Below are 54,348 nucleotides of genomic sequence, written 5' to 3'. Positions count from 1 at the left end.
GGCTGGTCGCCTCCCGAGACTTCCCGTGGTCGGTCTCCTACGCCCGGATCACCGCGGGCGTCCGGGCGGGGACGGTCACCGTCACGCTGACAGCGACCGAGATCGGCAGCGAAGTAACGGTCATCTACGACATGACGCCCCTCACCCCGGCCGCGGCCAAGGCCCTCGACGAGTTCGCCGCCGGTTACCCGTCCTTCATCCGCTCCTGGGAAGAGCTCATCACCGCCCACCTGGCTTGAACACGGCCGTTCCAGTGCTTGTACCGGTCCCGTTTGTAGCCGGCCCGCTGCTCGTCGGCCACGGAGATCTGGTCGATCGAATGCCTTCGCAGTCGGCGGAGACCCGGTCCCACACACCGGCGCCGCCCCGCACCTTCGCAGCGCGCGCCCCACCCGACCTGGTCACGCTCCTGGAGCTGACCGCCCGCGGTCCGGCCCTCGCCCTCCCAGAAAGGCCGACGGAGCAGGACGGCCTTCCGAGTGGTTTCGGGCGCAGGTGCGGTGGCGCATACCCGAGCGGCCCGCTGGCGCTGTCAGAGTGCTGCCCTGCCGGACTGCGGGAGGAGCGGTGGCTCACGCACCCGCCTCCGCACGCCCGCCGCCGCCGTGTCCACGTGTCAGGCGGACGGTTGGCTCACGCTCCGGTGTCCCGGCTGGCCGGCCGACCGTGAATGCGAGGGTGCCACGTGATCAACCTGTCCGTCCGATATCCAGCCCGAATCACCGGCTCCCGTACACGCGGCGGGGCACCCGGCCCAGGGCGCAGGCGCAGGCGCAGGCGTGTCCTGGCCGCTGTGACCGGCGCGGTGTTCCTTGCCGCGCTGCTCGGCGCTCCGGGGACTCATGCCCGGGACTTCGGCAGTTCGGCCGACCATCCTGTCGGCAATGCGCCGCGGTCGGTGGCGACGGGTGACGTCGACGGGAACAGCAATCCGGCGCTCGCCGTTGCGCATTCGGTGGAGGACAGCATGTCGCCAGCAGGCACGGCCCCGGCTACCGCCGTACTGGTCTCATCGGTCAACCCGTCCGTCGTCGGCCAGACGGTGACCTTCACCGCGACGGTGACCGGCGACCAGGGCACCCCGACCGGCACGGTCCTCTTCAAGGACGGAGACACCAACCTGGGCCCCGACGCCCTCGACGCCACCGGCACGGCGTCGCTGCCCATCGGCGACTTGGCCGTCGGCACCCACCACATCACCGCCGTCTACGGCGGGAACACCACGTACGCGCCCTCCACCAGCAACACCGTCGACCAGGTCGTGAACCCGCTGACCTGTGACAACGCCGTCCCCACGGTCATCGGCACCCATCGTGCGGACAATCTCGCCGGCACCGCCGGCAACGACGTGATCTTCGCGCTGCGCGGCAACGACAACGTCAACGGCGCCGGCGGCGACGACCTCATCTGCGGCGGACAGGGCAACGACGTCCTGGCCGGCGGCCCCGGGAACGACCGCGTCGAGGGCGGCGCCGGCAACGACACGATCACGGGCAACAACGGCGACGACACCATCTTCGGCGGCACCGGCAGGGACAGCCTCAACGGCGACGCCGACAACGACTCCCTGTTCGGCGAAGCAGGCAACGACCGCCTCGACGGCGGCACCGGTACCAACACCAACCACGGCGGTCCGGGCAGGAACACTTGCAGCAACCCCGCCACCGGACCCGGCTGCTCGCCCTGACCCGCCCCGACAGCCCGAGGGTGTTCTCCACGACCTGGAGGCCCAGGGGTTGGACAGGAACTCACGGATGCCGGGGCCAGTGAGGCCGGTCAGTGCGATGGTGCGAGGCGGGCCGCGCACCTTGCCGGATGTCGGCATTTCGGTGGCCGGCTGCCGCCTGGGAGTGGGGCCGCGCGCGACCAGCGCGGTGTCGGCCCGCGGGTTCAGGCGAGGGCGGTGGCCAGCAGCGCGAAAGCGGCGATGATGACGGCGACGCGGACGTAGTGGTAGCGGTCCCAGCGGTTCGACTGTTCTTTCCAGTCGGCGGGCCGGTTCTCGGGGGTCCACGTCTTGCTCTGGTTGTTGATCGGGACGAGCAGCAGGAGCGACATGATCACACTCAGGATCAGCAGCGCGCCGGCGGTGACGACGAGGCCGGCGCCGGGGCGGTGCCATCCGGCGATGGCCCAGACGGCGGTGAGGACGAGCGAGCCGATGTACCAGACCGGCATCACGGCGCCGAGCATCCGGCCCCCGTGGGCGCGGCCGAGTTGGCCACTGTCCTCGGGGAGGGCGTTGAGGATCGGGTTGATGACGAAGGCGACGGAGAACTCCACCCCCACCATCACGCCGACGACCACGGTGGTGAACACCTCGAGTGCGTTGAGCATGATGACCCCTCCAAGAATCTAGCGTTGCTAGCTGATGGGGTCACGCTAGCTCTACTGCTGCTCGCTTGTCTAGCGATGCTAGGATCGAATCATGTCGGTACAGGAACGCAAGCAGCGCGAACGGGCGGAACGCGAGCGCCTCATCGTGGCGATGGCCCGCGAACTCGCCGAGCAGCAGGGTTGGGAGGCGGTCACCACCCGCCGGCTCGCCGAGCGCATCGAATACAGTCAGCCGGTCCTCTACAGCCATTTCCGCGGCAAGCGCGAGATCATCGGCGCGGTCGCCCTGGAGGGCGCCACCGAGATGGCCGCGGCGCTGCGTGCCACGGCCTCCGCCGCGGACGGCCCCCGCACCCGGGTCACCGCTCTCGCCCGCGCCTACCTGCACTTCGCAGAGCGCAACCCGGCGGTCTACGACGCCATGTTCCAGCTCGACGGCGGCCTGGCGTTCGCGAGCGAGGACACCCCGGAGCCGCTGAAGGATGCCTTCGCCGCCCTGCTGGAGACTCTCGGCGAGGTCGCCGGGGAAGGCGTCCACCCCGGACTGTTCACCGAGGTGTTCTGGGCGGCCCTCCACGGCCTGGCGACCCTGACCCGAGCGGGCCGCCTGCTGTCCGAGGACGCCGAGCCGAGGGTGGAACTACTGGTGGACCGGCTCGCCATGGCCTGACACACCGTCCCGGCGAGCACCCGCGCCGTATACCGCGGTGCTCGTTGACGGACATGGAGACGCAGCAGCTACCGCACGAGCTCGTCCTCGACGAGCAGCCGCTCGCGGCCGCGAGCGGAAACGGCCGGCGGGACACGTCCAGGCGCCGCCCCCCAGCCTCGCCGCGGCCCTGAAGGGGTGAACGAACTCCAGACCGACCATGGTCCGGGAGCCTGATGACCATGCTGGGCGCCTGCTCAGTCAGAGCGCCACCGCCACCACCAGCACCAGCACCACCAGCCCGCCGACCACGAACACCGACACCGGGCACCAGATGCTCACCGGTGGGGACATCTGTTCAGCCGTGTCGTCGTGCCCGGAAGGAAAGCAGGCGACAGGTGGAGGGGCCACATACGACAACACGTCAGACGGACAGCCCTACATCTCCTCGAGCGGCCCGTTCCCGCAAGACCCGGACGACGGCACCGCCTGGCGAGTCCAGGTAGTCAACCCTGAACCCGGCGGCATGGCCTGGTGGATCACCGTCACCTGCGTCAACGCCTGACGCAGCCCGGCCACCCAGTGGGGCGCCACCGCCTGGAACCGGGAGGCCACCGCCCCCACTCCGCTGCGTTTCCCAGGCCACTACGCCGACCCCGAAACCGGCTCGAACTACAAGTCTTCCGCCACTGCGACCCCGAGGCCGGCCGCTACGTCAGCCCCCGATCCCCTCGGCCTGGCACCTTGCATACAGGCCCTGGGAGACAGGGCCAGTAAGATTTCGTCTACTCAGCGAACCCCGTGGCTTGGCTGACGCGATCCATCATGTGGCCGTCCGAATGTGCGCAATGCAGGCGCTCAGAGCGGGACTGGAGGATTGTGGACGTTCGCGTATTTTCCCAGGTACCCGTCTGGCGGGGTGGCGGTGACTCGTCTCGTCAGAGGTCTACGCGATGCTCGGCAGCCGGTGGGTCATCGCCGGAGCCGTAGCGCAAGACGACGTGCGCCGGCCGGAACGGCAGGTCGTTCAGGATGGGTGCCATCACCGCGAAGAGTGCATCGGCGTCCGGTCCGTAGGCGTAGAGGACCACTTCGCCACCTCCGTATTCGTTTCCGTCGAACTCGCCGGCCTCGGCTTGCTCGATCGCCTCGGTCAACAGGGTCTGGGCCTGGCGGACGGCCTCCCGTTGGCTGGGTTCGCCAAGGCCGTCATCGGCCAGTCGGTATCGGACGATGACGGCGTGCTCAACGTCGTTTTCTGCTTCGTCTGTGTCGGCCATGCGGGAAACAATCTCATCCCGGACCGACATCCTCGCCAGCCTGACCCTCCGGGACGCGGTCCTAAGGGTTGTTGCAGAAGGTCGGTCCTGGGCAGGGGTGTTTGTCTGTCCTGCTGTTTCACCGTGCCATGGCGAGGTTGTGCATGGTGGCGAACGCCCACGGGCAATCCATTGATCAGTCTGTCCATCCAGAATGTGCCCACCGACGTCGTCGTGGTGGCGGTGTTCCTGGTGATCAGCAGATGTGGGCTGGTGCTGTTCGGCCATCGGTGCTGACGGTAGGCGAGGTACCCGCTGATCGCCTCGGCGGTGTGGTCGTCCAGGGGACGGTTCAAGCCCTCGGGGTCGGGTCGCCATCCCGGCCGCCTGCCTCCAGGCGCGACAGCGCGCCCTCACCGACAGGCCGTCGCAATCCAGACCGTGATCGTTTCCGGTGCATCAGGCCGCGCACCCGAGCGAGTTGCCTCGCGAAGCCCTTCGGCGGTGAGGTGGAAGGCTGCATCGAAGTGGTCCGGGTAGGCGAGCGGCCAGATGCCGCCCGGCATGGTCCCCACTTCGGGCTCGCCCCGTCTGGCCGACCGCGCGGCGGGTCGGCTCTCCGGACTCCCGGGCGGCTGGGATCATGCGTCCATGTCATCCCGGGCAGGCACGGCCGAGACTTCGGCGAAGGCGCGACTGGTTCTGTTGACCCTGGCATCCGGTCAGTTCCTGATGGCGCTCGACAGTTCCGTCATGAACGTGTCCATCGCGACGGTGGCCGAGGACGTGGGTACGACCGTGTCGGGAATCCAGGGTGCGATCACCGCCTACACCCTGGTGATGGCGATGTTCATGATCCCGGGCGGCAAGGTCGGGGCGCTGATCGGCCGCAAACGCGCGTTCCTGATCGGCTGCTGCATCTACGGGGTCGGCTCCTTCATCACGGCGCTGGCGCCGAACCTTCCCGTGCTGCTGCTGGGCTGGTCGTTCCTGGAGGGGATCGGGGCGGCGCTCATCCTGCCGGCGATCGTGGCGCTCGTCGCCGGCAACTTCGCTGTCGAGCGCCGCCCTGCCGCCTACGGACTCGTCGTGGCGGCGGGGGCGATCGCGATCGCGGTCGGGCCGCTCATCGGCGGTATCGCGACGACGTATTTCTCCTGGCGGTGGGTGTTCGCCGGCGAGGTCCTGGTGGTCCTCGGCATCCTCGTGCTCGCGCGCCGCATCGCGGACGCCCCGCCCGGCGAACGCCGGAGCATCGACTACACCGGCGCCGTCCTGTCCGCCGTCGGGCTCGGCGTGTTCGTCTACGGCGTGCTCCGGTCCGACGAGTGGGGCTGGTTCCAGCCGAAACCCGACGCCCCCTCGTGGCTCGGGATCTCCCTGACGATCTGGCTGATGCTGGCGGGCCTGCTGATGATCTGGCTCTTCCTGCGCTGGGAGGTCAGGGTCGTGCAGCGGGGCGGAGATCCCCTCGTCGATCCCGGCATGCTGCAGAACAAGCAGCTCACCGGCGGCCTGACGATGTTCTTCTTCCAGTACCTCGTCCAGATGGGCGTGTTCTTCATCATCCCGCTCTACCTGTCCGTCGCCCTGGGCCTGTCGGCACTGGAGACCGGCGCCCGCCTCCTGCCGCTCTCGGTCAGCCTGCTGGCGGCCGCGACCCTGATCCCGCGTTACCTCCCGGACGTCTCACCGCGGCGAGTGGTGCGGCTCGGGATCCTCGCCCTGCTCGCGGGCGTGGTGGTCCTGATGGCCGCGCTCGACGCGGACGCCGGCGCGGCGGTCGTCACCGTCCCGCTCCTGCTGATCGGGCTCGGCATGGGAGCGCTCGCGTCCCAACTCGGCTCGGTCACCGTGTCCGCGGTGCCGCAGGAGCAGAGCGCGGAAGTCGGCGGCGTACAGAACGCCGTCACCAACCTCGGCGCCTCGATCGGCACGGCACTCGCCGGATCGATCATGATCGCCGCGCTCGCGACCTCCTTCCTGGCCGGCATCGAGCAGAACCCGGCGGTCCCGGACAGCGTCACGAGCCAGGCGACCGTCAAGCTCCAAAGCGGCGCACCGTTCCTGTCCGACGCCCAGCTCGAGACCGCCCTCGACGAGGCCGGCGTGAGCGCGGAGGTGTCCCAGGCGGCACTGGACGCGAACGCCGCGGCCAGGCTCGACGGCCTGCGCGCGGCACTCGCCATCCTGGCCTTCGCAGCTGTCCTCGCCCTGTTCTTCACTCAGCGGATCCCGTCGACCCAGCCGCGCTCGACGGCGTCGTAGCCCCGGCCCGCGTTCGGCCGCCGCCCCGCCCCGCCCGACCGGGCCGCACATACGCCGATGCTCCTTACGGGCCACCAGGGCTGTCCGGCGGCTCTTCGGCTCAGTCACGGCAGATGCAGGTCGTGCTCCACGGGGTGGGACCAGCCCCTCCGGGACGCAAGGCGACATTCACCGCGGGCCGGCACCGGCGCTCGGACTGGCGTGCGCGGGGTGGCCACCACCGGAGCCGTAGCCTTCGGCGAGCAGCCGCTTGCGATGGCCTCTGCGGCGGAAGGCGGTGACGAGGACGAGGACAACGCAGATGCTGATGCCGAGCATCGGGAGAAGGATGGCCAGCATCAGCCAGCCGGCGAACGCGACAAGGCCCCCGGAGTCCCCGATGGCGTACCGGGAGAGTGCTTGGGACGAACAGGTGACCCGGTAGTCACCCGCGCGCGGCACGTCGATGGTGTGGAGCGGCATCCAGGTCTCGTCACGGGTGAGGAACACGTCGACGCCCGGATCGGTGAGACCTGGGTCGCCCGGCCCGGTGATGTCGCACTCCGGGCCGGGCGACCGGCCCGGGTACTTGACCCAGATGGTCTTCTCGCTCCCCGGCTCGAGCCGAAGGGTGACGGTGTCGCCGTTCGCGAACTGATTGTCGGTGTCCACCGAGTCGATCGCGTGGGCGAACCGGTACACACCGATGGCCGCACCCACCACGATCAGCACTACGGCGATCGCGGCCGCTGTGACATACCAGTGACGGCCGGGCCGGAGTTCGTTCGCCGGTATCTGCGGCGATGGGAAGGGCTGCATCGACACACCCTAGATCGTCCTGTCCGGCCGGCGAGCCGCTGGGTCCTGCCCGGCGGATCATGTGCCTGGTTCAGGGTCGGCTCGTTGGCATGGTCATGGGGCGGGGAGACCTGACGAACGAGGAGTGGGCCCGGCTGAAGCCTCGCCTGCCGACAACGGGTCAGCGTGGCGGACGATCCGTCTCTGGCTTCGCTCGTGATCCGCCGGACACCCCCTGAGACCGCGGGAGTCAGTGGACCTCGTCGCTTCGTACATTCCCCCGGGCCGTCCGTCCCATCCACGCACCCGCACCCGCACCCGCACCCGCACCCGCACCCGACAGATCACAGGTCAGTGCCTGGTGGGCGTAGCTCTGGCGGCGCCATGAGGGCATGGCCGACCGGGCGCTTGCGGTCGCGGCCCTGTCGACCGAGTGCCGGATCGGTCCGCCGCCCGGGGCCACCGCCGGCCACCCGCTTGACCCACACGGGAGGTGTGAGATCCGCCCCGGGCGGTTATCCGAGGGGAGGTATATCGAGATTCTTGGACAAAGGGGCAACAGTGGAGCATCCAGTGCAGGAGACCCGCTCCCGCGTCGGGCTGCGTGTGAACGGCCGGCGCTACGAGCTCGACGTGGACCACCGGGTCACCCTCCTGGACCTGCTGCGGGAGCACCTCGGCCTGACCGGCGCCAAGAAGGGCTGTGACCACGGCCAGTGCGGAGCCTGCACCGTCCTGGTCGACGGCCGGCGCGCCAATGGCTGCCTGCTGCTCGCCGTCGCCCACGACGGCACCCGGATCACCACCGTGGAGGGACTGGGCGCCGGCGACGGAACAGGCGGCCTGCACCCGTTGCAGGAGGCCTTCATGGAACGGGACGCCTTCCAGTGCGGCTACTGCACGCCCGGCCAGCTCTGCTCCGCCGCCGGCCTGCTCGCCGAGGCGGCCGCCGACCCCACGGCCGCGGACCTCAGCCGCTCCGGGATCGCCGAGGCCATGAGCGGCAACCTGTGCCGCTGTGGCGCGTACCCCCGCATCGTGGACGCCGTACGGGACGTGGCCGCGCTCTCGCCGGCCGCTGCCCCGGACACAGCCCCGGCCCCGGCCCCCGGTGACGGGCGGGTGGTCGCGTGAAGCCGTTCGCGTACGTGCGCGCCACCGGCCTCCCCGAGGCCATCGCCGCCCACGGCGCGCGGCCCGGCTCCCGCTACCTCGGCGGCGGCACCAACCTCGTGGACCTCATGAAACTCGGGGTCGAAACCCCCGACACCCTCGTCGACCTCGCCGGTCTGCCACTCGGCGCCGTCGAGGAGACCACTGACGGCGGCCTGCGCATCGGCTCCGCGGTGCGGGGCAGCGACCTCGCGCTCCATCCCCTCGTCCGCTCCCGCTATCCCGCCCTGTCCCAGGCGCTCCTGGCCGGTGCCTCAGCCCAGCTGCGCAATGTCGCCACCACCGGCGGCAATCTGCTCCAGCGCACCCGCTGCCCCTACTTCCAGGACGTGGCCAAACCCTGCAACAAGCGGGAGCCGGGCACCGGGTGCGGCGCCCGCGACGGAGTCCACCGGGATCACGCCGTCCTCGGCCACTCCCCCAAGTGCATCGCCACCCACCCGTCCGACATGGCCGTGGCACTCGTCGCGCTCGACGCGGCCGTCGAACTCGAGGGCCCCGACGGCGCCCGTGCGGTGCCCGCGACCGCTTTCCACCGGCTGCCGGGCGACCAACCCGAACGGGACACCGTCATCGAGCACGGCGAGATCGTCACGGCGGTCACGCTCCCGCCGGACCGCGCCGGCCTCCCGTCGCGCTACCGCAAGGCCCGCGACCGTGCCTCGTACGCCTTCGCGCTCGCCTCCGTCGCCGCCGTGCTCGACATCTCCGGGGGACGCGTCCGCCATGTCGCGCTCGCCTTCGGCGGGCTCGCCCACCGCCCCTGGCGCGCCACCATCGCCGAGGAACGGCTGCTGGGCGCCGCCCCCACCGAGAGCGCCGTACGGGAGGCCGTCGAGGCCGAGCTCGACTCGGCGGAGCCGCTGCGCGACAACGCCTTCAAGGTCCCGCTCGCCCGCAACCTTGCCTGCGACGTGCTCACCTCCCTCGCCGGAAGTCCGCTCTCCCGCGGCTCCCGCTCCTGAGACGCCCCTCCGCCCGCCCCCGATCGCGAGGACCCGCCATGGACTCCAGCCCCGCCGCCCCGGCGCCCTCCCTCGGCAGCCCCGCCACCCGCCTGGAAGGCCGCGAGAAGGTCACAGGAAAGGCCCGCTACGCGGCCGAGTACGCCCTGCCGGACCGGGCGTACGCATGGCCGGTGCCCGCCACCGTGGCCCGCGGACGCGTCGCCGCCGTCGACACGGCCGGCGCGCTCGCGCTGCCCGGCGTCCTCGCCGTCCTCACGCCCTACGACGCGCCCCGGCTGGGCCCCTCCGACGACCCCACCCTCCGCGTGCTCCAGGACCCCGAAGTGCCCCACCGCGGCTGGTATGTGGCCTTGGCCGTCGCCGAGACCCCGGAGGCCGCCCGGGCCGCGGCCGCGGCCGTCCACGTCCGCTACGACGCCGAGCCCCACGACTCCGTGCTGCACACCGGCCACCCGGACGCCTACACCCCCGAACAGGTCAACGGCGGCTATCCGGCCCACCGCGAGAAGGGCGACGCGGCCGCCGCGTTCGCCGCCGCGCCGGTGCGCGTCAACTGCGCGTACGCCGTAGCGCCGCTGCACAACCATCCCATGGAGCCGCACGCCGCCACCGCCCACTGGGACGGCGACGCCGGTGCCGGTGCCGGCACCCTCACCGTGTACGACTCCAGCCAGGGATCCGGACTCGTACACTCCACACTGGCCGCCCTCTTCGAGCTGCCCGCGGACCGCGTCACGGTGGTCTCCGAGCACGTCGGCGGTGCCTTCGGCTGCAAGGGCACCCCGCGCCCCCACGTCGTCCTCGCCGTGATGGCCGCACGGCACACCGGCCGCCCCGTCACCATCGCCCTGCCCCGGCGCCACCTCGCGGCCGTCGTGGGCCACCGCGCGCCCACTCTGCACCGCGTGCGCCTGGGCGCCCGTACGGACGGCACGCTCACCGCCCTCGCCCACGAGGTCACCACCCACACCTCCCGCGTCCGGGAGTTCGTCGAACAGGCCGCCGTCCCGTCCCGTGTCATGTACGCCGCGCCCGCCCTCCTCACCACGCACCGCGTCGTGCCCCTCGACGTGCCCACGCCCTCCTGGATGCGGGCGCCCGGCGAGTGCCCCGGCATGTACGCCCTGGAGTCGGCCATGGACGAGCTGGCCTGCGCCCTCGGCATCGACCCGGTCGAACTGCGCGTCCGCAACGAACCCGCCGCGGAACCCGACAGCGGCCACCCGTTCAGCAGCCGCCATCTCGTGGAATGCCTGCGTGAGGGGGCCGCCCGGTTCGACTGGGCCGCGCGCCGCACGCCGCGCCAGGACGGGCCGCTGCTGACCGGCACCGGGGTCGCCGCCGCCACCTACCCGGTGTACGTCGCGCCCTCCTCGGCGCGGGCGCACGCCTTCCCCGACGGTACGTACCTCGTGCAGACCAACGCCACCGACCTCGGCACCGGCGCCCGCACCGTCCTGGCGCAGATCGCCGCCGACGCGCTGCGGGTCGCCCTGGACCGGGTGACGGTGGAGATCGGGCACTCCGCACTGCCGCAGGGCTCGGTGGCCGGCGGCTCGGCCGGTACGGCCTCCTGGGGCTGGGCGGTCCACGACGCCTGCACGAGCCTGGTCGCCCTGCTCGCCCGCCGCTCCGGCCCGATCCCGGAGGCCGGAGTGTCCGTCCCTGCCGATACGACGGCCTCCGCCAAGCAGAAGTCCCCGTACGCCAGGCACGCGTTCGGCGCCCACTTCGCGGAGGTGCGGGCCGACACCGTCACGGGCGAGGTCCGGGTCCGCAGGCTCCTGGGCGTCTTCGCCGCGGGCCGCATCCTGAACCCGCTCACCGCCCGCTCCCAGTTCGTCGGCGGCATGGTCATGGGTCTGGGCATGGCCCTCACCGAACACAGCACCGTGGACCCCGCTTTCGGCGACTTCACCGAGAACGACCTCGCCTCCTACCACGTCCCTGCCCACGCCGACGTGCCCGACATCGAGGTGCACTGGCTGGACGAGCACGACAAGCACCTCAACCCGATGGGCGGCAAGGGCATCGGCGAGATCGGCATCGTCGGCACGGCGGCGGCCATCGGCAACGCCTTCCACCACGCGACCGGCCGCCGGATCCGCGAACTCCCCCTCACCCCGGACCGCGTCCTGGCAGCCCTTGGCTGAGGAGCACCGGGCACCCGCGGAACCGGCCACCGAGGGCGAGCTCAGTGACGGTAGGCGGCTGCCGCGATCTCGATGAAGGACCGGATCAACGGGTTGGTGTCACCTTGGTTGCACACCGCCACCACTCGGCTCGGCACCATGTCGATCAGCGGCACCACGGCCAACTCCGCGGGCAGGTCGTGTCCGAGGGGCGCCAGGCCGACCGTGCCGTTCCACAGTACGGCGTGCAGGCATTCCTGGACGGCGCGCACCACTGGGCCCTCGCGCGGCGTGCCACCGTTCCAGTACGACTGCCAGAGCGGGTCGGTGCCCCGCGGGAACTGGAACCAGCGGCGGTCGCTCAGCTCGGCCAGCCGCAGCCGGTCGCAGCCGGCCAGCGGCTCGTCCGCGCGCAGGACCACGCCGACCGCATCGGTTCGCAGCGCACGCACCGTCAGGGCGGTCTCGTCGAACGGCGCCCGGGTCAGGGCGACGTCGACCAGTCCGGGATCGCACTCAACGCCGGGCTCATCACCACGGCGGCTGCGACCATCTGGCCGGCCACCGGGCTGTGATGGAGCGCAGCCCTCGACTGGTGGACGCACCTGCGGCGACAGCCGCCACACGCTGCCCTCTGACCGGGGTCAGCCCTCGTAGCGGGTCGCCAGGGTCCGTGCGGTCCGGGCGATGCGGTCGCGCAGTTCGGCCGGTGCCATGACCTCGATGTCGGTGCCCAGGCGCAGGAACTCTCCGTGGGCGTGGTCGATCGACTCGATCGGCACCCGTGCCTCCGTCCATCCATCACTCGTGGGTGTCACGCCGAGGCGGCCCGCGCCCCCCGGGGTCAGCCGTACCAGGGCCTCCCCCGTGTGCAGCCGCGCTCGGAAGTCGGCCAGATGACTGTTCCAGTGCCCGGCCAGGTCGAACCCGTCAGGGATGACGAACTGCTCCTCCAGCGGCCGGAGTCCGAGGACCTGCTCGATCCGGTAGGTGCGGATCCCGGACGGCCCGCCCGCGACCACGTACCAGCGGCCTGCCTTGAGCACGAGCCCGTACGGCTCCACCCGCCGCTCGATCTCCTCCGGAGCCCGCCAGCGCCGGTACCTCAGTACCACGGCCCGCCGTGCCCACACCGCGGCGGCGACCGAGGCCAGGTGAGGCGTGCGGTCGGCATCGCCGTACCAGCCGGGGGCGTCGAGCAGGAAGCGTTCCTGGATCTGCCCGGCGTGCTCTCGCAGCTCGGCCGGAAGGGCGGCCCGCAGCTTGAGCTGGGCGGTGGCGAGCGCCTCGCCGAGGCCGAGCTCGGCGGCGGCGCCGGGGAGCGCGGCGAGGAACGCGGCCTGCGCCTCGTCCGCGGTCAGTCCGGTGAGCCGGGTCCGGTAGCCGTCGACCAGCCGGTAGCCGCCCGCATGTCCGGCCGCGCCGTACAGCGGGATGCCGGCGGCGCTGAGCGCCTCGACGTCCCGGTAGACCGTACGGACGGAGACCTCCAGTTCCGCGGCCAGCTGCCGGGCTGTCATCCGGCCCCGGTTCTGGAGCAGGAGAAGCAGGGTGACCAGTCGGCTCGCGCGCATGCCGCTCAGTATCCACTGACAGCGGATGTCAGTGGAGTGCCCCTAGCCTGCGGCGCATGAACGACTTCGGCTTCCTGCACGGCTCCTGGGACGTGGCCAACCGCCGTCTCACCGCACCGCTCGGCTCAGGCCCCGCCACCTGGGTGGAATTCCCCGGTCACGCGGTGGTCCGCCCGCTGTTCGGGGGTGCCGGCAACATCGACGAGATCACCTTCCCCACGCTCGGCCGCGAGGGCGTGACCCTGCGACTGTTCGACCGCGAGACGGGGCGCTGGTCCATCCACTGGTCCGACAGCCGGACGGGCCGCCTGGATCCGCCGGTCGTCGGCGGCTTCACCGGCGACCGCGGGGACTTCCACGGCGAGGACACCTACGACGGCCGCCCGATCGGGGTGCACTTCACCTGGTACCGCCTCGGCCCGGACACCGCCCGCTGGGAGCAGGAGTTCTCCGCCGACGGCGGCCGCACCTGGGAACTCAACTGGACCATGGACCTCACACGCAGCGGATGCGCCGGCGCATGAGCATCGTCGAACTCCGCCAGTACACACTGCACCCCGGAGCCCGGGAGACGCTGATCGAGCTGTTCGAGCGCGAGTTCGTGACCGGTCAGCAGGCGGTCGGCATCACCGTCGGCGGCCGGTTCCGCGACCTGGACGACCCGGACCGCTTCGTCTGGCTGCGCGCGTTCCCCGACATGACGCGCCGCCGGCGCGCGCTGGAGGCCTTCTACACGGGGCCGGTCTGGCGGGAGCACCGCGACGCCGCCAACGCCACGATGATCGACAGCGACGACGTCCTGCTGCTGCGCGGCCCGGGCTTCACACCGGCGCCGGGCACCCGTGAGGTGGTCGCGACCGTCTGCCGTCCGACCGACGCGGCCGCCTTCGACTCGTACGCCGCCCGCCACCTGGGCCCGGGGCACGCGCTGCACCGCACCGAGCACGCCGGGAACGACTACCCTCTCCTGCCCGTCCGCACCGGGGAGGACGTCCGGGTCTGGTTCGGCCCGCCGGAGTCACCACCACCCTGGCCGACCCGGCGGCTGCGGCTCGAACCCGTGACGCGCGCATAGATCTACTCCAAGATCAACAAGGGCAGCACTCACACAGCGCTCACGCGTTCGGGCAGCGGCTCCAACCAGGTCAACCTGCCCGCTCTCCCCAGGCACGGCTGATGGACGCCCTGGCCGCCGGGGCCGCCGGCCCTCGCGGGAGGTGCCGGCTCTCAGGCGTGCGACCCTTCGGCTCCGGGGCGGGCGTGGGCTCCACGTCGGTGCAGCCGCAGCCGGCCGCGAGGCCGGCGGCCGATCGCGCTCCGGCTCGTCCGCCGCCGGACCACTCCCGATCGCCGCCGTCCTCAGGAGCCTTCGGTCGGCCCGGCCCGATCCCATCCAGGCGCCCGCACGTCGATCGTGAGACCCCCCGAACCGGCCTCTTCGCCGCAGGTCCGGCACGTCGACTTCACATCGAGGTCGTGCTCGGCGTCGTGCTCGGAGCCGGGCCGGCCGCGATGCCGGAAGGCGACTGGCGGAGCGTCCACCGCCCATCGATCACCCCAGGTCAGCAGCGCGTGCATCACCGGCGCGAGATCGCGGCCGGCCTCCGTGAGGTGGTATGCGAAGCGCAAGGGGCGCTCGCTGTACGGGCGGCGCTCCACCACGCCCGCCTCTTCCAGCGCGCGCAGTCTGGCGGCGAGGCGGTCGCGGGGGGCGCCGGTGTTGCGGACGATCTGGTCAAAGCGCTGATTGCCGTAGAAGATCTCGCGGATCGCCAGGAGGGCCCAGCGTTCGCCGACGAGTGCAAGCGCGGCGGCGGCAGAGCACGGCCGGCCAGGCACTTCGGGGTGCGGAACCGAGTTCTCGCCCTGCTTCGCGTTCGAGGTCACGTCCCCATCCTCTCGCGAGTCCGTTGTGTTTTCAAACTCGCATCGGCTAGCCTCCGTCCATGATAGTTGGATTTTCAAACCCACCAAGGGCGTACCGGGCCGTGTTCGCGACGGTCACGGCCGCGGTCTTCATGTCGAACCTCGACCTCTTCATCGTCAACGCGGCCCTCCCGGCGATCGGCCACTCGTTCGGCGGCAGCGGCCTGGGCTCCCTCTCCTGGGTCCTCAACGGCTACGCGATCGTCTTCGCCGCGCTCCTCGTAGTCGCCGGCCGCGTCGCCGACCGTTCCGGCCACAAGCCGGTCTTCCTGACCGGCTTGGCGGTGTTCACCCTCGCCTCGCTCGGCTGCGCACTCGCTCCCGGCGTCGGGACCCTGGTCGCGGCACGGCTCGTACAGGCCGCCGGCGCTGCGCTGCTGATGCCGACGTCGCTCGCGCTGCTGCTCGACACGACGGCGCCCGAGAAGCGCGCCGGGGCCGTGCGGGCCTGGGCGTCGATCGGCGGGATCGCCGCCGGACTCGGGCCGGTGGTCGGCGGGCTGCTGGTCGAGGCGGGATGGCACTGGGTGTTCATGGTCAACGTGCCAGTGGGGATCGCGGCGTTCGCGCTCGGTGCGAAGGTGCTGCCGTCCCCCGGACGCGCCGGCGCGGAGAAGAGTCCGCTGCCCGACCTGTTCGGCGCCACCCTTCTCACCGGATCGATCGCCACCCTCGCGCTCGGCCTGATCAAAGCTCCTGACTGGGGTTGGGCGAGCGCCCGCACTCTCGGCGGCCTGGCTGCCGCGGTGCTGCTCGGCGTCTGGTTCGTCCTGCGCTCGGCCCGCCACCCCGTGCCGATCGTCGAGCTGCCGCTGCTCCGCGTCCCGGCGTTCGCATCCGCCGCGGCCGCCCTGACGCTGTTCACCATCGCGTTCGCCGGAATGCTGCTCGGCGCGGTGCTGTGGTGCCAGGGCGTGTGGGATTACTCGGCTCTGCGCACCGGCTTCGCCATCGCGCCGGGCCCCTTGCTGGTTCCGCCGGTCGCGTTGCGGATCGGGCCCGCCGTCGCCAGATTCGGTGCAGGCCGCATCGCGCTGGCTGGATCCGTCCTGTTCGCGGCCGGCATCCTGTGGTGGGCCGCGACCCTCGACACCGGCTCGGCCTACGCGGCCTCGCTCCTGCCCGGCATGATGCTGACCGGCCTCGGCGTCGGCATGACGCTCCCGGTCCTGACCGGGGTGTCGGCGGCCGCCCTGCCTCCGGCCCGCTTCGCCACCGGCTCGGCCATCACGTCGATGGGCCGCCAGATCGGCGCGGTCCTCGGCGTCGCGATCCTGGTCGGCGTCCTCGGCACCGAGGCCCCCGGACACGCTGTCACCGCGTTCCGGCATGGCTGGTACGCGATCGCCGCGGCGGCCCTGCTCGCCGCGTGCGCGACGCTCCCGCTCGTCCGCAACCCGCGACCGGCTGCCGGCGAGACGGCGGACGTCGCAGAGGCCGCGGAGGTCGCGAAGGCCGCGAAGGCCGGCGCCGCCTGAGAAGCGAGTCCCGTCCGTCGACGGAGGCGGGACGCTGATCGTCAGTACCCCGCCTCCTCTCTGCGCCCCGACCCTTGCTTCATCTATCGAAAGTCGATAGATTTCCACCGTAACTCGATGGAATGAGGGGCCGTGGGGAAACTGACTGTGCGTGCGCTGCGCGCCGTGCTCGTGGTGGTGCTCGCCGGCACCGTGTTCGTACAGGCGGGGATGGTGTGGGTGCTGGTCAGCGGGAACGACCCGGAGGACGGGTCGCTCCCGTTGACCCCGCTGCGCGTGATCGTGATCCTGGGCATGGTGTCGGTCCAGGTCGCCCTGGTCTGCGTATGGCGGCTGGTGACGATGGTGCGACGCGGAACCGTGTTCTCCCACGCCGCCTTCCGTTATGTGGACGGCGTGATCGGCGCGATCGTGGCGGCTGCTCTCCTGTGGTTCGCGGTCACGGCCGTCAATGCGCCGGGCCAGCGGGAGGATCCGGGCGTCACCGTCATCATGGGCGGGATCGGCCTGGCCATCCTCGGCGTCGCGCTCATCGTCCTGGTGCTGCGGATGCTGCTCACCCAGGCTGTCGCGCGCGACGTCGAAGCGTCGCAGATGCAGGCCGAGTTGGACGAGGTCATCTGATGCCGATCGCCGTCGACATCGACGTGATGCTCGCCAGGCGGAAGATGTCCGTCGGCGAGCTCGCGGACCGTGTGGGGATCACTCCCGCCAACCTGGCCGTACTCAAGAACGGCCGCGCCAAAGCGGTGCGCTTCGGGACCCTCGCCGCGCTCTGCGAAGTACTCGAGTGCCAGCCGGGCGACCTGCTGCGCTGGGAGGCCGAGGACGCTGCCGGCGGATGACACGCCCCGAGCCGGGCGGGAAGACGCCGGGCACCACCGGGCCGGCGCCCGGCTCGGAGATCGTCTGAAGCGCAGGCCCCTCAGCTGACGTCCGTCCGTTTGCTGAGGGCTGTCATGTCGCGGGGCAGGGTGGGTTGAAGTCGACCGCCGTGAAGTACTGGGCCCATTGGGCTCTGGTGATCCGGGGGTACGCGCTGTCGCAGATGCGGGCGGCGACCCTGTCCAGACCGGTGTCCCGCAGCCGGATCGTGAAGTCGTTGCCGCCGGTGGCCAGGGTGTGGCCGTCCGGGCTGAACGCCACGGCCGGTACGGGTTCGAGTGACCGGTGAGGATGGCGGGAGCGGCCGTACCGCTCACGTCCCACAGCAGGGCCTTGCTGTCCCCGGCGCCGGCTGCCAGTCTGCGGCCGTCCGCGTCAAAGATCACGGTGTAGAGCCAGGAGCCGGACGCCGGTAGCTGCCTCACCTTCGCCGGGTGGCTGATGTCGCTGACGTCAATCAGCCAGACCGTCTTGTCCGTACGGTGGAAGGCGGCCAGTCTGCGGTTGTCGGGGCTGAATACGCCGCCCGTCAGCGGGTCGGACCGGAACGGGGACGGCCGTTCCCGCGGGTTGCGCGGTTCGCTGATGTCCCAGAACCTGAGCGAACCGGACTCGCCGGTGCTCGTCACCAGCGTGCGGCCGTCCGGCCGGAAAGAGGCCATCGTGACGTGCGGCCCGTCCTCGGCGATCCGGCTCAGTGGCCGGGGGTCGCCGCGATCGGTCAGGTCCCACAGTCCGGCCGTATCTTGTGCCCAGACGGCCAGCAGGTGGCCGTCCGGGCCGAAGCCGACGCCGGCGACTTCGCCACCGCCGGGGGCGATCACCGATCTCAGCCGCGGTGTGCGTGGATCCGTCACGTCCCACACGCGGACGGTGCCGTCCTCGCCGGCGGTGACGAGGGTGCGCCCGTCCGGGCTGAACGCCACGCACCGGACGAACTTGCTGTGACCGTGCAGGACCGACAGCGGCCACAGGGCCCGGCCGCCGGTGACCTGCCACAGCCGTGCGGTGCCGTCCCAGCTGGCGCTGGCGAGCAGGTGTCCGCCGGGGCCGAAGGCCAGGGACGTCACCACGTCGTCATGGGTCGCGAGCGACAGATCCCGCAGGTCAAGGAGCCGGTCGGCGTTGGCGAGCACGCGGCCGTCCGGCTGAACGCGGCTTGGTAGAACCCACCCTGGATCGTACTGGTCCGCTTCGGGTCGGCCGGGGCGGTGACATCCCAGAACAGAGTGGACCCGCCTACCGAGACGAGCGTGCTGCCATCCGGGCTGAACGCCACCGACCAGACGATCGCCGGATGACCACGCAGGACGGCCGGCGGCTGACCACTGCTGCCGGCGATGTCCCAGAGCCGTGCGGTGCGATCCCAGCTCCCGGTAGCCACCTTCCGGCCGTCAGGGCTGAAAGCCGCCGAGGTCACGGTGTCGGTGTGTCCCCGCAGGACGTCGAGGAGGAGCGGATGCGCGGGGTCGTCGACATCCCACAGTCTGGTGGTGGTGTCGCCGGTGGTCGCCAGCGTGTGGCTGTCCGGGCTGAACGCCACCGAGGTGTTGGTGCCGGAGTGGCCGGGCAGGGTGGCCAGCAGTCGCGGGTGGCGGGGATCGTTCACGTTCCAGAGTCGCGCGGCGCCGTCGGTGTGACCGGTGGCGATGAGGCCGCCGCTTGGTCGGTACGCCACCCAGCTCGGCGCGGACTGCTGGTCGGGCAGGGTGCTCAGCTCGGCGGGCGCCCGCCGGTCCGTCACGTCCCAGAGCCGCACCGACCGTTCGCTCGCCGTGGCCAGGACACGGCCGCTCTCATCGAAGGCCACCGACATGAGCCGCTCCGGCTGACTCACGACGGCCAGCTGCACGGGGCGGTGGGCGTCCTCGATGTCCCAGAGCCGGACCGTGCGGTCCCAGCTCGCCGTGGCCAGGTCCATGCCCTTCGGGGCGAAGGAGATCGCAACCACGTCGGAGGTGTGCCCGGTGAACCGACTCGTGTACGGCGTCGCGAACGTGCTCATGAGCTGGTCGCGGACGTCGCCGGTGGCTGCCAGCCGGTACGCGGCCAGGTTCAGCTGTGCGGCGAGCGAGGGGGTGTGCTGGCGTACCTCGGCCGCGTCGGCGGCGGCCTTCCGCGCGATGGCGACGTTGCGCTGATGGATGGCGGAGTCACGCGAATCGACGGCCAGCCCGCCCGCGGTCGCCGCGATGACCATCAGCACGGTGAGCAGCGTGACGAGTTGCCGCAGGCGGACCGTCCGCCGGCGGACCGCGGCCATCTCGCCGGCTTGCGCTTCCCGGCTCGCGTCAAGGAAGCGCCGTTCCCTGGAGGTGAGCCGGCTGCCGTCCGCGGCGGCCAGGTCCAGCGCCGCGGCCAGGCGGGCACCCCGGTACAAGGTGTGCGGGTCGCGGTCCTGCGCCTCCCAGCCGGCGGTCGCGTCCGTGAGCCCACGGTGCAGGAGCAGCCGGTCCCGGTCTTCGGTCAGCCAGCCGCGTAGCCTCGGCCAGCACCGGATGATCGCCTCGTGGGTGATCTCGACCGATTCCTCGTCCAGCGTCACGAGCCGTTGCCGGGCGAGGGATTCGAGCACGTGGGCGGTGTCGGGGCTCGGGTCCAGCTCGTCCCTGCTGATCCGGCGCCTGGTGTCCTCGGTGCCGTCGCCCAGAGCGGTCAGCCGGAGGAACAGGGAACGGGCGAGGTCTTGCTGTGCCGGCGACAGATTCCCGTAGGCGGCCTCCGCGGTGTGTGCGAGCGCGTGCTGGATTCCGCCGGCCGCCAGATACCCCTCCAGGGTCAGGCGGCTGCCGCTGCGCCGACGCCAGGTCTCGACCATCGCGTGCGAGACCAGGGGCAACGCACCCGGCTGGCCTGTCGCGTCCGCGACCACCGCTGCCAGCAGCGGGCCGGTCACCGTGCAGTCGGCGAGCACGGCCGGCCGGGTGATGGCCTCGCGCAGCTCCTGGCTGCTCATCGGCCCGACCGCGATCTGCGCGTCGCGGATCGCCTCGACCAGCCGGGAGTCCTGGACACAGTGGCCGTAGAAATCGGCACGCACGCCGACCACCACCCGGGTCCGGCTGGTCTCCGCCGTGGCTGCCGCGATCAACATGGCGATGAACGCGTCTCGTTCGTCCCGGTCCCCGCAGAGGGTGAAGACCTCCTCGAACTGGTCGACGACGATCAGCATGTCGACGTCCGGTGTGCGGTCGATCACGGCCTGCCGGATGCGCAGGTGCAGCGCCAGCGGATCGTCCAGCAGCTCGCTCACCAGCGCGCCGGGGGCTTCTCCCGTCGCCGCGGCCAGGTGGATCGCGCACTCCTCCACGGGATGCGGGCCCGGCATGAACAGCATCACCGGCCAACCCGATGCCCGGGCGCGGGCGATCAGCCCCGCCCGCAGCAACGAGGACTTCCCCGATCCGGACGGCCCGAAGACTGCCAGGAACCGGTGGTCGTGCACCTTGGCTAGGAGCTCGTCGGTCAGCCGCTCGCGCCCGAAAAAGCGGTCGGCGTCCTCCGGCTGGAACGCCGACAGCCCCGCGTACGGCGCGCCCTGCCGGCTGGTTTCCCCGGCCTCATCGTGGTGTGCGCTCGCGGCGATCTCGGCGGCGACCGCATGCCATCGGGCCTCCCATGCGTGGTGGTCGCCCTGACACGCCTCCACATAGGCGAGCGTGACGGCGAGGCTCGGAAACGTGTGCCCGCCCGCAGCGTCGGACAGTGTCGTGGACGAATAGTGCGCCCTTTTCGCCAGTGCCCGATAGGGCGGCCGTCCCGCCGCCTCGCGCAGCTTCCGAAGGTCGGCCGCGAACAGTGTCAGCGGACCGGAGTCCGGGTCGAGCGGGCGTTCGGGGCGTGGCATTGCCTTCCTTTCCGCGGCTTTCCGCGGCTCTTTACCTCTGCGCGTTTCTGCGTCTTTGCGTCTTTGCGCAGCCGTGATGGGTGGTGTTTGTCCAGCTGTTGATGTCCGGAATCCTCGTTCCGGCGCCGGACATCAACCGGCGGCTAAACAAGGGCCAGCGCAACCGCGCAACCGCGATGGGAAGGGGAAATCATGAGGTCCGTGCGACGACTGATGCTGCTGGCGGCGGTCACCGGGCTGCTGGCCGGCCCTGCTTTGACGGGGTCGCCCGCGTATGCCGCGGCACCGCTGCTCAAGTCCAACCTGAACGGAAGGTGCGCCGACATCTTCATGTTCCACCAGGAGAACGGCGCCTCCACCGTGACGTGGGACTGCCACGGCGGCACCAACCAGCAGTGGTACTGGGACGGTGAGCAGATCCGTTCCAGCATGAACCGCAAGTGCCTGGAGATCTACGGCCCCCATCTGGGTGACCAGGGCTCGGTGAGCATGTGGGACTGCAACGGCGGTCTCCACCAGAAGTGGTACCGGAACGGGAGCGAGATCCGTAACCGGGTGAACGGGAAGTGTCTCGACATCCTGGCCGGGCGGCCTGAGATCGGCCAGCTCCTGGTGAGCTGGAGCTGCAACGGCGCGCGGAGCCAGAGCTGGGACTTCTGAACGCCTGCCCGGGCCGGCACATCGCGTGCCGGGCCGGGCAGGGCCGGGGCCTCGGCCGCCACCGGCGGGTCGTAGAACGGACCGTGTCCTGGCTCGCCGGCTGCCGCCGGCTACACCGCCGCCTCACCAAACGAAAAAGCCTCGCGACGAACGCGTAGACGGTTGGGGGGAGGCGGTCGGTCTCCCGGCCGTGGGCACGCTCCTGCACCATCCACCCGCGCCGGCGGCCCGGTTCAGACCGTTCAGACCGTTCAGACCGTTCAGACCGTTCAGGCGCCGGAGGAGACCTCGGCCTTGTCATCGGACCCCGTGCGCTGCGCTTCGGGGTTGTGCGGCCCGCTCCAGTAGGCCCGCCGAGTCCGCGGAAGCGGAATCTCCACCAACTTGCCGTCGTGGATCATCCACAGCCGAAGCAGTCGTCCTCCTCGTCGTGGATCAGCACCTGCACCGTCTCCGGTCGGGGCCACGGCAATGACTCCGGATACTTCAGCAGCCCGGACCGTGGGCGTACCCGCAAGAACTCCGCACCCCAGCCAAACCCCCAGTCCCACCGGGGCTCATCTCCAGAAGGTGCCGCGCCGGGTGCGTGTGTCATCCGGGCGCGTCAGCGGCTCCATCACTTCGTCCGCGCCCTGCGCCAGCACAATGACCTCAGCGATTCTGCTCATGCCCGAATACCAGCGCCGACCAGCCCCTCACCGCAACCGGATTCCGTCGCGGTCAGGCATCTACCGGGGCAGTCCCGCCACCAGGCTCTGCAGGTACTCCCGGCCTCGCGTGAGCTGTTCGGGCAGGTCGGCGGCGTCCGGGTACCAGCGTTTCTCGTACTCCCAGCAGAGCCAGCCGTCCGGTGGTGCGGCGGCCACCGCTTCGGTGAGAGGGAGCACTCCGGTGCCGAGACCCGTCGGGGTCAGGTCCTGCGCTGACCGTACGTCCTTCACCTGTACGTAGCCCAGGTGCGCGGCCAGGGTCCGCCCGGACCGGGTCGGGTGTTCGCCGGCGAGCCAGGTGTGCAGGACGTCCCACACGGCGCCGACGCCCGGGTGGGCGACGTGGTCGAGCACCCGGGCGGCCGCGGCCGCGGCGCGGTGGGAGTCGTGGGTCTCCAGCAGGATCCGCACGCCGTGGCGCTCGGCGAGCGGAGCCGCGGCGAGCAGGCGGCGCACGGCGTGGGCGTCGGCGGCCTCCTCGGGCAGATCGCCGCCTCCCGGGAAGACGCGGACGTACGGGGCCTCCAGATCGGCGGCGAGGCGGATCAGCGCGCGCAGTTCGGCGAGGACCGGCTCGTCGGCGCCGGGGGCGGCCACCCTGGCGTAGCCCGCGACCGCGAGGGCGGTGATGCCTGCGGCGGTGAGGGTCCGCAGTCCGGCGGCGCGCTCGGTGGCCGGGCTGTCGGGGTGCAGGGCTTCCTCGGGGTGGGCGCGCAGTTCGAGGCCGTCGAACCCGTGGGAGGCCGCGAGGGCCGCGCTGCGGTCGAGTGGCGCGCCGGGCAGGCCGAGCGTGGAGAACGCGTACTTCACGGACGGCTCCCCTCGGTCGGCGGCGGCGCGGTGGAGGCGCGCACCATCAGCTCGGTGGGCAGCGTGGTGATCCCGCCCGGTGGCTGCGGCCGACGGCCGGTGACCAGCTGGGCGGCGAGCACGCCCGCCTCGCGCAGGGGCACCCGGACGGTGGTGAGCGCGGGGGCGGTGTCCGCGCAGAAGGGCAGGTCGTCGAAGCCGGCGACGGACACCTCCTCGGGGATCCGTATCCCTTCCTCGCGCAGGGCTGCGGCGACCCCCATGGCAATGGTGTCGTTGGCGGCCGCGACGGCCGTGAAGGGTGCCCCGCGGCGCAGCAGTTCCCGGGTGGCGTCGTAGCCGGCGGAACGCTCGAAGGCGGCATGCACCGTGAGGCCGGCGCAGGCCTCGGGGAGGTCGGGGTCGTGCCGCAGCAAGGCGGCGCGGTGTCCGGCGAGCCGCTCGCGGGTGGTGCTCAGCCCCTGGGGGCCGGCGACGTAGGCGATGCGTCGGTGACCGAGTGTCAGCAGGTGCTCGGCGAGGCGGAAGGCGCCGCCGTGATCGTCGAACATCACGGTGGTGACGGGCAGTGCGGTGGGCACGGGCAGCGGAGGCCGCCCGCACAGGACAACGGGAGCGCCACCCGCGGCCAGCCGCGTGATGCGGCCGGCGAGTGCGCCGGTGTGTTCGAGGTCCTCGACGGCGCCGCCGGTGAGGACGATCCCGCCGGCGCGCTGTCCCTCCAGCAGGGTGAGGTAGGCCAGTTCGGCCGCGGGGTCGCCTTCGGTGTTGCAGACGACGGCGAGCCGGCGGCCTGCTGTTTGCCCGGTGGGCGCCAGGGCTCCCTGCAGGGAGCCGGCGAGGATCCCGAAGAAGCTGTCGGCGACATCGTGGACGAGGACGCCGACGAGGTCGGAGGTGGCGGCCGCGAGCGCGCGGGCAGGGCCGTTGGCGATGTAGCCGAGCTCCTCGACGGCGCGCTCGACCCGGGTCCGGGTGGAGCCGGCCACCGGGTATCCGCCGTTCAGTACGCGCGAGACCGTGGCGGGCGATACGCCCGCCTGCGCCGCGACCTCGGCCAGAGTCACCGCCATGTTGCACCCCTCCTTCAGGACCCGGGTCATCGTCTCATCCAGTGTCTGGATCTCCATACTGCCCGATTAAGAAAGCGCTTTCCATCACTCGAACGAGTGTTGCGCTGCCAACGTCGCCCGCCATAGCCTGATCGGAGAGAAAGCGCTTTCTATCGATGGAGGGGGAACCATGGAGCGTAGGACGATCAAGATCGCGATGAACGGCGTCACCGGGCGCATGGGGTATCGGCAGCATCTGGTCCGCTCCCTTCTCGCCCTGCGCGATCAGGGCGGCCTCGATCTCGGCGACGGAACGGCGCTCTGGCCGGAGCCGGTTCTCGTGGGGCGCCGGGAGTCCGCCCTGCGGGCCATCGCCGAGCGGCACGGCCTGGAGCACGTCAGCACGGACCTCGCGGCCGTGCTGGCCGATCCGGAGGTCGAGATCTACTTCGACGCGCAGGTCACCGGTGCCCGCGAGGCGGCGGTCCGCCAAGCCATAGCGGCGGGCAAGCACGTCTACTGCGAGAAGCCGACGGCCCTGACCTTCGAGGCCTCGCTGGAGCTGGCCCGGCTGGCCGGGGCCGCCGGGATCAAGCACGGCGTGGTCCAGGACAAGCTGTTCCTGCCGGGGCTGATCAAGCTGAGACGGCTGATCGAGAGCGGCTTCTTCGGCGAGATCCTCTCCGTGCGCGGCGAGTTCGGGTACTGGGTCTTCGAGGGCGACTGGCAAACCGCGCAGCGGCCGTCGTGGAACTACCGCGCACAGGACGGCGGAGGCATCGTCGCCGACATGTTCCCGCACTGGGAGTACCTGCTCCACGAGCTCTTCGGCCGGGTGCGCACGGTGCAGGCCCTCACCCGCACGCACATCGGCCGCCGCTGGGACGAGGCGGGCAGGCCGTACGAGGCCACGGCCGACGACGCCGCGTACGGGATCTTCGAACTGGAGGGCGGCGCGGTCGCGCAGATCAATTCCTCCTGGGCGGTCCGGGTCCACCGTGACGAACTGGTGGAGTTCCAGGTGGACGGGACGCACGGGACAGCCGTCGCCGGGCTGCGCGGCTGCCGGATCCAGCACCGCGGGGCGACGCCGAAGCCGGTGTGGAATCCCGATCTGCCGCAGACGGAGGTCTTCCGCTCCCAGTGGCAGGAGGTGCCGGACAACAGTCCCGCCGACAACGGCTTCAAGGCCCAGTGGGAGCTCTTCCTGCGGCATGTCGTCCTCGACGAGACCTGGTGGTGGGACCTGCTGGCCGGTGCGCGCGGAGTGCAGCTCGCCGAGCTGGGCCTGCGCTCCTCGGCCGAGGGCCGGCGGCTGCCGGTGCCGGAGGTGGCGCTGTGAGCATCCGACTCCCCTCGGCCGACGGCGGGTTCCGCCTGCACCGGCCGAACACCGATCCATATCCCCCGCTCACATGCGGCCCGGCCCGCAGCCGTACCTTCTACTCGGCCGCGCACGTGGTCGCCGATCCGCTCGCCGCGTCGGCCGAAGCCGGGCCGGTGGTCGACTGGGAGGCCACGCTGGCCTTCCGGCACCGCCTGTGGTCACAAGGGCTCGGGGTGGCCGAGGCCATGGACACCGCGCAGCGGGGCATGGGCCTGGACTGGCCGACGGCGGCGGAGCTGATCCGCCTCTCGGCGGCCGAGGCCCGGGCGGTGGGCGGCCGGATCGTCTGCGGCGCGGGCACGGACCAGCTCGCGGCCGGCCGCATGCACTCGCTCGCAGAGATCACCGCCGCGTACGAGGAGCAGCTCGCGCACACCGAGGCGTCCGGGGCAGCGGCCGTCCTGATGGCCTCGCGTGCCCTGGCCGCGGCGGCACGCGGCCCCGAGGACTATCTGGAGGTGTACGGCGGCCTGCTCCGGCAGAGCGTCCGGCCGGTGGTGCTGCACTGGCTGGGGCCCATGTTCGACCCGGCGCTGGCCGGCTACTGGGGCCACGAGGACCTCGACGCGGCCACGGATGTCTTTCTGAAGATCATCGCCGATTGTCCGGAAAAGGTGGAGGGGATCAAGGTCTCGCTGCTGGACGCGGAGCGGGAGGTGGACATCCGGCGCCGGCTGCCGGCGGGTGTGCGCTGCTACACCGGTGATGACTTCCACTACCCCGAACTGATCGCCGGTGACGGGGAGCTGGCCAGCGACGCGCTGTTGGGCATCTTCGACCCGATAGCCCCGGTCGCCGCCCGGGCCGTGATCGCGCTCGACCGGGGCGACACCGACGGCTTCCGGGAGCTGCTGGACCCGACGGTCCCCCTGTCAAGACATCTCTTCGCCCCGCCGACCCGTTTCTACAAGACCGGGGTGGTCCTGCTGGCCTGGCTGGCCGGGTACCAGGAGCACTTCACGATGGTGGGCGGGCTACAGTCGGCCCGCTCCCTTCCCCATCTGGCGACGGCGTACGAACTGGCCGACGGCCTGGGGCTGTTCCCCGATCCCGGGCTCGCGGAGGACCGGATGCGGCGGCTGCTCGCCGTGTACGGGGTGTCGTCATGAGCGCGGCGCCGGCGCGGTTCAGCCTCAATCAGGAGACGGTCCGCCAGTGGTCCGTGCCCGAGCTGGTCGCCGGGTGCGTGGCGGCCGGAGTGGGCGCCGTCGGGCTCTGGCGCGGACCCGTGCGGGGGTTCGGGGTGCGGGAGACGGCGAAGCTGGTCGCCGGGGCCGGGCTGCGTGTCAGCTCGCTCTGCCGCGGCGGGTTCTTCACCGCGGCCGATCCGGCCGGCCGGGCGGCCGCACTGGACGACAACCGCAAAGCGGTGGAGGAGGCCGCCGAGCTGGGCGCCGACACACTGGTCCTGGTATCGGGAGGGCTGCCCGCGGGCGACCGGGACCTGGTGGGGGCACGCGGACGAATAGCGGAGGTCCTGGGCGAGTTGGCGCCTTGGGCCGCCGGGCACGGGGTACGGCTGGGGATCGAGGCGCTGCATCCGATGTTCGCCTCGGACCGCTGTGTGGTCTCGACCCTCGGCCAGGCCCTGGACATCGCCGAGCACTTCCCGGCGGAGCAGGTGGGGGTGGTGGCCGACTCGTACCACCTGTGGTGGGACGAGCGGCTGCCCGCCGACCTGCTCCGGGCCGGCGAGGGCGGGCGCATCGTGTCCGTCCAGGTGGCCGACTGGGTGACTCCGCTGCCGGAGGGCGTGCTGCTGGGGCGCGGACAGCTCGGCGACGGATCCATAGATCTGCGGGGCTTCCGGCAGCTGGCCGACGCGGCCGGCTACCGGGGCCCGGTGGAGGTGGAGATCTTCAGCCCCGAGCTGTGGGCCCGGGACGGTACCGAGGTGCTGAGGGAGGTGATCGAGCGCTACCGCGAGCACGTGGACTGAGCGGGCGGGGTCAGCCCTCGTAGTCGTACTTCATGCCGATGCCCAGGGTGCTCTGGGTCGGGAGGATGCCGGCGCCGACGATGTCGAGGACCGGCGGGAGGAGGAGTTCAGCGAGCCGGGCAGCTTCCTGCGGGGTGAGCGCCGACCAGGGGGCCGAGGCGAGTTCGTCGGTGAGCTTCTCGACGGCGGTGCGCAGCGCCATTCCGGCTCCGGTGGCCGTGCCGTCCTCGGCCAGCAGGTTCCGGGCGACGAGCCTGCCGCGGGCGGCGTTCCACTCGTCGGCGGGCCATTGGCGGCCCTCGAACCACTCGGCCGGGGCGGCTCCGGCACCGGAGTGCAGGACCAGCGACTCGACCGGGTCCAGGTGGTGGGCCTGGAGGGCGGCAAGGTGGCCGTCCCCGCGGTGCTCGCGCAGGATCGTCGCCGCGTGCCAGAGCTCGGCGTGCGGGGCCTCGGGCCAAGTCAGGGCGGCGTTGGCGGCGGCCAGTGGGCGTCCGGCCGTGGCGGCGGCCTCGGCCGCACGCCGGGCGAGCCGTGCCGCCTCGGCCAGGTCCGGGGAGGCGATCCGCTCGCCGAGGAGGGCTCGCAGGGAGCGGTCCGCGGCGACGGCGCGGGCCATGAGCACCTGGGCGGGCGGGGCGGTGTGCCAGGACTGCGCGACGTACCGCTCCACCATCCGCGGGCTGAAGCTGAAGAAGAGGGCGTTCACGAGTTCCGGTTCGGCCGGGCCGAGGGGGGCGGCCCGGAAGGCGAAGTACATCGGCCACCGGTCGTCGGTGGCGTAGCCGAGCGCGCCGGCCTCCTCGTAGGCCTCGGGTGCGAAGTAGACGATGGCGTGCACGGGTTCGAGCAGCTGCCACAGCTGCCGGACCGTACTCAATCCGTGTGCGCCGTTGTACGTCATATCGCTTGCCCCCCGGGTCGGTTGGTGCCCAAAACGACAGGGGGTCAGCGTAGGTCAGGAGGGGTCTGAGGGGGTGGTGAGGGTGGGGTCTGAAGGGTGACATAGCGTGCCCACCATGGATCAGGAGCACATAGCCGGACCGGCCGGTGACGGCGAAGGCGCAGGTAGGCGGCGGTTCCTCGCGATCGCGACGGGGGCGGCCACGGCTGCCGGGCTCGGCGCCGTGGCAGGCTGCGGGGGCGGGGACGGCGGCGCCGACGGGCGGAGCGGGGACCGGACCGGCGGGTCGGCGGCACCGGGCGGGAAGCCGTCGGAGGCGAGTGCGCACGGTTTCGACGTCAAGGCCGAGAACGCGAAGCAGGGCCACGCCGACTGGCCGGTCACCAAGGCGGGGCCGGCGCGGGCGATCGAGGGCTTCGCGGACAAGGTCAGCGTGCTGCCCGGTGAGCCCTTCGGTCTGCACGTGTCGACCACCGCGCCGCGGTTCACCGTCTCCGCCTACCGGATGGGCTGGTACGGCGGGGCCCGGGCCCGGCTGGTGTGGCGTTCCGAGGCCCTCCCCGGGGCGCGCCAGCCGAAGCACACCGTGGACCCGGGAACGCGGATGGTGCGCACGCGCTGGGCCCGTATCACCACGGTCGAGACCAAGGACTGGCCGGAGGGCTGCTACCTGCTGCGGCTCGACGCGCAGGGCGGCGAGGGGCAGCGCTTCGTGCCGGTGACCGTCCGGTCGGCGGCGGCGACGGCCGGGCGTACGGTCGTGGTCAACGCGGTGGCCACCTGGCAGGCGTACAACCGGTGGGGCGGCTATGGCAGCTACGACGGCCCCAACGGGGGCTACGCCTCGCGCTCGCTCGCCGTGACCTTCGACCGGCCGTACGAGTACGACGACGGCGCGGGCCTGTTCCTGGTGTACGAGGCTCCGCTGATCGCGCTGGCCGAGCGGCTCGGCATACCCCTGGCGTACGCGACCACGACCGACGTGGCACGGGAGAAGCGGCTGCTGGAGGGCGCGGCCGCGGTGCTCTCGCTCGGCCACGACGAGTACTGGTCCCCTGAGCAGCGGGCCCACTTCACGGCCGCCCGCGACGCCGGCACCAACATCGCGATCCTGGGAGCGAACTGCTGCTTCCGCCGGATCCGGTTGGAGCCCTCCGACCTGGGGCCGGACCGGACGCTGATCTGCTACAAGTCCTCCTACGACCAGGACCCGGGGTTCAAGCGGGGCCATCCGGCGACGGTGGACTTCCGTTCGGCGCCCGGCGCGGACCCGGAGAGCTCGTTGCTCGGCGTGATCTACGACGGCTATCCGGTGGACGCCCCGTACGTGGTGAGCAACCCGGGCCACTGGCTGTTCGAGGGCACCGGCGCGCGGGCCGGCGACCGCTTCGAGCACCTGGTCGGGGTGGAGTACGACAAGGTCAACACCGGTTTCCCGACGCCGCGGCCGATCGAGATACTGGCCCACTCCCCCGTGGTGTGCGAGGGCCGACCCAGCCACCAGGACACGGCGTATTACACGGTGCCGAGCGGAGCGGGGGTGTTCGCGACCGGCACGATGCGGTGGGTGGAGGCCCTGGACGCGACGGGCGACGGCCGCAGCGGGAGGAACCACGGGCTGGACGCGCGGTCCGGGGCGCTGACCACCCGGGTGACGGAGAACCTGCTGCGGGTGTTCGCGGCGGGCCCGGCGGGCCGGTCGCATCCGGCGCAGGACAACGTCAAGGCGGTGTACGGGGGTTCGTGACACCAGTGGCGTCCGGGACGGAGGGTGGGGTGGACTTCGCGCGGGCGGGGTGCCTAGGATCGTGATCACGGCATCGCGTGTCGGTCACCGGCTGGGTGAGGCATGGAGGCGCCCGTGCTGTGCCTTTCGGAGGCATTCACTCATGTCTGTGCAACTGAACCACACGATCATCCACTCCCGTGACAACCGGGAGTCCGCCACATTCCTGGCGGACGTCCTCGGCCTCCAGGTCGGGGAGGAGTGGGGACCCTTCATCCCCGTCGAGACCGCCAACGGCGTCACCCTGGACTTCGCGACCATCCCGGCGGAGTCCATCACCCCGCAGCACTACGCGTTCCTCCTCTCCGAGGAGGAGTTCGACGTGGCCTTCGGGAAGATCCAGGCCTCAGGCGTCCCGTACTTCGCGGATCCGCACGGCAAGCACCCCGGCGAGATCAACCACCACGACGGGGGCCGCGGCGTCTACTTCACGGACCCCGCCGGGCACGGGATGGAGATCATCACGCGCCCGTACGGCTACCAGGAGCCTGGCACCGACGGCTGAGCCCCGTCCCGTCTCCCTCATGAACCGGTGGCGGTCATGCGGTCCATGACCGCCACCGGCAGGGCCGGGTTCAGCGCCGCCGCCCCCGCCGTCTCCTCGTCACCGAGCAGCCCGATCAGGACCGGCACGGGCAGCCGCGGATGCCGGGCGGCCGTCGCGCGTACGTCGCGGTCCGGGTCGTCGAGCATCCGTACCGCGGAGTCCGCCGACAGCCGGGGGTCGATCGCGGCGCGCAGGCGGACCTCGGCGTCCGCGTCCCGGCTGAACCGTTCCACCAGTCCGGGCGTCGAGTCCGGGTCGTCGAGGGCCAGTTGCCGCAGCCGCGGATGCGGGTGCTCGGCGTAGCGGAGCAGGTCGCGCCGCGGGAAGTTCGGGTGCCCGTAGGGCCGGTCGGGGGTGGAGAGGCTGCCGTTCCACCACTGCCACACCTCCAGCAGCATGTCCGCCGGCGCGTCGTCACACCACTCGGCGAGGAAGAGGCGTACGACCCGGTCCTCGTCCCGGGCCAGCCGTTCCACCACGTCCGGCGGGATCCGTCGGGCCATCGCGACACTGCTGCGCAGCAGGACGTGGCCGGAGGCCGCGAGGCGGCGCATGGACTCGTCGTCCTCGTGCAGCGCCACCACCCACGGGACGGCGCGCCGCATCCGCCGCGGGTCGATGTCCACGTCCACGGCGGCCCGCTGCTCCTCCGTCAGCTCGGGCCGCAGGGACACCGCGAGGCGTACGTCGTCCTCCGGGTCGGCGGCGAGGAGCTCGACCAGGTCGGGGTCCAGGTAGGCGTTTTCGGCGAGGCGCCTGCGCGGCTTCGGGTCCGCTCCGGCGCACAGACGTGCGGCGAGGCCCCGGTCCAGCCGGAGCCCGGTGATGTCGTAGGCCGCGTTCACGGCCTCGAAGTCCGCCTCGGTGATCGGCTCCTCCTCGTGCCGGGCCACCACGGCTGCCAGCCGCACCCGCTCGACCGGGTCGGCGGTCAGCGTGGCCCGGGCCTCGGGACCGAGGCGCGGCCAGGCCGTGTGGCAGGCCGCCGAGCGGACGGCGGGCACCGGGTCGGCGGTCAGGGCCACCGCCAGGGCGGAGGGCACGGCCGGCAGTTCGAGGAGTGTTTCCCGGACCGCGCCGGACGGGTCCCGGGCGAGCACCTCGTACGCCTCGCCCGTGAGCCGGGCGCTGGCCGCCACCGCGACCGTGAGGAGGGCGTACCGCCGTCGCCCCTCCGCTTCTGTCAGCAGCAGGCGGGACCAGCGCTCGGCCGACATCCCCGACTGGACCCGGGTCTCCGCGAGCCGGGCGCGCACCCTCCACTCGGGGTGGTCCACGGCCGCGTCCAGGACCGCTTCGGGCAGGTCACGGCGCCAGAGCAGGTGGCCCCGGGTCGTGTCCAGAAGCCGGATCAGGATCCGATCCGGCACGGCACGGTTCCACGCCAGGGCCTCGCGGACCCGTTGCGCGGCGGCCGTCCCGTACCCCAGCCCGGCCCACTCGTCCCCGGCCTCCCGCGTGCTCCCCATCCGGGAGAAGGTAGCCGGTGATCCGGGGTCCCGATCACCCAGGGCCTTGCACGACCTGCACCTGCCCGTCGTCGTCCACGGTGAGCGCCACCCGTTCGACCCGGTTTCCGACCACCAGCGCGATCCACACGATGCCCCAGAGCAGGCAGGTGAACACGGTCAGGATGGCGTGGAGGACATGGTTCACCTGCTGCCCGCGCACGAGGACCGCCTGCGTCGGGGAGCGGGACTCCACCCGCCAGCCGGTCGCGACGTACTGGCTCACCGTCCAGTCGAGGATCGCCGTCCGCCGAGCCGCGTCGACGGGGCGACCGTCGCCGGGAGGGAGCAGGTGGTCCGGCGGTCGCGGCGGCACGCCCCAGTGCCGCCCTTCCTCACGCTTCGCACGCTCCGGCATCCGGCTCGCCTCCCCGCACCATGGGTCCGGTGACCTTCCTCTGCTCGGCCATGCATCCAGCCTGCGCGGCCGAGGAGCGTCCGGCACGCCGAGCGCGGTGGCTCCTGCGGGAGGTTTCGCATGTATGCGCGTGCGCCAGAGGCGTAACAGCTGGGGCGTGTGGGGCTCTCGAGCGTCACAGACCTGTCACGGCCACTCCACAGCAGCCGGCGCCCCGGCAGAGTGGCGCGATGCGCATACACCACACCGTCACCCTCCTCGCCGCCGCCGCATGCCTCGCGCTGACGGGCTGCGCGGACGCGGACGCGGACCACACAGGCATGAGCGACGAGGGCAAGCCGGACGCCTCATCACCCGCTCCCCGGCAAAGCGCGGCTCCTGACGCCCCCGGTTCCGCAGCGTCCGCCGCCGGCATCCCGCCCAGCCCCGCCCCCGCGCAGCGCACCATCTACCTCGCGGCGCTCAACAAGATCGACCCCGAGATCGTCAACGGCAACGACGACAAAGCCATCTCCCGGGGCCTGAGTCAGTGCCAGTCCATGAAGGACGAGAAGGACCCGACCAAGCGCGTCGAGTCCACGAACAGGCGTTTCATCGGCCCCAACCACCCGGACGGCTTCGGCCCCACCAAGGCCGCCTTCATCCTCGCCGCCGTACAGACCAATCTCTGCCCCACGTACTGACAGGCCACCGACCACTACGGTGCGGGTGTTGCCGCCATCACGATTCGCCTGATCCGAAGTGACAGAGCCCCCGCCGTTCGAGCCGGCAGGGGGGCAGCAGCGGATCATGAAAGCGAGGGAGCCCCGCCGGTGTGCCGGCGGGGCTCCCTCGCTTCCCAGTACAGAGGCCATCGGCTTCGTGCACTGGACAGCAGGGGCGGCAGGATTCGAACCTGCGGCCTTCGGTTTTGGAGACCGGCGCTCTGACCAGCTGAGCTACACCCCTTTGGTGGGACCAACCTTGGCACGGCCCGATCCGGAGATCCACTGTATTTCTCGTTCAACCGGGTGCGAGTCGCTCGCCGGTGTGGGCGCCGGAGCTTCGCAGCCAGTCGATCAGTTCCGCGCTCTCGCTCGTCAGGGCGATGTCGAGCGGGGTGAGCCGGTCGTAGCCGATCCAGTCGATGTCCGCTCCATGGGACAGCAGACGGCGCGCCGTGGTCACCTGGCCGCCGTGGCAGGCCTGCCAGAAGGCGCTGGTGACGTCCTCGGAGGAGGCGCCGGCCGCGAGGAACCCCTCGACCGTGTCGAGCAGACCGAGGGCGGCGGCTTCCTGCAGGTCGGGGCGGGCCCCGAGGGCAAGCAGCCGGCGCGCGGCGCGCCACTGGCCGAAGCCGCAGGCGTCCGTGAGCGGGGTACGGCCGCCGAGGACGGCGCCCGGGGCGCTGACATCGGCCCCGGCGGCGACGAGGGCGTCGACGGCGGCCACGTCGTCGTTGCTCGCCGCCCAGTGCAGCGGGGTCTCGGCGTGCGCCCCGACGAAGCGGGCACCCGGGTCGGCTCCGGCGGCGACGAGCGTACGGATCACCGCGGCCGTGTCGGGGTAGTGGCCGGGCCAGTCGGTGGCGATGTGCAGCAGGCTGCGCCCGCCGGCCGCCGCACCGTGCTTGACGATGCGCGTGGCGGCGAGTCCCGGGTGCGCGTCCAGGAGGTTCCGCAGGCCCGGCAGGTCGCCGCCCCGGATCGCGGCGGTGACGGCGACGGCGAGCGGGTCGCCGGATTCGAGGGACTGCATGGACCGTCCTTCCCCTGGTTTTTCCTGGTTTTTCCTGGGATCTTCTGGGCTTCTCCTGGGCCGCCCTTGGGCTGCCCTTGGGCCTTTCGCGGTCTGCCCCGCGCCGATCCCGAGCGTGGCGCCCAGCCTACGGGGCCGGGGCGGCGGGGCAGTGGGACGGCGCGGGTGGCGGGGGCCGCGGGCGCGGAGGATCGTGAGCAGGGTGAACCGTGCGACGGGGGGTTCCTCCGTGCCCCGGAGCCGGGAGACGGGCCGCCCGGGCCGCCCTGGCCGCCTACGCCGCCCCGGCCGTGCGGCGCGGCGTTGCGGCCGCCTCCGCGGCGCCCTGGTGGCGCTCGCCCTCCTCACGCCCGCCCTGTTGGGCGCGGCCCCCGGCGGCTCCGGCGAGACGATTTCCCTCGCGGGGAACGAACCCGGCCAGCGGCTCGACGTCACACTGACGCAGGTGGTCGACCCCGCGAGTCCGACACCCGGCACCCCTGCCGAGGCCGAGGCCGACGCCGACGGGCCGGATCGGCTCCTCGCCGTCCGGTTCCGGCTGGAGAACTCCGGTACCGCCGTCTACCGGGACTCCCCCGCACCGGCCGCGCACCTGCTCGACGCCACCGGCCAGCGGTTCACCGGGCTCAACGTCCCCACGACGGCGGGCGCGAGCTTCCCCGACACCGTCACGCTCGACCCCGGCGGGACGGCGGAGGGCTTCGTCACCTTCCGGCTCCCCGAGGACGCCGACCCGGCCGCGGTCCAGTTCGCCCTCAACACCGGCCTCGCCGACGACGTCGGCCAGTGGAGCCTCCCGTAGGGCTGCACTCCCTGGCGGCGGTCGAGTTTCGGCCGCCCCCTTGACCGCTCTGGTCCAGACCAATAGTTTCCGGCATGCACAGCGCACGCGCTCACGCCCCCTTCCCGCCTCCGCAAAGGAAGCCCATGCGCCGCAGCATGCTCGGCAGACTGGCCGTCGCCGCCTGTTCCCTCTCCCTGCTCACCGCCTTCGCGCCCGCCGCCGGTGCGGACGGCGGCGGGGCGAGCGGAGCCGGCCGCTCGTACAAGAAGGTCGGTTACTTCACCCAGTGGGGCGTCTACGGGCGGGACTTCCAGGTCCAGGACCTCGATGCGAACGGCTCCGCCGGCAAGCTCACCCACATCAACTACGCCTTCGGCAACGTCAGCCCGCAGGGCACGTGCTTCACCGGGAACGTGCCCGGCGAGGCCGACGCCTGGGCCGACTACGTCCGGCCCCTGGACGCCGCGAACTCCGTCGACGGGGTAGCCGACACCCCGGAGCAGCCGCTCGCCGGCAACTTCAACCAGCTGCGCGAGCTCAAGGCCAAGCACCCCGGCCTCAAGGTGCTGATCTCGCTCGGCGGTTGGAGCTGGTCCACCCACTTCTCCGACGCCGCCCTCACCCCCGCCTCCCGCAAAGCCTTCGTGGCCTCCTGCATCGACCTCTACATCAAGGGCAACCTCCCGCAGGACGGCAGCCGGGGCGGTGCGGGTGCGGCCGCCGGCGTGTTCGACGGGATCGACCTCGACTGGGAGTGGCCCGGTTCCACGGGCGACACCGATACGAAGTTCCGGCCGGAGGACAAGCGCAACTTCACGGAGCTCGTCAAGGAGTTCCGCAACCAGCTCGACGCGTACGCGAAGAGCCAGCGCAGGAAGACGAAGTACGAGCTGACGGCGTTCGTCCCGACGGCGCCCGCCAAGATCGACGCGGGCTTCGACGTCCGCCGGATCATGCGCGACCTCGACTTCGTGACCCTGCAGGGCTACGACTTCCACGTCTCCGGCGAGCCGAAGACCGCCCAGCAGTCCGCGCTCCACGCCCGGGGCGACTTCAGCGTCGACGGCACGGTGGACGCCTGGCGCCTGCGCGGCGCGCCCGCGCACAAGCTGGTGATGGGCATGCCGTTCTACGGGCAGGGCTGGACCGGCGTCAGCGGCGGCGGGGACGGCATGGGACAGCCCGCCACGGGCCCGGCGCCGGCCACCTGGTCCGCCGGGTACGAGGACTACAAGGCGCTGAAGAAGCTGGCCGACTCCGGCACCTACCAGGTCCACCGGGACCGGCGCGGGGGCCATGCCTGGCTGTTCGACGGCACCACCCTGTGGACCTACGACGACCCGCAGGTGCTGCGCGCGAAGACCGGCTACGTACGCGAACACGGCTTGGGCGGCGCGATGTTCTGGTCGCTCGACGCGGACACCGCCGACGGCGAGCTGATGACGGCCGTGGACCGGGGGCTGCGCGGTCACTGACCGCCGCCGCCACCGCCCTACCGGCCCCACGGGCCGACCCCCACCGACCGGCGCCGCCGGGCCGCGGAAATCCATCCGGCCCGGCGGTGTCCCTCCACGTACGCTCCCCCCGCATGAGGAGCTCGACGGTACGGGCGGTCAACCAGCTGACGACGCGTTGGCCCGCGCAGGCCCCCGGCCGGGGACACGAGCACCGTGTTCACCGCGGCCGGGGTCTGGCCGCTGCTCGCCCTGCTCGCGGACGGTTCAGGCGGCCCGGCCCGCACCGAACTGACGCAGGCCCTGGGCATACCCCACCGGGTGTCGCACGAGCAGCCGCTCTGATCATGTGAGCGTATGGCCCAGGCCACCCCCCTCGACGCGGAGCGCGGCACGGGTTCGGCCCCCGGCGCTTCCGCACCCGGGGCCCGGGATACGGCCGCCGCTCCGGCGGACGTACCCAAGGGGGTCTATTTCGAGGGACTTCCCATGGTCGGAACGTTCTTCCACGACAAACAGCCGCTCGGAGGCGACACGTACTGCACGGGCAGTGTCGTCCGCAGCAAGGGCAAGAATCTCGTGCTCACCGCGGGCGACTTCGCCTTCGTCACGGTGACCGCGAACGACAAGGGACTGCCCGAGAACGTCACGGGAGCCCTCACCTTCACCCCCACGTCTTCGTACGAGCACAACGTGACAGTGGTCGGATACCCGTCCAGTGGCTCGGTCAACAGCAAGCACCAGGCCATCAAGTGCGACGTCCCCACCACCCGGCTCTACGGGTTCCGGCAGCTGAAGATGGAGTGCGGAGGCTACTACGGCGGCGTCTCCGGCAGCCCGTGGATCAAGGGATACAATGCGGCTGCCCGCACCGGCCAAGTGGTCGGCAACATCGGCGGATACAACGGCGGCGGCAACGATTCCGACGCCCACTGGATCTCGTACTCGCCGCTCTTCGGCAAGGACGCCCAAGACCTCTACGACGACGCGGACAACGGCATCGGGCCCGACAAGGTCCACCGGCCCGACTACCAACCCCCGACGGACAGCCCCATCCTGCCCGGCAGCGGCGAGACGTGGAAGCACGCCAAGCAGATGGCCTCCGGCGACTTCACCGGCACCGGACACAGTGACCTGCTTGTCATCTGGACCTACGGCGAGACCACCCTCTACCCCGGGGACGGCAACGGCGGCTTCCGGCCCGAACGCCAGCTCCTGGCACCCAACGCAGGCTGGAAGCCTGTCGCCACCATCACCGCCGGCGACTTCACCGGCACCGGAGAGTTCGACCTCATGGTCCGCTGGGACGACGGCAGGATGACCCTGCACGGCGACGTCGGCTCCAACGGCCTCGGCGCCGGCACCGAAATGGCCCCCTCCGGATCCATCTGGAGCCACGCCACCCAGATAGCCGCCGGCCGCTTCAACGCCACCACCTACGTCACCGACCTCATGGTGCGCTGGTCCGACGGCGAACTCAGCCTCTTCACCAACGTGAGCGCCGGCACCCTGGGCCAGGAGTACAAGCTCAAGGACCCCAACAGCACCTGGAAAAACGCCACCCTTCTGACCGCCGGGCAATTCTCCGGCAACCAGAAATGGGACCTCATGGTCCGCTGGAGCGACGGCGAGACCACCATGCACAAGGACACCCGAATGAACAACCTCGGAAGCGAAATCATGATCGCCCCACCCGCTTAGGCACGCCAGCAGGCACGTGCGTGCGCAGGCCGGCTCCCGGACGGCCTGCGTACTCTCCCCGGCCCAAGGGCCGGGGGCCGGTTTGGCGCGGAACAGCGACCACAATGCCGCAGGCCGCCCTGGCCCTCACCGAAGACCGCCGCCGCAGCACAGGCGAGTTGAGCCCGTTGTCAGAGCCTCCCGATAGCGTCCCGGCAGTCAGATCCGACTCCTCTCCGGGAGAACAAACGTGGACATCCTGCTCATCGCCGGCCTGTGGCTCGACGGATCCGCGTGGGACGACGTCGTCCCCGAACTCACCACACTCGGCCACCGTCCCGTGCCACTCACCCTCCCAGGCCAGGGGGACGGCAGCACCTCCGCGACGCTTGACGACCAGCTGGCGACAGTGCTCGCCGCGGTTGACGCGGCGCCCGGGAAGCCCCTGGTGGTGGGGCACTCCGTCGCATCGAGCCTGGCCTGGCTGGCCGCCGACGCGCGACCGGAGAAGGTGGCCAAGGTCGCCCTGATCGGCGGCTTCCCCGCCGCTGACGGGCGGGCTTACGCCGATCTCTTCGCGATCGAGGACGGATTCATGCCCTTCCCGGGCTGGGGCCCCTTCGAGGGAGCTGACGCCGCCGACCTCGACCGGGAGACACGACACCGTCTTGCGTCCGCCGCTGTCCCTGTTCCCGAGGGGGTCGCCCGGGGAGTCGTGCGCCTGAGTGACAAGCGCCGCTTCGAGGTCCCCGTCGTGGTCGTCTGCCCCGAGTTCACCCCCGCCCAGGCTGAGGCGTGGATCGCCGCCGGCGAGAGCCCTGACCTCGCCCGCGCCACCAGCCTCGAGTACGTGGACCTCGACTCGGGTCACTGGCCCATGGCCACCTTCCCCCGCGATCTCGCACGCGTCCTGGCGGAGGCCGCGAGCTCGTGAGCAGCCCGATCTCCCTTTCGGAGAGTGTCCTTGCTTCGCCGCACCATCTGCGGGAGAAGCGGGAGGTCAACACCGTGACCCTTCGCTACGCGGATGTCCCGGACGTGCTGGTTTGCGGATGTCGAGGGGAACCCCTGACCCCTGACGAGGTGGTGCAGGCCCTGCCTGCGGACGAGCCGGGCTGGTCGTGCACGAGCTGTCCTTCGCCAGCCCGGAGGGCACGCGGAGGCACGCGCAGCTGCTGATCTTCTGGATGCCGCCGAACGCCAGTGCACGAGGAGGCTTACACGGCCGGGTACACCGCTTACCTCGCCGACGTTCACGTCCACCTCACCGCCCGGCGCGCCGGCCAGCTCGACTACCGACGGCTCGTCGCCCTGGCCGGCTGAAGACGCTGCGGCCGCTGTCGCCGGAAGCCTGGCGCACCGGCGGCCGCAGCGCGCGTTCCGCGCGGCGCCCGCAGCCCCTCGCCTCGGGCGGGGCCCGCCCTTCAGGTGAGTTCCGTAGCGCTCCACTACCCGCCACGCGAGGTCGGCGGGTCCCAGGCCCGTCTTCCCCCGGCTGGGTCGGCCGGAGTGGCAGGGCTCGCACAGGGCGACCCTGCGGGCGATTCCGGAAGCCGGGTGGAAGGTGACTGTGAGGGCCGGATCGGCAAGGACCTGGTCCTCGTCCGGACACAGGTGGCAAAGCGGGGCAACGGCAATCAGGCGGCGCGGCCCGGCGCTCGTCGTGCGGGAGGCCGAGGTCTTCACCAGGGTCCAACGATGTTGCCGAACGCGCGTGACCCGACGGCGTTCAGGAGGAGGCTGGCTACGTAGGCGACTTACAGAAACGGTTGCCTCCGGATTCGGGGAACGGCCGCGCCCGGTTGCTGCGGAAGATGTCGGCGAGAAGCAGGAACGGTGTTCTGTGCGTGGCGGGCGACGGCGCCCCACAAGGGCGCGCGCTGGCCGAACCCGCCGCCCCTGAGACGCATCAGGAGAGCACCCATTGGGGCGGGTGTCCCGGGCAGGTGAAGACGTGGAGGTCTCGGTCACGGCCGAAGCGGAGCCGGGTGGGCTGGGCGACGGACCGGCCGCCCCGGACCGAAGCCATCCCCTGCAAAGACGGATCGCGGTCTTCCAGCGGCATCCAGCTGTGCGAGTCGGGGTCCATCTCCCCCCGGCTGTCAGCAAGAGCCACATCGGAGCGACACAGGACGCGCACCTGATGTCCATCTGGCCCGTCGACGCCCAGCTGGGAAAGCCGCCGACCCGCCAGCGGGCGGGATTGAGAGAGCGCCCTGATAGTTCGGTGCGTCACGGCCGACTTCAGCCGTCTGGGCATCGTCCCAGGCGTCGATGCGGGCGATCAGAGCTGCGGGCAGCGTGTCGTCCTCCGCCCACGGATAGGTGTCCACCTCCTCGGGGGGCACGACACAGGGTTCGGGGAGTTCGGCCTCCCACGGGAGCAACGGCACTTCGGGCGCGGCGGCAAGGAAGTGGTCCGCACGCTCGGTCTGCGCGGCCTGCCGCCACTGCAGGAGGTACCGGCGCTCCAGGTCCGGGCTGTGGGCGAGCGGGCAGCGGAAGAGCTGCACCAGGTCAGCGCCGCCGGGACCGGCGGCCAGGCCGGGGACGTCCCGGCCGAAGAAGTGGGCGAGCCCCACGAAGGGCACCGGCCCACCCTCCCCCGGGCTGCCGGTCTGGCCGGCGTTGTCCTGGTCATACGCGGAACGTACGTGGCTGGAGCACGTCACGCGAACGGGTAACCGCGAACCCTCCCGTGAAGACACCAGGTCTGGAAGAAGGCCAGGCGGTGGTGTATCCGCAGAGCCGCTGGTCCCCCGGTCAGTTGCCGGCCTCCGCGTGGAGAGCCCGCGCCATGGGAGAGGATCCGTCAGTGACGAAGGAACGGATCTGTGCCAGGTAGGCGTCTCGATCGACACGGCCGTCACTGTCGTCATCCAGCGCGTCGAACGCCGAACCGGCATTGTCTGCGGGATTGCCCAGGGCATGGCGCAGCCGGGTGAACTCCGCCCGGTCGAGATGGCCGTCGCTGTCGGCGTCGGCCAGGTCGAACAGGGAGCCCAGAGCCGGCCTGCACACCTCGTCGAAGGCCTCCGCGCCCGCCCACGCCTCGTACTCCGTGAAGGTCACCCGGCCGTCCTGGTTCGCGTCCATCGACGCGAACACCCTCTCGTGCGCGGTGCGCGCCAAGGACAGGAGCGGGTCGTCACCGGCCCGGCCCAGGGCCGCTGCCGCGCGTTCGGGCCGGGCAAGGTACTCCTGCCGGGAGATGACCCCGTCGCCGTCGACGTCCAGCATCGAGAAGATGTGCCGCTTGGCCGTGATGGTGTCCACCCGGACCCTCATTTCCTGCGCAAAGCCTGAGAAGCAGCGGGCGCCGCTCTCGCACCGGAAACGATCAACCCGGCACCAGGTCACGCAGTGCCGGCGGCCCGGGATCCGCTCCGGCGAAACCGAAACCAACAGGCGGACGCTGGGGGGCGTGCCGTTACCGGTCCTGCGCGGTCAGGAGCAGGACCAGGGCCTTGGAGCGGGTGGTGCCGAGGGCGGTGGCCACCGCTTCCGCGGACAGGCCGTCGTCGCGCAGCGAGTCGGCGGCCTTCCGGCTGGCCCGGGTGGCGATCCGCTCCAGCACACCGGCGGCGCGCAGCGCGGCCAGCGGCGTGTCCGCGGCGGTGGCGGTGGCGGTCAGCTGCTCGGTCATCTCGTCGGCGGCGGTCCGTGCGAGCTGGTCGCACTGATCGGGGGTGAGGGGGGCGCGGATGGCGCGTTGGATGAGCTGGTGGATGCGGACGGCCTGGTGGGGTTCGTCGGGAGAGTGGTCGATCAGGCTCAGACGGTGCAGAGCATGCAGCACATCCGTGGTCTCCTCCACAGTGACCACGGGGGTTTCCTGGGCGGGGCTGCCACCGTGCCGGGAGGTCCGATGGGTGGCGAGGTGGTTGAGGGCCGGTTCGCTGGTGAGGACTGAGCGGGGGATGCCGTTGGGGTCGAGCATGGAGGCGAGCTGGAGCATCGGGCGGGCCAGGCCAGTGGGACGGAGTTTGCGCGCTCCAGGGACAGGGACCAGGCCGCGGCCACGGTGGTCGGCTGGTCGTCGGGCAGGCTCCCTGGCTCGGGGAGCAGGTCGGCGAGTTGGCGTGCGCGGTCAGCGAGGCGGACGCGGTAGCCGGTAGCCGGCGGCGTCCAGGTGGGTGTCGACAAGGTAGGCGGCGGCCTGAGACAGGGCGAGCGGCAGATGCCCGAGATCCTCGGCCAGCGCGGCGAGGTCTGCGGTGTTGTCGCGGCGCTCGTGTGATGCCAGGGCCTGCTGGAGATACGTGGTGGCCTCGGTCGGGGTGAACAATCCCACCGGGACCGGGCGGCCGTGAGCGATCCGGGCGGCATCGTCGGCGGCGGGTGGTGACCAGAGTCCGGCCCGTCTGGGCGGGCGGCCACAGGCCACGCAGGTCCCCCGGGTCGGCGACGTCGTCCAGGACGATCAGCCACCGCGCCGCTTGTGGGGTGGGCTTGGGTTCCAGCCGGGCCAGAAACGCCGCCGCGGCCCGTCCGGATCGGCCGGATCTTCCCGCAGGATGTCGGCAGCGGCCTGGGCGTAGGCGGCTATGACGGCTTGGCGGCTCGCCGCCGTGACCCACAAGAGGAAATCGATCTCCCCGTTCCCCCAGGCACCACGGGCATGGGCGGCGGCCAGCTGAGTCTTGCCGACCCCGCCCATCCCGGCCAGAACCTGTGCCGTCGTACCCGTGCCCGCCTCGGCTTCCTGTAGCCGCCATGCCTCGGCGCGCTCCTGGAACGCGCTGGCCCGCCGGGGAATGACACCAACCTGATGCGGCCACGAGGTAAGCGGACCCGACGCCGGCGACTGAACCTCCGGCCCGGCTACGGGGGCTGCGGCCGGGGTTGCCGTTCCCCTTGCTGGGGCCTGCGCTTGCTCCAGCAGGTCCCGCCAGAACCGCTCGCTCGGCCTCTCCCCAGCCCACTGGCTCCACAACTGGACCAGGGCGAGAACCTGCTCGCTGCTGGCCGCGCTGGGTACCGTCGCACGCTTCGGCGGAGCCGAGAGCCAGGCGCTGACCGCCTGAAACCGTACCGCCACCCTGTACTTCGTCCGCACCGTTGCGGCTGCGGCCTCCCGCCGGGAACCCGACAGGCCTGCGGCCTTGCGGGCACGCTGAGCACGTCCCTCGAGGGCGCGTAGTCGCACGTTTAACTCTCGTGCTGGATCTGGCATCTGCCCCCCCGTCGGCCGTGTCCGCCCCGTCCACCCTGTCCGTACCACCGCCGGCGGACACGGCGTTGACCTTCGGAGCCTAGAGGCCGCTCGTCCGGACCGTCAGTCCCTTCGGACACCGCCCCCGCCGGCCCCGAATCTCAGGTCAGCACCCAGCCGCCTGAGCCGGGCGCCACCACCCAAGGGGGCCCACGATGAAGAACAAGCGCACCATTCGCCGACTCGGCCGCACCGCGTTGTTCAGCGCCGTACGCGGCGCCGGCACCGCTGTCGGTTCCGCCGCGATCGCCGCCGTCATCTGGTGGCTCGGGAACCGCTGACACCAGCCCGTGTCACAGTCGTCGAAGGGAGGCTCTGGCCGCAGTTCCGTGAAACCTGGCTATGACGTGGGTCATCACAGTGGCGAAGTCAAACTTGTGGACCGCCCACTCCTCGTCCTTCAGAGGGAGGTGGATCGTCCGCGGAGTTGATCCGAATCCGTGGGCTGCCCAGACATATTGAGGACATGACAACCCACACGGCGCGCATCGATACGGCAGCGACAGAACGGCCTGTTCCCCGGTGGGCAGCCGGTGCAGCCCATGCGATGCCCTGGGTCGCGCTGCCCGTCTGCCTATGGCGTCTGCCCATCGCCTTCGGCTATGGCATGGGCGGGGAGGTCCTGCCACCCTCACCCTGGAACATCCCCTACGTCGTCGGACTCAGCGTCCTGTCCGAGGCATTTGCACTGCTGAGCTTCGGCTTGGTCCGCCGGTGGGGAGAGGTAGTGCCCGCCTGGATCCCCAAGCTCGGTGGCAGACGCATACCGCCCTTCGCAGCAATCCTCCCGGCGACAATCACTGGCCTCCTCTTCACCGCTCTGATGGTCCATTGGGCGTTCGGGGCCTTCCGCCTCGGCGGTGCTGACGGCTTCCCGTACGCCGAAGGTTGGGACGTGCTGGCGATGACGGTCAGCGGTCTGTTCACCCTGTGGGGCCCCTTGCTGCTGGCTCTGACGTTCGCGTACCACCGTCGGCGTCGCTCTCGCTGAGCGGGTACCCAGACGTTTCACGGAATCGCGGCCAGAGCCCGAAGGGAGGCCGCCTCCGTAGCCGCGGCCCCGGTGGAGCTGCTGCACGCGGACCGCCTCGATCGGAGTCGGCCCGCCGCCCGAATAGGCTCCAGGGTGGGCTGTTCTGTGGACGGGGCCCGCCCTGTGGACCACTCCTCTCGGACGGGCGCTCGTCGGGGTGGACTTCGCGGCGGAGCCGTATCGCGCTGGCTCCGTCTGCCTGTTGGGCAGGCAGACGGAAGATCGTTTATCTGTACACGGCGGCCGTCCTGGCGGTCGCCTCGGTCCTGTCGACAGCGGGGCCGGCGGCCGCGGACTCCAGTTCCTGCACCCACCACTTCTCCGGCCCCCAGGTCTGGATCCGGCTGGAGGGCTCCAACGTCTGGAACACCCCGACCGCGATCTGGACCAACCCGCCGAAGCACGTGAAGACGCGCCAGGTGTCGCTGTACGTGAACGGCAAGCGGTACGCCTTCGACAAGAACCCCGCGACGGCGACCCGGGTGGGCAAGACGCTCAGCTACACGTGGAACCACGACCGGTGGGACGCCGAATCGAAGATCTGCGTCCGCTTCAAGGACATCGACCGCGTGGCCTGCGAACGGGTGAAGGACATCGGGGACAGAGCCCAGTTCTAGGCGTTCCGCTGCTTGCGCTTGGTGACCGCCGCCTGGCCGTCAGCGCCAACGCCCGCCAGTCGGTGGCCCTGGGGTGTGCACCGTCGCGGCCTGCCCGCGGGCACAGCCGTCCAGCACCGATGCACACCGGGCGGCGCCGCGGCGGCCGCGCGAGGGTGCTTGGGGGCCGGGTACCGGTCCATGCCGCGGATCGGGCGGAGCTGCTCGGCGGTAGTCCACGTGTCGTACTCGGTCGGCTCGATGCCGCTGCTCCCGGCGGTGTGCCACAGGGGAACGTTGCCCGTTTCGAAGGTCAGGCGGCGTCCCCGGGGTGGCCGCCCGGGGCTGCTCTGCCGCTGTGGCGAGGACGTCGATCAGGCGCCGGAGCGAGTGCAACGCGGGATCGTCGGGGGCGACGTGGCACCGCAGGCTGTAGGCGCTTCCGCCCTCCAAGGCGTGGACCAGCCTCCCGGCGAAGACGGTGTCGCCCGCGTCGCGCACGGCGGCCCGTACGGACTCCTCGGTCCAAGCCATCCGTGCGAGGCCGGCGGCGAACTGCACTCGGCCTGGGCCGGGTGCCAGTGGCGTTCGTCGTAGTCGGTGAGCAGGGTCGTGGCGTAGCGCTCCACTACCCGCCACGCGAGGTCGGCGGGTTCCAGGTCCGTCTTCCCCCGGCTGGGCCGGCCGAGCCGCAGGGCGCGCACAGGGCGACCCGGCGGGCGATTCCGGAGGCCGGTTGGAAGGTGACTGTGAGGGCCGGATCGGCGAGGACCTGGGCCTCGTCCGGGGACACAGGTGGCAGAGCGGGCAACGGCAATCAGGCGGCGCGGCCCGGCGCTCGTCGTGCGGGAGGTCGAGATCTTCGCCAGGGTCCAACGATGTTGCCGAACGCGCGTGACGCGACGGCGGTCAGGAGGAGGCGGTACTCGGCCCGCTTGAGGCGGACGGTGAGGTGCTGCCGGCTGCCGGGCAGGGGCATCGTTCACCGACAGCCTCGCCCGCCCGGGCGAAGCGCGGCTCGCCGGATGCGGCCAGAAGGCCCAGGACGTCAGGCGCCGGGGTGGGCCGGCTTCTGCTGTGACTCCAGGAGTCGGGCGCGGCACTCCTGGCAGAAGGAGTTCTCTGGGGGAGGACCTGTGCTGCACAGCGGGTGTGTACGAGCCGATGCAGCTCAGCGCCAGTGCGGGCCACCATAGCGAGTGCACCATGTGTGGCGTCATTGCCGGATCGAGCGACACCAGGGATCCGGCCCGTATATGGCCCGACACGCTGCGACTTGCAGTAGGGCTCGGGCGGTTCGGATCCGCGAGCCGAGTGAGGTGCGTTCAAAAGCGGGGGTGGAAGATCTTGAACTTGGGCCATGGCCTGGTCGTGCGTCGCCCGCCAACGAGCAGGGTCTGCGCCATGGCCGGCGGCCAAAGCACCATCTTCAGAAGTCCACACAACCGTTGATGATCACGCGGTGGCCGTTCCTCGATCGGTTCCACTCGCCAACTGGTGCCAGGCATGACCACACCAGGGGGCGCAAAACCGCTCCCGGCGACGTTCGTCCGACACCCCCAGCAGCGCGACCAACAGCCGAAATGACTTCACCCGCTCGTCCTGCGGCAGATTGATGATCTTTTCCAGCTGTACGTTGAGCTGCCCACGCGTGATCAAAACCGCGGGGGTATACGTCGGCCGAAGGCCGGCGCGTCGCATGCTCTCGGGCCCGTCCTCCTCCATTGCGCGGGCTTGCATGCAATGTCCGCCCAGCTCCCGCAGGACCTCGAACTGGTTCTCAGCTGGCAGGGCTTCGAACCACTCGACACCCTGCTCGATCGGACGCAGGTCCTGCGCGAGCATGTTCAGCATGACCGTGCGCTCGTTCATCTGCCTCCCTCTGTGATCCGGCCGAGGCGAGTCGCGCCCGCGGGCCATCGAACCTGACCACGAAGCATGACTGGAGTACCAAGCGCCTGGTGCTTCGGGCTCCGGTACGCGCTGGCCGGGCCGTTCGCGATGCTGCGTAGGGGTTGAGCAGCCCCACAGCCGGTCCTCGCGAGCTGCTGGAACCGCCCTGTCGGTGCGGTCGGCTAGCGTGCGCTCGTGACCACACTCGAACTGGTTCTCGCTCTGGGGGCGGATGACCTGACAGAACGGGATGCTGCCGCTGCTGCCGCAGCTGATCTGGGGTCCTTTTTCGCTCCTACCGGTGCTGATCGGGCAACTGCAGGATTCTGGCTCGCCCGTGAGCGAGCCTGTCCTGCGTGCCGTCTTGCGCCGCATGGGCACGGAGGCGTTCGAGGCGGTGCTCGGTGCCCTGCAGACCTCGGCACCGGGAGAGGCGTCTCATCGATTGTTGGGGGCGTTCGCCGGTTTCGGGGCGGCGGAACTGGACGGCTACGTTGGCGCCCTCCTGCTTGACGATGCAACCCTGCGGCGAGCGGCTGTGACAGCGATCAGCCGCTGGCGCAGCGACGTGCCGACTGCCGCGCGACATGTGCTGCCGCTGCTGGGTGACCGGGCCGCGAAGGTCAGGCAGGCTGCGGTTCAGGCGTTCTCGTCGTGGGGACCCGCCGTGGTGCCGCTGCTCCAGGCGGTCCGCCTCAACGGTCCCGGGCAGTCGCGCGCGGGCGCTCTGGAATCCTTGGCGGAAATCGGCGGCGAGGCGGTGATCAGCGCCCATGACATCGCGGCACTGGAGCGGCTGGCCAGGATCGAAATCGCCGGCGGCATGCCGACGTAGAACACCTCCCTGACAGCACCGCACACCGCACCGGAACCCGGATCGCCAACCAGCGTGCCCGCCATGACCGACTCAACCCCGACCAACTCACCGCCTGGGCTCCGACGCCGGGGAAAGAGGTCGGGGCTCGCGCCCGTGGGGCACAGCACGCTGGAGGGCCGCGGCGTCGAGATCAGCTGCGTCGTGCTGAAGGTCACCGAGCACACCGCGACGGCCGGCGCCCGCGTCGCCGACGTAGGCGCGGCGAATCCCCCCTGAACGCCGAGGGCCACTGGACCTCCACGACCCGGACCTCGTACGACCACCGCCTCGTTGCGCCCCAGCGAGGCCGGAGCCCTGCCGCGACGGCTCCTAGTCTGCCCTTTCCTTCGCCGGGCCCCGCGACGGTGGGACGGCTTGCGGGAGCGCAGGGCGCCCGAGCGCCACGCGACGGTCAGCCGAGGACAGTACGCATACGTGCGGGCGCTGCTGGTGGCGGTGTCACAACTGGGGGACGTAGGGGGCGAGGCCGACGATGAGGATGGACCGTTCGCCCGGCCCTGGCTCGGAGCCCGTGCGGACCGGGCCGACGTAGTGGCTGACTCTGTGGTCGTGGACGGCGTAGCCATCCAGCGGGTCGGTGAGGGTGAAGTCGGCATGGATGTCGGCCCACGGGTCGTCGGGCTGGAGTCCTGCGCTGCCCGGTGTGGCGATGACGTTCTGCCCGCCGGTGACGTTGGTACGGCTGATCAGGTGGGCGAAAGTGAACGTGCTGGCTGAACCGCCGTCCTGGTGCAGGCAGTTCGGGGAAGAAACGGCGTCCTGGCCAGGACGGTCGACGCCGAGCCTGATCAGGTGCACACCAGCCCACAGCGGGCGTCTCCCCAGATTCTTCAGGGACAGGACCTGCTCAATGTCCCAGCGCAGGAGTCGCAACAGCAGAGCGTTGCCACGCAGCACCTCGGGGATGTCAGGGAGCACGCGCCGCTTCCGAGGGTGCTCAAGGTCGCCCTCACCCTGGGAGAAGTCGGTGACCGTACCGTGTACCGGGTCGGGGGTTCCGGGAATCCAGGACAGTTCGTCCTTCCACGGCAGGTACACGGCATGGGAGTACCGGCGGAACCGGTTCGTCCCCGGAGCGTACGGATCGGGCGGCAGATCCGCGCAGACCTTCCGGATCCTGGCCAAGTCCCCCGCAGCGGAGCCGGCCGGTTGGATGTCGAGTTGTGCAGCGCCGTAGCGGGCGAACCCGTGCTCGCGCAGACCGTTCATGACCTCACCCTGAGCCCCCGCATCAGCGTGTGGTCGCCGCTGCGGCACAGCCTTTTCCACGTTTCCTCCAACAGGTCACCTCCAGGGCCGTTCACCCACGGTCCGTGCCAGCCTTACACACTCCTCCCCCGTCACTCCGAAAGCGTTGGGCGAGGGCGGTTGGCCGTGACGCGTGGGCCTCAACTTGCGTGTCGCAGACCCGCCGGGGTCTAGGACTTGTCCGGCGGATCATGGCCGGGTCCGCGGCGTCTGGCGCGGCACCTCGCCGCGTTGCCGAAACGTCCCGACAGCCCCGGTCTCGCGGATGACGCGAGCGGTCCGGGCGGAGTAGGACGCGGCAGGCGACATTGACTGGCGGGTATCGGTCGACTCGACGATCGTGCGAGCCCACCAGCACGCCATGGAGGGCTTCCAACGGTGCTTCGGATCGGTCACCATGGAGGTCCGTCGGCGATCCGAGGGTGGGATGAGCGAGGGTGGGGACGCTTTGGACGGGCAATCGGAGCAGGCCGGACCCGCGCCGTGGCTGGCGCTGGCCTGTCTGGTTGGGCTGTTTCTGGCCTACGTCGTGCTGACGAACTTCACCGGGGAGCTGCGGGCGGCGCTGTGGGGCAAGCCCGGGACTGTTACCGAAGCCGGCTGCCGGACGTACGACAACACCGTGGCCAATGCGGGAACGTCGACGTCCTGCTCAGGCGCCTTCACCCCGGACGACGGCGGCTCGTCGTTCGACGTCCCCGTCGAGGGCGACATCGATTCGCAACCGGTCCGTGCGTGGCTGGTGGACGGTACGTCCGGCACCGCGTACGTCTCACCAACGGTGTGGGCGGGGGTGCTCCCGCTGGGGCTGTCCCTCCTCCTGGCCGGTCTCCCGGCGGCGGTGACGGTGAAGCGCGTGCGCCGCGTCCACGCACAGCGCCCTAGAGAGCCTCATCAAGGATCAGACCCAGAGTCGAGTGCGTGATCGACGACGAGCACGACGGGTTCAGCGAACACGTCACCTGGCTCGACATCGACAAGCCGGGCGCGGGCCTGCCCGACCTGAACGACCCCGTCACTACCGAACAGTAAGGGTTGGCGGGTCGAAGACGTAGTACGCGTGACAGTCTCCGTCCTTCTCGAGGTAGGCGGACTGAGGCTGATGACCGCGGGCGTGATCATCAGCGTGCTGTATACGGCCAGGGACTTGTTCAAGAGCCGTTTCAGCGGCTCCGGTACTGCGGGGTGGACATGTCCGGCGCAGCCTGATGAGCGCCGCCGAGGCGGGCAGTGCCTCCAGCTGCTCGCGCAGGCCGGGGTCGGTGCAGCGCAGCATCGTCGGGAGTGCGGTCGTGCTCGTCATGGTGCGGTGTTCCTTTTCTGTGCTGTGCCTGGTGAACCGGGTGCTCTCCAGGTGAGGGGGATCGTGTCGGCTGAACCGGACAGGGCCGTGCCGGGCGGCCTGGGGCGGTCAGTCGAGGTCGGTGGTGCCGGTGGCGGCGCGGGGCCGGTTGCGGGCCCACTTCTTGAGATCGCCGACGCGGTAGAGAAGTTCGGCGCCGCGCTTGTCGACCGAGCCGGGGAAGGCCGGGTCGTTGGCGCGGGCGTAGCGCAGGGCGGCGATCATGATGTCCGGCAGGTGGTGCTGGTGGGCCTCGCGCAGCCCGACCGCCAGGTCGTCGTTGTCTGTCGGGGCCTGTGCCCGGGGCCCCCGATGGGAACATTTCGCCGTAGCGTGCACGCAATTCCTCGCGTCCGCTCTCACCGGAGACTGCAGTCGACCGTCCTCTCGTCGTCCCTGTTTGCCCTGGCCACCCATCAATTCCGCCGCCTCGATGCCGCGTGACGATGCGGCACTCCGCCGGCCCCAACGGCTTCAGCGCGGTCCGAGCGGTCCGATGACGTACGTCTGCTGAGCCGGGCCGGGTCAGCGCCGGCAGGTCGGTCTCGCGAGCCTGTGTCGTATGGCGCAGGTCCCCGCCGATGCGGCTATCGGGCACCGCCAGACCCGGCTTGCGTGGGACAACCCGGCATCATGATCATCATGGGTCGGTTCTACCGGCTCCCGGGCCGTCGGGAACAGCCTCAGGCTCCGGCTTCACCCGCGCGGGCACCTCGATTCACCGTTGTGCTCCTCCGACCTCGGGGAACATCGGGCGCTGCGCACGCCCGCCCGGCCGCCGACAGCGGCGGCCGCTCGGTGATATAGCGTGCGCACGTCAACACGTGCGCACGTCAACACGCACCGCGCACACGGACGCACACCAGGAGACCGCTCCATGACCCAGCCGCCGCAGCTGTCCGCCCCGCCGGCCCAGCCGTCCCGGAGCCGGAAGGCGGGCATCGCGAAGATCGTCGTGATCGCCGCTGTCGTGATCGCCCTCGGCACCGGTGCGGTGTACTGGTTCGTCAGCCGCGATGACATCGACCGGGCCGAGGTCGGCGACTGTCTCACGAACGACGGGAACCTGATCTTCCCGGACCTGCGGGTGGTCGGATGCGACGGCGAGGACGCGGCGTTCAAGGTGGTCCGGGTGCTGCCCGACACCAAGGACACCTCCAGGTGCCAGGGTCTGACAGACATCGGCTTCAACGAGGAACTCGACAGGAACCGGCACCGCTCCGGCAAGCAGTACGTGCTCTGCCTCAACGGGATCAAGAGGTAGCGGCCACAGGCGTAAGTCGTAGCGGGGTGGGAGGGGGCAAGTCGGTGAGGGTGAACCAGACCTCGGACAGGAATTCCTCGATCTCGCCCAGCGTCAGGGAGTGGCCTGACAACGTCGCGACCGCGCCTCGACCGCCGACCGGGGCCTAGCTGGCAGCTGGGCCTGGTCCTCCTCCGTGCACGTCGGCACTTCGCAGGGGCCACGGAGCAGTGGGGGAAGAACTGGCAGGCAGAGGACTTCCGCCTGTGGGTCGACTGCCACGTCGAGGGACAACACGCCACTGCACGGCCACCCAGCAGGGTGAGCAACACCCTCCCCCGCCTCGGTGCGCCCCGACGCCGCCGCCCGGCAGCCGGCTTCGAGCCCGGCTACACACGACTCGGGCGGGTCAGTCGGCCGGTACACGCCGCGTCGGCCGTGGCCGTCAAAATGACCGCCACGGGTATGACCTGGGCTTTCTAACAGGCGCAGTGTGTACGCCTCTTCGACGCCGGTTCCGGGCAGGTCGCGCCGGGGCCGGGAACGCTGCAACGATCGCTGTCACCGCGGCGGGCACCCGGCGTTGCGGGCTCTCGCTTAGGTGATGACTGGCCCAGGCTGGCCCGTGCTCGGTTCATACGGCAGTGACGCCCTCGTGTAGGCAACACCTCCCGCGCACCGACACGCGGGACTAACCTGCCTGCATGCCTTGGTTAAGTTGACCAAGGCAAACCCTGGGGGGTGCCGTTTGAGCGGTGACAGAAGCGACGATGAGCCGGATCTTCCGCAGCCTGCTTCCAGGCAATCGTCTGAGCCTCCGCCTAAGGGCTGTCCCGTAAAGGGCGCTTGAGTCGGTGCGGACGTGGCTGTTCGCTGTGCGGCCCGCCTGCCTATCCGGCGAGGGCGAGGTTGTGTAGGCGCGCGATGCCGAGCATGGTGTGGTGGACTCCGTCGCCTTTGAGGCGGCAGTCTCGGAGGATCTTCCAGGTCTTCATGCGGGCGAAGACGTGCTCGACGCGGGCGCGGACCTGTTTGTGGGACCGGTTGTGGGCCTCCTTCCACTCGGGCAGGCCTTCGCCCTTGCGCCGGCGGTGGGGCATGACGAGTCCGGTGCCGAGATAGCCGCCGTCGGCAATCGTGGTGGTTTGCCGACAGCAGCTTTGGCACCGGATTCCTCCCATGCCTTGCAGTCGTTGCGGTTACCGGGGAGGGGGCGGCCGATCACCACGACGAGTCGGGTGTCGGCGTCGATGACCACCTGGTGGTTGGTGGAGTATCTGTAGTTCTTCGATTGCTCGGCGATGGTGTGGTCGCGGGTGGGTACCAGGGTGCCGTCGACGATGAGCACGGTGTTCTTGGCGAACCTCTTGCGGGGCTGGAGCGCGAGCATGGGCCCGATGTGGTCGATGATGCGGTCGGCGGCGGACTTCGAGACCCCGAACAGCGGGGCGAGCTGGCGCATCGTCAGGTTCGTGCGCCAAACCGCGACCAGCAGTACCCGGTCCTCAAGCGGAAGGCTCCAAGGCCGGCCCTTGCGGACCGAGTCCGCACCCTCGCGCCGCAGCATCGCTACTAGCTTCCCGAAGCAGCGCGGGCTCAGCCCCGCGAGCGGGGCTATCCAAGACGGCTCCGACGCCGTGATCACACCAGCCACAGCAAGATCATTTCAGCTCCGACCGGCGAGAGACAGCGTGCTCGCACGACAGAAATCAGGCGATGAGGCCAGGCGCGCCAGCGAGGATGTGCACATGAGTGAAGACCTGGTGACGTTCCTAAAGGCGCGGCTGGACGAAGAGGCCGACCTGGCCCGGCGCTGCGACGGTGACGGATGCGGGCGGTGGTCCGCCCACGGGCACACCGTCGATTTCTGTCAGATGGAGCTCGCAGGTTTCCACCCCACGATTGCCTTGCATGTGGCCCTGCACGACCCGGCCCGCGTTCTGCGTGAGGTCGAGGCCAAGCGACGCATCCTGGCCCGCCACGTCCTCAGTCCGGCCGTAGGCGACCCGGAACTACCGTGGGACGACCGCGATGACTGCCAGTTCGACGGAGACCCCTGGCCATGCGACGACCTGCTCGACCTCGCGTCGCCCTACAACGACCACCCTGACTTCCCCCGAAGTGCCTGAAGCGGCACAACCACGAGCAGAGCGCATGACGGAGGCGCCGCCCCGGGCACCGAGCCCGCCACTGGAGATCCTTTACGGGACAGCCCTTAGAAGCCATCTCATTTGGATGGTTGGGTAGGCTGTCGTTCGTGGTGGGGATTGTTGAGCGGCTGGTGCCGGATGAGTTGTGGGCGCTGTTCCAGC

Annotated in this window: 52 protein-coding genes, 1 tRNA gene and 5 pseudogenes (1 of these 58 only partly in view); 33 read left to right on the top strand and 25 right to left on the bottom strand. The window is 71.1% G+C overall.

What is annotated here, in order from left to right:
- Both ACZ4VT_RS27370 and ACZ4VT_RS27365 read left to right on the top strand, forming a co-directional pair.
- Nucleotides 1-239 carry the 3' portion of a hypothetical protein gene (locus ACZ4VT_RS27370; RefSeq protein WP_467953504.1) on the top strand. 175 nt of this gene lie to the left of the window's left edge, so 239 of the gene's 414 nt are visible here — the last part of the coding sequence; its start codon lies off the left edge, out of view; its stop codon occupies nt 237-239.
- A gap of 728 nt (nt 240-967) precedes the next feature.
- The gene (locus tag ACZ4VT_RS27365) at nt 968-1,687 is read left to right on the top strand and encodes a calcium-binding protein (RefSeq protein WP_467953502.1); all 720 of its coding nucleotides are present in this window, start codon (nt 968-970) and stop codon (nt 1,685-1,687) included.
- Between the two features lie 203 nt (nt 1,688-1,890).
- On the opposite strand, the gene ACZ4VT_RS27360 is transcribed toward ACZ4VT_RS27365, so the two are convergent.
- On the bottom strand, nt 1,891-2,337 hold the full coding sequence (locus ACZ4VT_RS27360; protein WP_467953501.1) for an anthrone oxygenase family protein: 447 nt from the start codon (nt 2,335-2,337) through the stop codon (nt 1,891-1,893).
- 91 nt (nt 2,338-2,428) lie between these two features.
- Here ACZ4VT_RS27360 and ACZ4VT_RS27355 point away from each other — a divergent pair, with 91 nt between their 5' ends.
- Complete coding sequence (locus ACZ4VT_RS27355) at nt 2,429-3,007, top strand: TetR/AcrR family transcriptional regulator (protein ID WP_467953500.1); 579 nt, start codon at nt 2,429-2,431, stop codon at nt 3,005-3,007.
- A gap of 917 nt (nt 3,008-3,924) precedes the next feature.
- Here ACZ4VT_RS27355 and ACZ4VT_RS27350 read toward each other — a convergent pair.
- Entirely contained in the window at nt 3,925-4,266 is a 342-nt protein-coding gene (locus tag ACZ4VT_RS27350) for a hypothetical protein (protein WP_467953498.1), read from the bottom strand.
- 630 nt (nt 4,267-4,896) lie between these two features.
- Here ACZ4VT_RS27350 and ACZ4VT_RS27345 point away from each other — a divergent pair.
- A complete protein-coding gene (locus tag ACZ4VT_RS27345; RefSeq protein WP_467953496.1) occupies nt 4,897-6,513 on the top strand; it encodes an MFS transporter in 1,617 nt (538 codons plus the stop codon).
- Between the two features lie 168 nt (nt 6,514-6,681).
- Here the strand turns inward: ACZ4VT_RS27345 and ACZ4VT_RS27340 are convergent, their stop codons facing one another.
- Nucleotides 6,682-7,311, bottom strand: coding sequence for a phage holin family protein (locus tag ACZ4VT_RS27340; RefSeq protein ID WP_467953494.1), 630 nt, complete (start codon nt 7,309-7,311; stop codon nt 6,682-6,684).
- A 540-nt stretch (nt 7,312-7,851) separates the two neighbouring features.
- Here ACZ4VT_RS27340 and ACZ4VT_RS27335 point away from each other — a divergent pair.
- From ACZ4VT_RS27335 to ACZ4VT_RS27325, 3 genes are read left to right on the top strand one after another with little or no spacing between them, the layout of a single operon-like run.
- Nucleotides 7,852-8,424, top strand: coding sequence for a (2Fe-2S)-binding protein (locus ACZ4VT_RS27335; RefSeq protein ID WP_467953492.1), 573 nt, complete (start codon nt 7,852-7,854; stop codon nt 8,422-8,424).
- On the top strand, nt 8,421-9,428 hold the full coding sequence (locus tag ACZ4VT_RS27330; RefSeq protein WP_467953490.1) for an FAD binding domain-containing protein: 1,008 nt from the start codon (nt 8,421-8,423) through the stop codon (nt 9,426-9,428). The genes ACZ4VT_RS27335 and ACZ4VT_RS27330 overlap by 4 nt, the downstream gene beginning before the upstream one ends.
- 38 nt (nt 9,429-9,466) lie before the next feature.
- A complete protein-coding gene (locus ACZ4VT_RS27325; protein ID WP_467953489.1) occupies nt 9,467-11,584 on the top strand; it encodes a xanthine dehydrogenase family protein molybdopterin-binding subunit in 2,118 nt (705 codons plus the stop codon).
- A 41-nt stretch (nt 11,585-11,625) separates the two neighbouring features.
- Here the strand turns inward: ACZ4VT_RS27325 and ACZ4VT_RS27320 are convergent.
- Both ACZ4VT_RS27320 and ACZ4VT_RS27315 read right to left on the bottom strand, forming a co-directional pair.
- Nucleotides 11,626-12,069 (bottom strand): annotated as a pseudogene (locus ACZ4VT_RS27320) (LysR substrate-binding domain-containing protein); the annotation flags it as partial.
- A 138-nt stretch (nt 12,070-12,207) separates the two neighbouring features.
- The gene (locus ACZ4VT_RS27315; RefSeq protein WP_467953487.1) at nt 12,208-13,137 is read right to left on the bottom strand and encodes a helix-turn-helix transcriptional regulator; all 930 of its coding nucleotides are present in this window, start codon (nt 13,135-13,137) and stop codon (nt 12,208-12,210) included.
- A 56-nt stretch (nt 13,138-13,193) separates the two neighbouring features.
- Between ACZ4VT_RS27315 and ACZ4VT_RS27310 the strand changes: the two genes are divergently transcribed.
- Entirely contained in the window at nt 13,194-13,661 is a 468-nt protein-coding gene (locus tag ACZ4VT_RS27310) for a hypothetical protein (protein ID WP_467953486.1), read from the top strand.
- Nucleotides 13,658-14,212 carry an NIPSNAP family protein gene (locus ACZ4VT_RS27305; RefSeq protein ID WP_467953484.1) on the top strand — a complete coding sequence of 185 codons (555 nt, stop codon included), beginning with the start codon at nt 13,658-13,660 and terminating at the stop codon, nt 14,210-14,212. The genes ACZ4VT_RS27310 and ACZ4VT_RS27305 overlap by 4 nt, the downstream gene beginning before the upstream one ends.
- Nucleotides 14,213-14,496: 284 nt before the next feature.
- Here the strand turns inward: ACZ4VT_RS27305 and ACZ4VT_RS27300 are convergent, their stop codons facing one another.
- Nucleotides 14,497-15,024, bottom strand: a complete 528-nt coding sequence (locus tag ACZ4VT_RS27300) for a winged helix-turn-helix transcriptional regulator (protein ID WP_467953483.1) — start codon at nt 15,022-15,024, stop codon at nt 14,497-14,499.
- Between the two features lie 101 nt (nt 15,025-15,125).
- Between ACZ4VT_RS27300 and ACZ4VT_RS27295 the strand changes: the two genes are divergently transcribed.
- The 3 genes from ACZ4VT_RS27295 (at nt 15,126) to ACZ4VT_RS27285 (ending at nt 17,386) form a co-directional block, all read left to right on the top strand.
- Nucleotides 15,126-16,541 carry an MFS transporter gene (locus ACZ4VT_RS27295; protein WP_467953481.1) on the top strand — a complete coding sequence of 472 codons (1,416 nt, stop codon included), beginning with the start codon at nt 15,126-15,128 and terminating at the stop codon, nt 16,539-16,541.
- Between the two features lie 132 nt (nt 16,542-16,673).
- Entirely contained in the window at nt 16,674-17,165 is a 492-nt protein-coding gene (locus ACZ4VT_RS27290) for a DUF2975 domain-containing protein (RefSeq protein ID WP_467953480.1), read from the top strand.
- Nucleotides 17,165-17,386, top strand: a complete 222-nt coding sequence (locus ACZ4VT_RS27285) for a helix-turn-helix domain-containing protein (RefSeq protein WP_467953479.1) — start codon at nt 17,165-17,167, stop codon at nt 17,384-17,386. The genes ACZ4VT_RS27290 and ACZ4VT_RS27285 overlap by 1 nt, the downstream gene beginning before the upstream one ends.
- Before the next feature lie 112 nt (nt 17,387-17,498).
- Here ACZ4VT_RS27285 and ACZ4VT_RS27280 read toward each other — a convergent pair whose 3' ends face one another.
- From ACZ4VT_RS27280 to ACZ4VT_RS27270, 3 genes and pseudogenes are all read right to left on the bottom strand, one after another.
- Nucleotides 17,499-17,687, bottom strand: a complete 189-nt coding sequence (locus tag ACZ4VT_RS27280; RefSeq protein ID WP_467953477.1) for a hypothetical protein — start codon at nt 17,685-17,687, stop codon at nt 17,499-17,501.
- A 338-nt stretch (nt 17,688-18,025) separates the two neighbouring features.
- A pseudogene (locus tag ACZ4VT_RS27275) lies at nt 18,026-18,496 on the bottom strand (WD40 repeat domain-containing protein); the annotation flags it as partial.
- Nucleotides 18,493-21,273: an NACHT and WD repeat domain-containing protein gene (locus ACZ4VT_RS27270; RefSeq protein ID WP_467953476.1), complete on the bottom strand. Its 2,781-nt coding sequence runs from the start codon at nt 21,271-21,273 to the stop codon at nt 18,493-18,495. The pseudogene ACZ4VT_RS27275 and the gene ACZ4VT_RS27270, both read right to left, overlap by 4 nt.
- A 201-nt stretch (nt 21,274-21,474) precedes the next feature.
- Between ACZ4VT_RS27270 and ACZ4VT_RS27265 the strand changes: the two genes are divergently transcribed.
- Complete coding sequence (locus tag ACZ4VT_RS27265; protein ID WP_467953474.1) at nt 21,475-21,933, top strand: RICIN domain-containing protein; 459 nt, start codon at nt 21,475-21,477, stop codon at nt 21,931-21,933.
- A 50-nt stretch (nt 21,934-21,983) separates the two neighbouring features.
- Nucleotides 21,984-22,091 (top strand): annotated as a pseudogene (locus ACZ4VT_RS27260) (IS5/IS1182 family transposase); the annotation flags it as partial.
- 570 nt (nt 22,092-22,661) lie between these two features.
- On the opposite strand, the gene ACZ4VT_RS27255 reads toward ACZ4VT_RS27260, so the two are convergent.
- Complete coding sequence (locus tag ACZ4VT_RS27255; protein ID WP_467953472.1) at nt 22,662-23,453, bottom strand: sugar phosphate isomerase/epimerase family protein; 792 nt, start codon at nt 23,451-23,453, stop codon at nt 22,662-22,664.
- Nucleotides 23,450-24,526, bottom strand: coding sequence for a LacI family DNA-binding transcriptional regulator (locus ACZ4VT_RS27250; RefSeq protein ID WP_467953471.1), 1,077 nt, complete (start codon nt 24,524-24,526; stop codon nt 23,450-23,452). The genes ACZ4VT_RS27255 and ACZ4VT_RS27250 overlap by 4 nt, the downstream gene beginning before the upstream one ends.
- Nucleotides 24,527-24,695: 169 nt before the next feature.
- On the opposite strand from ACZ4VT_RS27250, the gene ACZ4VT_RS27245 reads away from it, so the two are divergent.
- From ACZ4VT_RS27245 to ACZ4VT_RS27235, 3 genes are read left to right on the top strand one after another with little or no spacing between them, the layout of a single operon-like run.
- The gene (locus tag ACZ4VT_RS27245; protein WP_467953469.1) at nt 24,696-25,847 is read left to right on the top strand and encodes a Gfo/Idh/MocA family protein; all 1,152 of its coding nucleotides are present in this window, start codon (nt 24,696-24,698) and stop codon (nt 25,845-25,847) included.
- Entirely contained in the window at nt 25,844-27,001 is a 1,158-nt protein-coding gene (locus ACZ4VT_RS27240; protein ID WP_467953467.1) for a dihydrodipicolinate synthase family protein, read from the top strand. Before ACZ4VT_RS27245 ends, ACZ4VT_RS27240 begins: the two co-directional genes overlap by 4 nt.
- Nucleotides 26,998-27,831: a sugar phosphate isomerase/epimerase family protein gene (locus ACZ4VT_RS27235; RefSeq protein WP_467953466.1), complete on the top strand. Its 834-nt coding sequence runs from the start codon at nt 26,998-27,000 to the stop codon at nt 27,829-27,831. The genes ACZ4VT_RS27240 and ACZ4VT_RS27235 overlap by 4 nt, the downstream gene beginning before the upstream one ends.
- 10 nt (nt 27,832-27,841) lie before the next feature.
- Here the strand turns inward: ACZ4VT_RS27235 and ACZ4VT_RS27230 are convergent, their stop codons facing one another.
- Complete coding sequence (locus ACZ4VT_RS27230; protein ID WP_467953464.1) at nt 27,842-28,735, bottom strand: SCO6745 family protein; 894 nt, start codon at nt 28,733-28,735, stop codon at nt 27,842-27,844.
- 115 nt (nt 28,736-28,850) lie between these two features.
- Between ACZ4VT_RS27230 and ACZ4VT_RS27225 the strand changes: the two genes are divergently transcribed.
- Together ACZ4VT_RS27225 and ACZ4VT_RS27220 are read left to right on the top strand one after the other, a co-directional pair.
- Nucleotides 28,851-30,482: a N,N-dimethylformamidase beta subunit family domain-containing protein gene (locus tag ACZ4VT_RS27225; protein ID WP_467953463.1), complete on the top strand. Its 1,632-nt coding sequence runs from the start codon at nt 28,851-28,853 to the stop codon at nt 30,480-30,482.
- A gap of 142 nt (nt 30,483-30,624) precedes the next feature.
- Nucleotides 30,625-31,026 (top strand): VOC family protein, encoded by a 402-nt coding sequence (locus ACZ4VT_RS27220; RefSeq protein WP_467953461.1) that lies wholly within the window; start codon nt 30,625-30,627, stop codon nt 31,024-31,026.
- Between the two features lie 17 nt (nt 31,027-31,043).
- On the opposite strand, the gene ACZ4VT_RS27215 is transcribed toward ACZ4VT_RS27220, so the two are convergent.
- Both ACZ4VT_RS27215 and ACZ4VT_RS27210 read right to left on the bottom strand, forming a co-directional pair.
- The gene (locus tag ACZ4VT_RS27215; RefSeq protein WP_467953459.1) at nt 31,044-32,537 is read right to left on the bottom strand and encodes a PE-PGRS family protein; all 1,494 of its coding nucleotides are present in this window, start codon (nt 32,535-32,537) and stop codon (nt 31,044-31,046) included.
- A 34-nt stretch (nt 32,538-32,571) separates the two neighbouring features.
- Nucleotides 32,572-32,934, bottom strand: a complete 363-nt coding sequence (locus tag ACZ4VT_RS27210) for a hypothetical protein (protein ID WP_467953458.1) — start codon at nt 32,932-32,934, stop codon at nt 32,572-32,574.
- Between the two features lie 230 nt (nt 32,935-33,164).
- Here ACZ4VT_RS27210 and ACZ4VT_RS27205 point away from each other — a divergent pair, with 230 nt between their 5' ends.
- A complete protein-coding gene (locus ACZ4VT_RS27205) occupies nt 33,165-33,617 on the top strand; it encodes a DUF732 domain-containing protein (RefSeq protein WP_467953456.1) in 453 nt (150 codons plus the stop codon).
- A gap of 191 nt (nt 33,618-33,808) precedes the next feature.
- On the opposite strand, the gene ACZ4VT_RS27200 is transcribed toward ACZ4VT_RS27205, so the two are convergent.
- Nucleotides 33,809-33,882: transfer RNA gene (locus tag ACZ4VT_RS27200), tRNA-Trp, on the bottom strand.
- Between the two features lie 54 nt (nt 33,883-33,936).
- Nucleotides 33,937-34,671 (bottom strand): ankyrin repeat domain-containing protein, encoded by a 735-nt coding sequence (locus tag ACZ4VT_RS27195; RefSeq protein WP_467953455.1) that lies wholly within the window; start codon nt 34,669-34,671, stop codon nt 33,937-33,939.
- Nucleotides 34,672-34,999: 328 nt separating this feature from the next.
- On the opposite strand from ACZ4VT_RS27195, the gene ACZ4VT_RS27190 reads away from it, so the two are divergent.
- The 5 genes and pseudogenes from ACZ4VT_RS27190 (at nt 35,000) to ACZ4VT_RS27170 (ending at nt 39,523) form a co-directional block, all read left to right on the top strand.
- Complete coding sequence (locus ACZ4VT_RS27190; protein ID WP_467953453.1) at nt 35,000-35,473, top strand: DUF4352 domain-containing protein; 474 nt, start codon at nt 35,000-35,002, stop codon at nt 35,471-35,473.
- A gap of 125 nt (nt 35,474-35,598) precedes the next feature.
- Entirely contained in the window at nt 35,599-36,930 is a 1,332-nt protein-coding gene (locus ACZ4VT_RS27185; RefSeq protein ID WP_467953452.1) for a glycoside hydrolase family 18 protein, read from the top strand.
- 113 nt (nt 36,931-37,043) lie between these two features.
- Nucleotides 37,044-37,224, top strand: a pseudogene (locus tag ACZ4VT_RS27180) (serpin family protein); the annotation flags it as partial.
- Between the two features lie 42 nt (nt 37,225-37,266).
- Nucleotides 37,267-38,610 carry an FG-GAP-like repeat-containing protein gene (locus tag ACZ4VT_RS27175; RefSeq protein WP_467953450.1) on the top strand — a complete coding sequence of 448 codons (1,344 nt, stop codon included), beginning with the start codon at nt 37,267-37,269 and terminating at the stop codon, nt 38,608-38,610.
- A 229-nt stretch (nt 38,611-38,839) separates the two neighbouring features.
- A complete protein-coding gene (locus tag ACZ4VT_RS27170) occupies nt 38,840-39,523 on the top strand; it encodes an alpha/beta fold hydrolase (protein ID WP_467953448.1) in 684 nt (227 codons plus the stop codon).
- A 1,829-nt stretch (nt 39,524-41,352) separates the two neighbouring features.
- Here ACZ4VT_RS27170 and ACZ4VT_RS27165 read toward each other — a convergent pair.
- From ACZ4VT_RS27165 to ACZ4VT_RS27150, 4 genes are all read right to left on the bottom strand, one after another.
- A complete protein-coding gene (locus tag ACZ4VT_RS27165) occupies nt 41,353-41,865 on the bottom strand; it encodes an EF-hand domain-containing protein (protein ID WP_467953446.1) in 513 nt (170 codons plus the stop codon).
- Nucleotides 41,866-42,019: 154 nt separating this feature from the next.
- Nucleotides 42,020-42,547, bottom strand: coding sequence for a DUF7779 domain-containing protein (locus tag ACZ4VT_RS27160; protein WP_467953444.1), 528 nt, complete (start codon nt 42,545-42,547; stop codon nt 42,020-42,022).
- A 132-nt stretch (nt 42,548-42,679) separates the two neighbouring features.
- Nucleotides 42,680-42,883 (bottom strand): hypothetical protein, encoded by a 204-nt coding sequence (locus ACZ4VT_RS27155; protein ID WP_467953442.1) that lies wholly within the window; start codon nt 42,881-42,883, stop codon nt 42,680-42,682.
- 129 nt (nt 42,884-43,012) lie between these two features.
- Complete coding sequence (locus tag ACZ4VT_RS27150; protein WP_467953441.1) at nt 43,013-43,630, bottom strand: hypothetical protein; 618 nt, start codon at nt 43,628-43,630, stop codon at nt 43,013-43,015.
- 329 nt (nt 43,631-43,959) lie between these two features.
- Here ACZ4VT_RS27150 and ACZ4VT_RS27145 point away from each other — a divergent pair, with 329 nt between their 5' ends.
- The gene (locus ACZ4VT_RS27145; protein ID WP_467953440.1) at nt 43,960-44,085 is read left to right on the top strand and encodes a hypothetical protein; all 126 of its coding nucleotides are present in this window, start codon (nt 43,960-43,962) and stop codon (nt 44,083-44,085) included.
- Between the two features lie 185 nt (nt 44,086-44,270).
- On the top strand, nt 44,271-44,795 hold the full coding sequence (locus tag ACZ4VT_RS27140) for a hypothetical protein (RefSeq protein ID WP_467953438.1): 525 nt from the start codon (nt 44,271-44,273) through the stop codon (nt 44,793-44,795).
- 268 nt (nt 44,796-45,063) lie between these two features.
- Here ACZ4VT_RS27140 and ACZ4VT_RS27135 read toward each other — a convergent pair whose 3' ends face one another.
- Entirely contained in the window at nt 45,064-45,279 is a 216-nt protein-coding gene (locus ACZ4VT_RS27135; RefSeq protein WP_467953436.1) for a hypothetical protein, read from the bottom strand.
- On the opposite strand from ACZ4VT_RS27135, the gene ACZ4VT_RS27130 reads away from it, so the two are divergent.
- On the top strand, nt 45,269-45,454 hold the full coding sequence (locus ACZ4VT_RS27130) for a hypothetical protein (protein WP_467953435.1): 186 nt from the start codon (nt 45,269-45,271) through the stop codon (nt 45,452-45,454). The two genes, ACZ4VT_RS27135 and ACZ4VT_RS27130, sit on opposite strands and share 11 nt — an antisense overlap.
- A gap of 1,434 nt (nt 45,455-46,888) precedes the next feature.
- On the opposite strand, the gene ACZ4VT_RS27125 is transcribed toward ACZ4VT_RS27130, so the two are convergent.
- Nucleotides 46,889-47,305 carry a DUF5958 family protein gene (locus ACZ4VT_RS27125; RefSeq protein ID WP_467953434.1) on the bottom strand — a complete coding sequence of 139 codons (417 nt, stop codon included), beginning with the start codon at nt 47,303-47,305 and terminating at the stop codon, nt 46,889-46,891.
- 271 nt (nt 47,306-47,576) lie between these two features.
- Here ACZ4VT_RS27125 and ACZ4VT_RS27120 point away from each other — a divergent pair, with 271 nt between their 5' ends.
- Nucleotides 47,577-48,161 (top strand): HEAT repeat domain-containing protein, encoded by a 585-nt coding sequence (locus tag ACZ4VT_RS27120; protein WP_467953433.1) that lies wholly within the window; start codon nt 47,577-47,579, stop codon nt 48,159-48,161.
- 135 nt (nt 48,162-48,296) lie between these two features.
- The gene (locus ACZ4VT_RS27115; RefSeq protein ID WP_467953431.1) at nt 48,297-48,419 is read left to right on the top strand and encodes a hypothetical protein; all 123 of its coding nucleotides are present in this window, start codon (nt 48,297-48,299) and stop codon (nt 48,417-48,419) included.
- Nucleotides 48,420-48,641: 222 nt separating this feature from the next.
- On the opposite strand, the gene ACZ4VT_RS27110 is transcribed toward ACZ4VT_RS27115, so the two are convergent.
- Nucleotides 48,642-49,412 carry a 2OG-Fe dioxygenase family protein gene (locus tag ACZ4VT_RS27110; protein WP_467953430.1) on the bottom strand — a complete coding sequence of 257 codons (771 nt, stop codon included), beginning with the start codon at nt 49,410-49,412 and terminating at the stop codon, nt 48,642-48,644.
- Between the two features lie 466 nt (nt 49,413-49,878).
- Here ACZ4VT_RS27110 and ACZ4VT_RS27105 point away from each other — a divergent pair, with 466 nt between their 5' ends.
- Entirely contained in the window at nt 49,879-50,376 is a 498-nt protein-coding gene (locus tag ACZ4VT_RS27105) for a hypothetical protein (protein ID WP_467953429.1), read from the top strand.
- Between the two features lie 486 nt (nt 50,377-50,862).
- On the opposite strand, the gene ACZ4VT_RS27100 is transcribed toward ACZ4VT_RS27105, so the two are convergent.
- Nucleotides 50,863-51,132, bottom strand: coding sequence for a hypothetical protein (locus ACZ4VT_RS27100; protein WP_467953427.1), 270 nt, complete (start codon nt 51,130-51,132; stop codon nt 50,863-50,865).
- A 538-nt stretch (nt 51,133-51,670) separates the two neighbouring features.
- Here ACZ4VT_RS27100 and ACZ4VT_RS27095 point away from each other — a divergent pair.
- The gene (locus tag ACZ4VT_RS27095; RefSeq protein ID WP_467953426.1) at nt 51,671-52,057 is read left to right on the top strand and encodes an LppU/SCO3897 family protein; all 387 of its coding nucleotides are present in this window, start codon (nt 51,671-51,673) and stop codon (nt 52,055-52,057) included.
- An 869-nt stretch (nt 52,058-52,926) separates the two neighbouring features.
- Here the strand turns inward: ACZ4VT_RS27095 and ACZ4VT_RS27090 are convergent.
- Nucleotides 52,927-53,690 (bottom strand): annotated as a pseudogene (locus tag ACZ4VT_RS27090) (transposase).
- A gap of 94 nt (nt 53,691-53,784) precedes the next feature.
- Between ACZ4VT_RS27090 and ACZ4VT_RS27085 the strand changes: the two are divergent.
- Nucleotides 53,785-54,165, top strand: coding sequence for a DUF6221 family protein (locus ACZ4VT_RS27085; RefSeq protein ID WP_467953424.1), 381 nt, complete (start codon nt 53,785-53,787; stop codon nt 54,163-54,165).
- Nucleotides 54,166-54,348: the final 183 nt, after the last annotated feature.

It is taken from the genome of Streptomyces sp. NPDC029164, from assembly GCF_055563995.1.
This window is presented reverse-complemented; position numbering and strand designations above follow the sequence as displayed.

Excerpts from the sequence above, each read along its gene's own strand:
- ACZ4VT_RS27095 (WP_467953426.1), top strand. The coding sequence starts at position 51,671 with ATGACCCAGCCGCCGCAGCTGTCCGCCCCGCCGGCCCAGCCGTCCCGG.
- ACZ4VT_RS27105 (WP_467953429.1), top strand. The coding sequence starts at position 49,879 with ATGAGCGAGGGTGGGGACGCTTTGGACGGGCAATCGGAGCAGGCCGGA.
- ACZ4VT_RS27360 (WP_467953501.1), bottom strand. The coding sequence starts at position 2,337 with ATGCTCAACGCACTCGAGGTGTTCACCACCGTGGTCGTCGGCGTGATG.
- ACZ4VT_RS27305 (WP_467953484.1), top strand. The coding sequence starts at position 13,658 with ATGAGCATCGTCGAACTCCGCCAGTACACACTGCACCCCGGAGCCCGG.
- ACZ4VT_RS27350 (WP_467953498.1), bottom strand. The coding sequence starts at position 4,266 with ATGGCCGACACAGACGAAGCAGAAAACGACGTTGAGCACGCCGTCATC.
- ACZ4VT_RS27225 (WP_467953463.1), top strand. The coding sequence starts at position 28,851 with ATGGATCAGGAGCACATAGCCGGACCGGCCGGTGACGGCGAAGGCGCA.
- ACZ4VT_RS27205 (WP_467953456.1), top strand. The coding sequence starts at position 33,165 with ATGCGCATACACCACACCGTCACCCTCCTCGCCGCCGCCGCATGCCTC.
- ACZ4VT_RS27355 (WP_467953500.1), top strand. The coding sequence starts at position 2,429 with ATGTCGGTACAGGAACGCAAGCAGCGCGAACGGGCGGAACGCGAGCGC.
- ACZ4VT_RS27285 (WP_467953479.1), top strand. The coding sequence starts at position 17,165 with ATGCCGATCGCCGTCGACATCGACGTGATGCTCGCCAGGCGGAAGATG.
- ACZ4VT_RS27270 (WP_467953476.1), bottom strand. The coding sequence starts at position 21,273 with ATGCCACGCCCCGAACGCCCGCTCGACCCGGACTCCGGTCCGCTGACA.
- ACZ4VT_RS27185 (WP_467953452.1), top strand. The coding sequence starts at position 35,599 with ATGCGCCGCAGCATGCTCGGCAGACTGGCCGTCGCCGCCTGTTCCCTC.
- ACZ4VT_RS27365 (WP_467953502.1), top strand. The coding sequence starts at position 968 with ATGTCGCCAGCAGGCACGGCCCCGGCTACCGCCGTACTGGTCTCATCG.
- ACZ4VT_RS27085 (WP_467953424.1), top strand. The coding sequence starts at position 53,785 with ATGAGTGAAGACCTGGTGACGTTCCTAAAGGCGCGGCTGGACGAAGAG.
- ACZ4VT_RS27160 (WP_467953444.1), bottom strand. The coding sequence starts at position 42,547 with ATGCTCCAGCTCGCCTCCATGCTCGACCCCAACGGCATCCCCCGCTCA.
- ACZ4VT_RS27345 (WP_467953496.1), top strand. The coding sequence starts at position 4,897 with ATGTCATCCCGGGCAGGCACGGCCGAGACTTCGGCGAAGGCGCGACTG.
- ACZ4VT_RS27175 (WP_467953450.1), top strand. The coding sequence starts at position 37,267 with ATGGCCCAGGCCACCCCCCTCGACGCGGAGCGCGGCACGGGTTCGGCC.
- ACZ4VT_RS27110 (WP_467953430.1), bottom strand. The coding sequence starts at position 49,412 with ATGAACGGTCTGCGCGAGCACGGGTTCGCCCGCTACGGCGCTGCACAA.
- ACZ4VT_RS27125 (WP_467953434.1), bottom strand. The coding sequence starts at position 47,305 with ATGAACGAGCGCACGGTCATGCTGAACATGCTCGCGCAGGACCTGCGT.
- ACZ4VT_RS27215 (WP_467953459.1), bottom strand. The coding sequence starts at position 32,537 with ATGGGGAGCACGCGGGAGGCCGGGGACGAGTGGGCCGGGCTGGGGTAC.
- ACZ4VT_RS27325 (WP_467953489.1), top strand. The coding sequence starts at position 9,467 with ATGGACTCCAGCCCCGCCGCCCCGGCGCCCTCCCTCGGCAGCCCCGCC.
- ACZ4VT_RS27245 (WP_467953469.1), top strand. The coding sequence starts at position 24,696 with ATGGAGCGTAGGACGATCAAGATCGCGATGAACGGCGTCACCGGGCGC.
- ACZ4VT_RS27220 (WP_467953461.1), top strand. The coding sequence starts at position 30,625 with ATGTCTGTGCAACTGAACCACACGATCATCCACTCCCGTGACAACCGG.
- ACZ4VT_RS27230 (WP_467953464.1), bottom strand. The coding sequence starts at position 28,735 with ATGACGTACAACGGCGCACACGGATTGAGTACGGTCCGGCAGCTGTGG.
- ACZ4VT_RS27235 (WP_467953466.1), top strand. The coding sequence starts at position 26,998 with ATGAGCGCGGCGCCGGCGCGGTTCAGCCTCAATCAGGAGACGGTCCGC.
- ACZ4VT_RS27310 (WP_467953486.1), top strand. The coding sequence starts at position 13,194 with ATGAACGACTTCGGCTTCCTGCACGGCTCCTGGGACGTGGCCAACCGC.
- ACZ4VT_RS27250 (WP_467953471.1), bottom strand. The coding sequence starts at position 24,526 with ATGGCGGTGACTCTGGCCGAGGTCGCGGCGCAGGCGGGCGTATCGCCC.
- ACZ4VT_RS27140 (WP_467953438.1), top strand. The coding sequence starts at position 44,271 with ATGACAACCCACACGGCGCGCATCGATACGGCAGCGACAGAACGGCCT.
- ACZ4VT_RS27120 (WP_467953433.1), top strand. The coding sequence starts at position 47,577 with ATGCTGCCGCTGCTGCCGCAGCTGATCTGGGGTCCTTTTTCGCTCCTA.
- ACZ4VT_RS27145 (WP_467953440.1), top strand. The coding sequence starts at position 43,960 with ATGAAGAACAAGCGCACCATTCGCCGACTCGGCCGCACCGCGTTGTTC.
- ACZ4VT_RS27210 (WP_467953458.1), bottom strand. The coding sequence starts at position 32,934 with ATGCCGGAGCGTGCGAAGCGTGAGGAAGGGCGGCACTGGGGCGTGCCG.
- ACZ4VT_RS27340 (WP_467953494.1), bottom strand. The coding sequence starts at position 7,311 with ATGCAGCCCTTCCCATCGCCGCAGATACCGGCGAACGAACTCCGGCCC.
- ACZ4VT_RS27315 (WP_467953487.1), bottom strand. The coding sequence starts at position 13,137 with ATGCGCGCGAGCCGACTGGTCACCCTGCTTCTCCTGCTCCAGAACCGG.
- ACZ4VT_RS27195 (WP_467953455.1), bottom strand. The coding sequence starts at position 34,671 with ATGCAGTCCCTCGAATCCGGCGACCCGCTCGCCGTCGCCGTCACCGCC.